This window comes from Necropsobacter massiliensis (genome assembly GCF_000827595.2).
In the GTDB taxonomy this organism is placed as follows: domain Bacteria; phylum Pseudomonadota; class Gammaproteobacteria; order Enterobacterales; family Pasteurellaceae; genus Necropsobacter; species Necropsobacter massiliensis.
In genome coordinates this window covers 1-57,671 of sequence record NZ_LN776183.1, presented here as the reverse complement: position 1 = coordinate 57,671, position 57,671 = coordinate 1, and the positions used below count along the sequence as shown (strand labels likewise).

Here is a 57,671-nt window from a genome sequence, read left to right as displayed (position 1 = left end):
GCTTACCGGCAAACCGTACTGCGCAAAGAGTTGTTTACTTTGGTATTCGTGTAAGTTCATCGTTATCCTTTAACCTAAATATTGTCTATGTTTGCATAGTTAATGAAGCGTAAATGCTGCGAACTATCCGCAGATAAAACGGAACAACAGCTTTTTCCGATTTATCACCGACAGGTCGAAACCGGTCGGCAACATCAGATTTCCAGCAGCAGACGGGTCGGGTCTTCCAGCAGTTCTTTGATCGTTACCAGGAAGCCGACGCTTTCACGCCCGTCGATTAACCGGTGATCGTAAGAAAGTGCTAGATACATCATCGGGCGAATCACCACCTGACCGTCAATTGCCACCGGGCGCTCTTTAATCGCGTGCATGCCTAAAATGGCGCTCTGAGGCGGGTTAATAATCGGCGTGGACATTAAAGAACCGAATACACCGCCGTTGGTAATGGTAAAGTTGCCGCCGGTCAGATCATCTACTGTCAATTTACCGTCACGTCCTTTTTCCGCCAACACTTTAATTGCTTTTTCAATGTCCGCCATACTTAGCTTGTCGCAGTCGCGCAATACCGGCGTAACCAAACCGCGTGGCGTAGATACCGCAATACTGATATCAAAATAATTGTGGTAAACCACATCATCACCGTCAATAGAAGCGTTCACTTCCGGATAACGTTTGAGCGCTTCTACCACAGCTTTAATATAAAAGGACATAAAACCTAAACGAGTAGCATGCTGTTTCTCGAATTTTTCACCGTAGGTTTTGCGCAATTTCATGATCGGCTGCATATCCACCTCATTAAATGTGGTCAGCATAGCGGTGGTATTTTTCGCTTCTAGCAGGCGTTCTGCAATGCGTTTGCGCAATCGGGTCATCGGCACCCGTTTTTCATCTCGCTGAGCAAGCGTAACGGCGGAATCCGCTGGCGCTAGCACGGCTGCCGATTCCTGCTGTTGCGCGGCTTTCTGCGCGATTGCTCGTTCAACATCCTCACGCGTGAGACGACCGCCGACACCGCTGCCTTTAATATCTTCCGCATTCAGTTCATGCTCAGCCAGTAAACGGCGCACGCCGGGGCTGACTGCATCGCTGTTGGTTGGTTCAGAAGTCAGTGTCGCGGCATAGCGATCCGCCGGTGTTTTTTCCATGCTCTGCACGGTATCTTTCGTTACTCCGCCAGCAACCGCCAACGCCGATACCTTGCCCAGCAACTGTTTGCTCACCACCGTCGCCCCTTCCGGCTGCAGAATGCTTTGCAGCACACCATCTGCTGCCGCCGGAACCTCCAGCACGACTTTATCCGTTTCGATTTCAACCAGAATCTCATCGCGTTTAATGGCATCGCCGACTTTTTTATGCCATGTCACCACAGTAGCATCTGCCACAGACTCGGGTAAATCGGGGGTAATAATCTCAAAATCGCTCATATTCTGTTCCTTCTTGTCAAGTTTGTGAAAGTGCGGTGATTTTTACCGCACTTTTATCAGTTAAGCCAGTGCTTCAGCCACTAAAGCCTGTTGTTGTTCATTATGCAGGGACATATAGCCGACCGCCGGCGATGCGGAAGCCGGACGCCCGACATAACGCAATTTACCCGCCTCCGGCAAGGACGTCACAAAATTATGCTGACTGCAATACCATGCACCTTGATTTAACGGCTCTTCCTGACACCAGACATAATCCGTGACGTGGTTATACGGTGCCAATGCGGCTTTCATTTCTTCATGAGGATAAGGATAAAGCTGTTCGACTCGGATAATCGCCACATCCGTCTGCGCATTTTTACGGCGTTGCTCCAGTAAATCATAATAGACTTTGCCAGCACACAGCACGACGCGTTTGACTTTTTTCGGATTAAGCGTATCGATTTCACCGATGACATTCTGGTATTTGCCCTGTATCAGTTCTGCTTTTGATGATACGGCTAACGGATGTCGCAATAAGGATTTCGGCGTAATCACCACCAACGGTCGGCGCACCTTGCGCAACATTTGACGGCGCAGCAAATGATAAATCTGTGCCGGTGTCGAAGGCACGCAGACCTGCATATTCTGCTGCGCACAAAGCTGTAAATAACGCTCCAGACGCGCGGAGGAATGTTCCGGCCCCTGTCCTTCGTAACCGTGCGGCAGCAGCATTACTAACCCGCACATTCTGCCCCATTTCTGTTCACCCGAACTGATAAACTGATCCATCACCACTTGCGCCACATTAGCGAAATCGCCAAATTGTGCTTCCCACAAGGTTAAAGTGCGCGGGGTCGCGGTAGCATAACCGTATTCGTACGCCAGCACCGCTTCTTCCGACAGCACGGAATCCCAAACTTCAAAATGCCCCTGCTGACCGTGCAGTTGGGTTAACGGAATATATAAGGTGCCGTCTTTCTGGCTGTGCAACACCGCATGCCGATGGAAGAATGTACCGCGCCCGCAATCCTCACCGGACAGGCGCACATTGTAGCCTTCATCCAACAAAGTCGCATAAGCCATGGTTTCCGCCATGCCCCAGTCAAACGGTTTTTCGCCGTTTGCCATTAATCGGCGATCATCATAAATTTTCTTCACTCGGGCGTGCAGCGGATGAGTGGACGGATATTTGCAGACTTTGTTCGCTAACCCATCAAAGCGCTGAGCATCAATACTGCTTTCATATTCCGTCCATTCCTGACTGAGGAAGGTTGTCCAGTCCATTGCCTCCATATCCATTTCACGCCATTCCGACACCACACAATCGCCGTTATCCAAGGCATCACGATAATTATTGACCAGCTCTGTGACATATTCTTCGTCAACCACGCCATCGGCAATCAGACGATCGGCATAGACTTTACGCGGGGTCGGGTGCCGTTTGACTTTTTCATACATCAACGGCTGAGTCACCGACGGTTCATCCGCTTCATTATGCCCGTGGCGCCGGTAAGAAATCAGATCAACAAAAATATCACGTTTAAATTTAACCCGGAATTCCACCGCCATACGCGCCGCATAGGCTACCGCCTCCGGATCATCGCCGTTGACATGAATCACCGGCGCTTCGATCATTTTCGCAATATCGGTGCAGTATTCGGTGGAGCGGGTATCATGCGGATTAGAGGTGGTAAAGCCGATCTGATTGTTGATCACAACCCGAATCGTGCCGCCGACAGAATAACCGCGGGTTGCCGACATGTTCAGGGTTTCCTGTACCACGCCCTGTCCTGCCACCGAGGAATCGCCATGTACCGTAATCGGCAGCACTTTGCTGCGTTCGTTGTCTGCAATCCGGTTTTGGCGCGCCCGCACCGAACCGAGCACGACCGGATTGACGATCTCCAAATGCGACGGGTTAAACGCCAACGCCAAATGTACAATGCCGTTATCGGTCATAAAATCCGAGGAAAAGCCCTGATGATATTTCACATCGCCAGTACCGTTGCCATGATGTTTGCCGGCAAACTCATCAAACAGCTCCGCCGGTTTCTTGCCCAGCACATTGACCAGCATATTCAACCGTCCGCGGTGCGCCATCCCCATCACAATCTCGTTGATGCCGTTACGCCCACCGTGGCGGATAATTTCTTTCATCAACAGAATAAACGCATCGCTGCCCTCTAAAGAAAACCGTTTCGCACCGGGGAATTTGGCGCCGAGATAACGCTCTAATCCGTCTGCGGCGGTCAGCTCCTGCAAAAACGTGAGCTGTTCTTCTTTTTTAAACAGCGGTTTATTCAACAGATTTTCAAGTTTACTCTGCAACCAAGTACGCGCTTCCAGATCATTGACGTGCATAAATTCCAGCCCGATGGTGCTGCAATAAGTGTTTTTCAGAGCATAAGCCAGATCACGCAGGCTGATTTTTTCTTTATTATATACATAGCCGCCGATATCAAATTCTTCGTCCAGATCCGCATCGGTAAAACCGTAAAATTTATAGTCCAGTGTCGGGGCATCCATCCGCTGCCAGAGTTTAAGCGGATCGAGATCCGCATGCAGATGACCACGGTTACGGTGTCCGTTTACCCATTGCAGCACTTTAACCAGTCTGGCGCTGACGTTCGGGTCAATAACTGTCGCGCCGTTTTGCGATTTATCGCGCGCCAGCCGTTTAAAATAGTCACGAACCGGGGTGTGAGGTTGTTCAAGTGCGGTTGATTTTGGAAGAGAATTAAAGATTTGTTGCCAGCTTTCATCGACGGAATCCGGATCTCGGAGATAATCCTCATAAAGCTGTTCCACATAAGACTGATTGGCGCCGCCGAGCGCGCTGGAAGCTAACCATTCACTGATTGGGTTGTTTTGTTTCATTGCGACCACCTGATTCGATTAATAGCGATATAGGGTGTAAAACCGTATTCAACCTATTATACATAGGATTCGGTAATAAACACGTTCTGTTTTAAGTTGAATAGTTACTCGGACAATTAAAAAACAAATTTCTCCGATAATCAATAAAATCACTTAACAAATAATTAACATTTTTTCTATTTTTTGATCTCCCTCTCATTTTTAAAAATAACATTTATTTAACAAATAAATTTTTGCAAAATTATAAAGACAGTCGATAAATAACAGGTTATATTGAACAGAACACAAAAAATGCACCTCTATACAAACACAACATCAACTTTACTATTAAACGATTAAGAAGGAATATCCTATGACTGAATTAACTGCAAAACTTTCTCTCAGCGACGGTCGTGAACTGAATCTTCCTGTGCGTCAAGGAACGCTCGGTTACGACACTATCGATGTGCAGCAATTGGTTAAAAATAAGTTATTTACGTTTGACCCGGGATTTATGTCCACCGCCTCCTGCGCCTCGGAAATTACCTACATTGACGGCGACGAAGGTATTTTGCTGCATCGCGGCTACCCTATCGCCGATCTTGCGCAAAATGCCGACTACCTGGAAGTGGCGCACTTACTGCTATTCGGTGAACGTCCGAATGCCGAAGAATATAAAAATTTCGTTCAACTGGTGCGTAAACACACGCTGGTGCATGAGCAGATTTCCCGTTTCTTCCACGGTTTTCGCCGCGACTCACACCCGATGGCGATTATGTGCGGGGTAAGTGGCGCATTGGCGGCGTTCTATCATGATTCACTGGATATTAATGATATCGAACACCGCGAATTGACCGCCATTCGTTTATTGGCGAAGATGCCGACGCTGGCGGCGATGTGTTACAAATATTCTATCGGTCAACCGTTTATGTTCCCGCTCAATAAACTGTCTTATTCCGGCAACTTCCTGCACATGATGTTCGCCACCCCTTGTGAACCTTACGAAGTCAACCCGGTGCTGGAACGCGCCATGGACAGAATCTTTATCCTGCACGCCGATCATGAACAAAACGCCTCCACCTCAACCGTGCGTACCGCCGCTTCTTCTGGCGCCAATCCATTCGCCTGTATCGCGGCGGGAATCGCCTCTTTATGGGGACCGGCGCACGGCGGTGCCAACGAAGCCTGTATCAATATGTTGGAAGAAATCGGCACCGTTGATCGCATTCCGGAATATATTGCGCGAGCAAAAGACAGAAATGATCCGTTCCGTTTGATGGGCTTCGGTCACCGCGTATATAAAAATTACGATCCGCGCGCTAAAGTGATGCGTAAAACTTGTCACGAAGTGCTACAGGAACTCGGCATTAGCACGCCATTATTTGAAGTGGCAATGGAACTGGAACGAATCGCCCTAAGCGATCCATATTTTATCGAACACAAACTCTACCCGAACGTAGACTTCTATTCCGGCATTATCTTAAAAGCCATCGGCATTCCGACCTCAATGTTCACGGTAATGTTTGCACTGGCAAGAACCGTCGGCTGGATTGCGCACTGGAAAGAAATGTTTAAACCGGGCAATATGAAAATCGTTCGCCCGCGTCAGCTTTACGTCGGTCATACCCAACGTCCGTTTGAACCAATGGATAAAAGTTAAGTAAAACTCCACAAAAAAATACCGCACTTTTAATCGTGCGGTATTTTTTATTCCTCAATCATTCATTAATAACTTAAATGCGGTGCAATTTGTTCGGCGGTTTTACGACCAATTCCCGGGATTTTGGATAAATCCGAGGCAGATTTAATTTTGCCGGTTTTATTGCGGTATTCAATAATCGCTTTCGCTTTTTCTTCACCGATACCGGATAATTTTTGCAGGGTCGCAGAATCGGCTTTATTAATATTGATTTTACGTTTTACCGTAACGGTTTCTTTCTTCACTGCCGAACCATGATCAGTGACAACTTTTTTGACGTGCGTAGTTTTATCCACCGCACTGGAACGGACTTTTTCCACCGACTCCGATTTCATCGTGCCGGTTGTTTCTTTCATTGTTCCGGCTTTATCCTGTACATGCTGCTTTGCGGTTTGCATGTTGCCAAGTGTTTCCTGCTTCATAGTTTGAGTGGTATTTTTTGCAGCATCCTGCATTGGATTTTCCGTAGCGAAAGACAGTGCGGATACCGCCAATCCGATACTTAATGCCAGTACTGATTTCAATAATTTCATATAAGCTCCTTAGTCATTAAACAGTAACAAACTTGTAACCTTAGACTCACAAAATTCTTATTAGTTCAATTCATTAACAATTTTAACCGCACTTTATAGTAAAAAAACAGGCGATTTTTATAAATAAAAAATAAAATATTTCTTAAATTCATTAATAATTTATAAAAAAATAAATAAGCCGAATATTTCCATAAAAATTCGTTGCAAGCTGTATCAATCTACTGTATATCTTTACTTTGTCTGTAAGAAATTCCGACACAACACCTCATCATCATTCTTAATTCTCAATAGGAGCAACAATATGAAAAAATTACTAAAATTCTCTCTTATTGCCGGAATGGCTGTTACTGCGTTTTCCGTTCAGGCGGAAGATAAATTCGTGACTATCGGAACCGGCGGTCAAACCGGTGTGTACTATGTCGTGGGGCAATCTATCTGCCAGCTGGTTAACCGCGATACCGCCAAAACTCAGATTAAATGCAACGCCCCATCAACCGGCGCATCTGTGGCCAACCTGAATGCTATCGCCGCTCATCAAATGGAAATGGGTATCGCACAATCCGACTGGCAATATCATGCCTATAACGGCACCGGCTCCTTCGAGGGGAAAAAGAATGACAAATTACGCGCCGTATTTTCACTTCATCCGGAACCCTTTACACTTATGGCACGCGATGACTCGGGCATTAACAGCTTTGATGATCTGAAAGGCAAGCGTGTCAACGTCGGTGATCCGGGCTCCGGCACTCGCGCAACGATGAATGTCATTTTAGCGGCAAAAGGTTGGAGCGATAAAGAATTCAAAGTCGCCTCCGAGCTGAAACCTGCGGAAATGGCATCGGTTATGTGTGACAACAATTTAGATGCAATTACCTATAATGTCGGTCACCCGAACGGAGCGTTAAAAGAAGCTGCGGCATCCTGTAACACACACTTGGTACCGGTTTCCGGAGAAGCCATTGACAAGCTGGTCGCCGATAATCCTTACTATGCTAAAGCAACCATTCCGGGCGGTTTATACAAAGGCACTGATAACCCGGTTGATACCTTCGGAGTGTATGCCACCTTAGTAACATCCGCCGATGTGGATGACGAGCGCGTCTATGCAGTGGTAAAAGCGGTGTTTGATAACTTTGATCGCTTTAAACGCCTGCATCCGGCATTTGCTAATTTGAAAGAACAAGAAATGATCAAAAACGCCCTATCGGCACCACTGCACGACGGCGCAGTACGCTATTATAAAGAACGCGGTTGGCTTCAATAACGCTTATCGTTGTTTCGGGCAGGTTTCGCCTGCCCTTTTCTGTTTAATAAAAGTATTATTTTTTCATTAATATCATCGTTTTCGGGAGAACTTATGTCCGTAAAATCCAAAACCGTCGATTATGATGATTTGCAGGATATCGTCGCGTCTAATGATTCCGGCGGTCGTAATCCTACCGGATTAACCAAAAAGCTGATCATTATTACTGCAATTTTATGGTCGATTTTTCAACTTTATTACACCTCGCCGCTGCCATTTTGGCTACAGGAAGTGATCCGCCACTGGGGCTGGAATTTGAATGTGGTTATTGACGATACCAAAGCGCGTTCCATACACTTGGCATTCGCACTGTTTCTGGCCTATCTCGCCTTCCCCGCATTTGCGGCGTCCCCCAAAAATCGAGTACCCTATCAAGATTGGCTGTTCGCCGTGCTGGGCGCATTTTTAGGTGCATATTATATTTTCTTTTACGAAGGATTAGTTACCCGTTTCGGCGCACCAAATACACAGGATATTATTGCTGGCTGTCTGGGCATCATTCTTTTACTGGAAGCCTGCCGCCGCAGTCTGGGATTACCTTTAGTTATTATTGCCATCGTATTTCTGCTGTATAATTATTTCGGTCAGTATCTGCCAAGCAATTGGATCATCAGCCATCGTTCGGGTTCACTGTCACAAATCATCAATCAGCAATGGGTCACTACCGAAGGGGTGTTCGGCGTCGCACTGGGTGTTTCAACCAAGTATGTATTCCTGTTTGTATTATTCGGTGCGTTGCTGGATAAAGCCGGCGCTGGCAATTATTTTATCAAAACCGCGTTTGCTTATTTGGGCCATTTACGCGGCGGTCCGGCAAAAGCCGCCGTAGTCTCTTCCGGCTTGACCGGGTTGATTTCGGGTTCTTCCATTGCCAACGTGGTCACTACCGGCACATTTACCATTCCAATGATGAAACGAGTCGGATTTTCTGCCGAAAAAGCCGGTGCGGTGGAAGTCGCTTCATCGGTAAACGGACAAATTATGCCGCCGGTGATGGGTGCAGCCGCTTTTTTAATGATCGAATATGTCAATATGCCGTACAGCCAGCTAATCGTTCATGCGGCATTGCCAGCGCTGATATCCTATATTGCGCTGGTATATATCGTGCATCTGGAAGCGTTGAAGATGAATCTGCAAGGTCTACCGCGCACAGATCCGCCAAGTTCGCTACCAGTGTTGCTGTTGAAAATCATTACCTCTATTCTGGTGGTAATCGGTTTAGTTATTGCGGTTAATTTTTCTCTCGGTTGGATAAAACACCTCACCCCGGACTATGCGTTTTTCATTGTGTGCGCCATTCTTGCGCTGATTTATCTCGCCTTGATTCGTCGCGTGGCAAAATTTCCCGATCTGGAAATCGATGATCCGAACGCACCGGTTATGCGCCTGCCTTCCGCCAAACCGACGGTAAACGCCGGACTGCACTTTTTAATTCCGGTCGTGATCCTGATTTGGTGCTTAATGGTCGAAATGTTATCACCGGGGCTTTCCGCATTTTGGGGCATTACGGCACTGGCAGTGATTTTAATCACCCAGCGACCGCTGCTGAACTATTTCCGCCGCCAACCCGTTAGCATCCAACAATTTTCCGAAGGTCTGCACACTTTTATTCAAGGATTGGAAACCGGCGCACGTAATATGATCGGCATCGGGATTGCCACCGCAACCGCCGGCATCATTGTCGGCGTAGTCTCCTTAACCGGCTTCGGTGTCCAGCTTTCCGGCATTATTGAAGTGCTGTCCATGGGTAATATTGTCCTGATGCTAATTCTGGTCGCGATGTTCAGTTTAATCCTCGGTATGGGGCTGCCGACCACCGCGAACTATATCGTCGTCTCTTCGCTCATGGCATTGGTCATTGTCGAAGTAGGAAAACAAAACGGTCTCATTGTGCCGCTTATCGCCGTTCACCTGTTTGTATTTTATTTTGGTATTATGGCAGATGTTACACCGCCGGTCGGACTTGCCTCCTTTGCCGCAGCAGCAGTTTCCGGCGGCAATCCGATAAAAACCGGTATGGTGGCATTTTTCTACAGCCTGCGTACTGCGATTCTGCCATTTTTGTTTATTTTCAATACCGATTTATTGCTCATCGATGTCGGTTGGGTTAAAGGTACGCTGGTTGCCGTGGTTTCCACCATCGCCATACTGGCATTCACGGCCGCGACCATGAACCATTTCTTTGTGAAAAATAAATGGTGGGAAACACTGGGGCTGATTATTGCCGCATTCATGATCTTCCGTCCGGGATTTTTTATGGAATATATCTCACCCACCTCACATCATGTCGCGCCGGTGAATTTCGTGCAGGAACTGGCAAACACACCGGCAGGAAAGACGGTTACCTTGAAAGTTGCTGGCGTCAATCCTTACGGCAAACAAATCGAGTTCTATTCAGAGCTTGAAGTGCCTGAAGGCGCAACGGGTGAGGAACGCCTTAACGCGTTAGGCTTAACCTTACTAAATACGCAGGAACAGATCGAAATCGACGGTAACCGCACCGATAAGATCATCATTGATATGGTGGAAATTGACTCGCCAGCGGCAAAAGCCGGATTAAACTGGGATCAAACCCTGCTTGACGTTGCGTTACCGCTGATTGCGATGCCGAAAGAATGGATGTTTATTCCTGCGCTAGCGATTATCGCCGCCCTCGGCTGGAATCAACGCCGCAGAGCAAAAAAATTGTAAAAAAACCGACCGCACTTTTGCCCCGTGCCAAGTGCGGTTCATGACTTCTAAGGATATGCTATGTATAACAAACTACTGATTGCCATTGATTTGAGTAACCTAACCAGCGCGAAATATGTGGTTGATACGGCGTTGAAACTTACCGGCAATAATCCCGATACAATTTACCGCGTGGTTACGATTATTGAACCGATTGATGATAGTTTCGTCTCCGCATTCTTACCGAAAAACTTCGATAAGTCGGTGATTGAAGAAGCCAACAAAGCATTACATGAGTTCACGCAGGCGAATTTTCCGAAAAATGCCAAAGTACAACACATCGTCGCCCATGGTACCATTTATGAAGAAATCAATCGAATCGCCGAAGAAAAATCGGTAGATTTGATCGTTATGCTCGCCAGCAGCAAACCGAATTCCAAAGGATTGAGCAGCAATACGGTCAAAGTTGCACGCAACGGCAACAAACCGATTCTGATTTTAAAATAATCGTCCATAATGCGGGAATAGCACGCAGATAACAAAGTGCGGTCAAAATTCTTTCGATTTTTTGACCGCACTTTTCAACTGATAAATTTCGCACCGGTAAAGATTAGCCGGCAGTCAGAAATGGGTTGTGTCGTTTTTCCTGTCCGATTGTGGTATAAGCACCGTGTCCGGCGATGATAATCATATCATCGCCCAAAGGGTATAATTTTTCCCGAATGGAATCTAACAGGGTTTGCAGATCGCCGCCGGGAAAATCCGTTCTGCCGATGCTGTTTTGAAATAACACATCCCCGGTAAATGCCACCTGCTTGCTATGTTCGATAAAACCGATATGCCCCGGCGTATGTCCTGGCAGCTGTAATACTTCCAGACGAAGTTGACCGACACGGATTATCTCGCCATTTTCATTCAACCAGCGATCCGGCAGAAAACGGTCGGCTTCAAACAACATACCGAATTTCTGCGACTGTTGCGGCAGGTTTTCAAACCAGTAAGCATCAGCCTGATTCGGTCCCCAGATATCAACCTGAAAATGCGCCTTTAATTTCGGCGCCGCGCCGACGTGATCCAAATGTCCGTGTGTGAGCAAAATCCGCGTTAAAGTCAATCCGAGGGCTTCAATCCGACGGATCAGTTTATCCGGCTCACCGCCCGGATCAATAATCGCTGCGTTTTTTTCATCATCCCAGATCAACGAGCAATTCTGCTGAAATCCGGTAACCGGAATAATTTCAATCTCCATATTATGTCCTTTTGTAGCCGATAAACAAAACCGCAGCAAACTGCGGTTTCGGTCAAAAATAAGGCGAGTTCTGTTCGTTAGCTGCCGCTCCAAGTCCGTACCGGGCCAGTATCCACATGGACGAAATTACTGCGTGGATAGTACCCCACACCGCCGTTTTTCAATCCTTCGGCGGCTTTTTTGACCTTCGCCAGCGATATGCCGTCAATGCGAAAATCAATGGCTTGCCCGCGCATATGATAGCTATTGCTGGCGACGCCTCGGCTATGACGGCGCATAGCGGCATTGCTGGCGGGAGAACGGTATCCGCAGATAATTTGAATTTCCGTGTTGCGTAGCCCCAGATTGCTTTGAATGCGGTAAAATTTAGAAAATAAATTCGGATCCATGCGATGAATCTGGTTATTACGCTTATCGCGCAACAGATAGTCCAATTTTTTTAAATGTGCGGAAGAAAATCCTTTACCGCTTCCGAATTCGGCGCTGAATTTATCGCCGGTATTGATATTTCTGAAACGGAGAATACGCGGTTTAGGGGTGGAAACTACGGCTAACACCGAATTCGGCAAGAGTGACGCGCCTAAAATAATGCCGCCGAGCGATAACCATTTGCGGCGATGCTGATTAATCTCATTCATTATATTCTTGACTCTAAATTTACAATTCTTTACTTACGGCAGCTATAATTACCATAAGTTAGAAAAAAGGTCAAAAAAATATCATTTTTTATGTCGAAAAACGTCATCAGCACCTTATTTAGCAACCTATAAAACAGGATTTAGCGCAAATATTTTTTTACCGTATGCCAGTTGATGTAACTTAAATTCGGCACCACATCGTAATCGTAAATATCCGGCAGCGTATGCACTTGCCCGTTGTCCACCCAGCGAGTGACGTAATATAAATAAACCGGATTGTCGGACTGAATATTCGCCCATGTTGTACGACGACTGTCTAGCACCTTGCGTTTTCTGTCTGCCGACCAACCAGCTTCGGTCAGCAAAATGGTCGCCAGCTGATCAGATTGTTCCACTCGGATACAGCCGGAACTCAAGGCACGGTCTTTCTGTTTAAACAAATTATGATTCGGCGTGTCATGCAGATAAATAGCATCAGAGCTTGGCATATTGAATTTATAATTCCCCAGCGCACTGTCACCCGGCGCCTGCCGCAAACGATAAGGGAATTTACTGCCGATGGTTTCCCAGTTAATCGAATACGGATCCACTGCATTACCTCGGGCATCTAAAATGGTATAACCGTTGCGCGCCACATAACTCGGATCCCGTTTGATTTTAGGCACCAGATCCTCATTAATTAAGCGGGTTGTCGGATTCCACGGCGGATTCACCACCACATTGTTTAATTTACTGTACATAACTGGGGTTTTGCGTGCTTTTTTTCCCACAATCACCCGCGAATCCAGAATTAAACGCCCGTCGCGGTAATAATTCAGTTTATAACTTGGAATATTGACAAAAATCCCGTTGTCAAAACTTGGAATTACTCGCAGCCGCTGAGCGTTAATGGCCAATTTATATACATCGGCAGGATTATTCGTTGCCGAACCGACAAGCAAACTCAGCTTATCAAGCGTTTGTTTATACAAATGATTGCTGCTGGATAACTGCGCCACAAATGCGGCGTTTTCATTATGCTTAACTGCACCGAGCCAGTCTTGAATCGTGTTTTCATCAGGCAGCGCCGGCTTATAGCCGTTGGCGGAATACAGCCATTTCTGTGCCGAATTCATGGCATTTTTGGCATAATACAGATAATCCAGAAAAGTGTCGGTCAACAGAATGTCGTAAATCAGCCCGCCGGTTTGTGCGGCGTTGTCGATCTGTTCTAAATTCTGTGCCGCTCTGCGGGAAATCCCGCTGGCGACAAGTGCGGCGTATTCATGCAGAAATTGTTTGCGTGCCGCCTCGTCTTCCCATAGCAAGACATAATCGTTTTGTGCATAAATTTTGGCGATTTCAGCTTTAAACTGTAATTGTCGGGTATCGATCACATCAGCCAGACGCTGTTCTGCCTGTTCTTGCTGTTCGGCATACAAGCGCGCTTCTTCCGCTTTTTTCTCTATCGCCAGTTGTTGCTCAATCGCCTTTTGTTCCAATGCCAGCTGCTCGTCTGTCAAAGTAATAAGTTCTTTGGCCTCGTTCAAGCCCGCCTGAACAATCGGTGCAGGATCAATCACTCCGCTTTTCGTCTCGGCGGCCGCACTGCCGAGATAAGCACAAGACATCAATAAAGTCGCCATATTTGCAAACTTGTATGAAGTCATTTTCAACATGCTGTGGTTCCTTAAAATTAACAAAAAAACTACCGCACTTTGACGTAATAAAAAGAACAAAGTGCGGTCAAAAAATGATTAGTTTTTCGCATCCGGTTGCGAACTTCGGGTTTTCTCGCTATCCATCTTTACCCAATCCGCCGCCATTTTTTCCGCTTCTTTCAGATAAAAATCCGGACCTTCATAATCTTTCGGCAAGCTGTCAAGGTCTTTCAATGGTTTCTTGCCTTCGCGCTTAAAGCGGGCGTTGAGATCTTTCAGCCGTTTCGCATCATCCTTATCATTTTCCGCCTTACGTTTGGCGAAGTTAAGGGATAAAAACTTGCGCTCGCGGCGTTCGTCACGAATTTTCAGATCTTCATTCAATGTAATGAATTCCGGATCTTTGGCAATCCGCGCGATGTGTTTTTCTTGCAGGGCGTCAACCGCTTGGCGCGCATGACCGGTTTCTGAGTAAGATGCCGGCGGCACTTTGTCCCATGGCAACGCATTATCTTCTTTTTCCTCACCGTTTTCTTTCGCATCAATCACTTCCGGGAAGGTAATATCCGGCGCAACGCCTTTTAGCTGGGTGCTGCCGCCGTTAATGCGATAGAATTTCTGTACCGTGTATTGAATCAACCCGAGCGGCGTCTGATCCAAATCATATACAAAATTCAGCGAACGACTTTGTTGGACAGTGCCTTTACCGAAGGTATTCTGCCCGATAATAATACCGCGGTTATAATCCTGAATCGCCGCCGCAAAAATTTCTGACGCCGAGGCACTGAAACGGTTGATCATCACCAGCAGCGGACCGGCGTAAACCTGTGCGGTATCCGGATCTTCATGAATACGAATGCGCTGATAAGCATCACGCACCTGAACCACTGGTCCGTCGCTGATAAACAAGCCGCTGAGTCCGACTGCTTCGGTTAAAGCGCCGCCACCGTTCTCACGCAGGTCAATAATTAGTGCGCGGGCTTTTTTCTCTTTTATTTCGCTCAGTAATTTTCTGACATCTTCGGTTAAGCCCAAATAAAAGCTTGGGATTTTAATCACTGCGATCTTTTCACCGTCTACTTTCTCAACGCTCAGTTTCGCCGCTTGATCCTCCAGACGAACTTTATCGCGAATCAAGGTGATAATGCGGGATTTGCCGCCTTTGGCGGGCTCAATTTCCAACCGAACTTTACTGCCTTTTTTCCCTTTGATCTTGTCAACGATATCTTCCAAGCGCCAACCCACTACATCTTCAATCTCGCCGCTGGCTTGCCCGATTCCGATAATCTTATCGCCCGCTTTAATCTTTTTGCTGCGTTCCGCCGGGGCGCCCGGTACTAAGGATTTAATCACGGTTTCATCATCTTCCGCCTGCAAGGTCGCACCGATACCTTCCAACGACAGATTCATGCTTTCATTAAAACTTTTCGCTGTTCTCGGCGCCAGATAGCTGGTATGCGGGTCAATTTCGCGGGCAAAAGCGTTCAGATAAATTTGCACGATATCATCCGCTTTGGTCTGGGTTAAACGACGAATCGCCAGATTATAGCGGTTAACCAATTTGCTTTTAATCTCCGGCCATTTCTTCTCTTTCAGTTTCAAACTGATAATATCGTTTTTAACCCGTTGCTCCCATAGTTTATTCGCCTCTTCTGCGGTTTTCGGCCAATCCGCCTTTTCACGATCAATTTCAATTTGATCATCATCGTTTAGACTTGGTTCTTTATCCAGCAATGATAATGCATATTTGTAGCGTTCGTAACGGCGTTTGCTCATTAAATCGTACATCTCGAAAGCAATGCCAAGATTGCCTTCGTTCATTTCGTCATCAATTTTATCGGCATATTTGGCACGCATTTCATCCACATCGGATTGCAGGAAAGTATTACGGTTAAAATCCAGACTTTTCAGATAACGATCAAACACTTTTGTGGAAAATTCATCATCCAGCTGAAATTTACGATAATGCGATTGGGTCAGACGTGTCGTAGCACGCTTGGTTGCCAGCATATTTTCTTCCGTCGGCTGTGGAATAATAATCTCCGTCGGTTTCAATTTAGGCGCCACCGCAACTGCCGGAGCAATATTAATAAATAAAGTACCTAGCGCTAATGCAGCTAAATAACCTTTTGTTTTATTAAATCTCATGTAAACTTTCCTGATTCAAGAAAAACGCAATACCATTGCTGACCTGTCCGTCGTCTCAATTTGCCCGACACGACATAATATTTTTAGGCGAACAGCCGATCTACCGTCACCGAGACGGTCAATCCGTTTTCTAGCGCAACCCGAGCGCTGTCTTTGTTGATTTCCAGCACAGTCGCCCGTTTGATGCTGTCGCCCGCTTTGACTTTTACTCGACTGCCTTTTTCCAGCGTACTCGGATCCACGGCGGACAAATTCGGTTTTACTTTGCGCGGCGCCTTTTTGCCAACCGCGTTATTCTGTACGCCCTGCGCATTGCCCTGACGGCGAAGAGACGGTTTTTTGCCGGCTTTCGGATTGGCCGCTTTTTCCGCTGCACGCTGCTGTGCAATCCGCGCTTTCGCCTCCGCTAGCTGGGTGGCGGCATGTTCGGCATGTTCCTGTTCAAGAATGCCGCTCGGCTCACCGTTTAATCCTACTCGCTCGGCGCCGGCTTTACAGCCGTATAAATAACGCCAGTTTGACGTATATTGCCGTAACGCATGGCGCAATTGGGTTTTGCTAACCCGCTCATCCTCCGCCAGCGCTTCCGCTAAATCCTGAAAGATACCGATTTTCAACGGTTTCGCCTCGCCTTCCAGTGAGAAGCACAGCGGGAATTTTTCCGCTAAGTAGGCAATAATTTCTTTGTTATTCGTTAATTTTTGAACATCTGTCATGGTTATATTCCTGCGTACAGCCATTTTTAAATAGAAAAACGAGCGATATTTTAGCGTAAATTACGCGACAATGACAATTCTTTGATCCGATAGAATCGGGATTTCATGCGAAATTAAACGGCTTTATTTGAAAAAAGGTCAACTCGGTATAAAATGCGGTCCTTTATTAAGAGAATTCACAGATAACAGCAATGGCAAAAGCACCGGTTCACTTACAATATGCAAAATACCACATCGCCGCCTGTCCGGACTGCGATGCCACGGTATCCGTGTCAGCATTGGCGCCCAACCAGTATGCCGAATGCCCGCGCTGTCATAATGTGTTAAGTTCCGGCAGTCGCTGGGGATTGCACCGCTGCGCCATGATCGCACTGTCTATTTTGATTCTGATGCCTTTCGCGCTGAATTATCCGCTGCTAAGCATCGATTTGCTCGGCACCAGAATCGACGCCTCGGTTTGGCAGGGTATCTGGAAAATGGCTACGCAAGGCTACCCTTATACTGCGTTCATGATTTTTCTCTGCGCTGTATTTATGCCTATTGCTTTCGCTGTGCTGGTGCTGTTGTTGCGTCTGGCGCAATTAATCGGGATCAAACCGCGTAAAGTCTTGCTGGCGCTGGGCTATATCAAACCTTGGGTAATGTTTGATGTTTATCTGGTCGCCCTTGGCGTCACCATGTTTAAAGTGCGTGAATATGCCACATTACAGGTGGATATTTATCTGATCGCTTTCGTTTTTACCGCTTTACTGACCACCCTGCTATTTATTAAATTGAATCTCAATGCGCTATGGAACGACTTTTACCCGCAACAGCCTCTACTCACCCGGATGCCGGCGCAAACGCCTTGTCTGTGTACGGAATGTCAATATACCTTTCGCCTACCGTTTTTTGATAAAAAACAAAGACCATTGTGTCCGCGTTGTTACAGCCGACTGGATGCGCCGCCGGCAATTAAATTACAACGCACTTGGGCAACCTTAATCGCAGGCATTATTATGATGTTTCCTGCCAATCTGCTGCCCATCTCGGTGATTTATCTCAACGGCGCAGCCTCTGCCAGTACACTCATGTCCGGCGTTATTTCATTTGTAGAATCAGGTAGTTACTTCGTTGCATCAGTGGTGTTTATAGCCAGTATCTTCATTCCTATCAGCAAAATATTTATTTTGCTGTATCTGCTGATTTGTGTACACTTTAACCTTAACCAGCCCATTCAGCGCCAAATGCGATTACTGCATATCGTCCATTTTGTCGGACGCTGGTCGATGCTGGATTTATTTGTGCTGGCATTAATGATGTCACTGGTTACCCGCGGACAGATTATTGATTTTTCAGTAGGTCCCGCCGCCTTTTATTTCGGTGCGGCAGTATTTTTAACGATGATTTCAGCCTCACAATTTGACAGTCGTTTACTTTGGAACATTTATGACAGAAAACAATCAAACTCACACTCAGCGGAATGATGATAAAACAATAACCGCCGCAATTCGCCAGAACAGACATATCTCACCGTTCTGGCTATTGCCGTTTGTTGCCTTATGTATCGGAGCAATTTTATTTTTCCAGATCGTACAGGAACAGGGCTACAGCATCAAAATCACCTTTGATAACGGCGACGGTTTAGTGGCAGATAAAACCCAAATCCGCTATCAAGGATTACAAATCGGTGTGGTGAAAAAAGTTAACTTTACCGAAGATCTGAAAAAAGTTGAAGTCATTGCCAATATCTACTCGGAAGCTAAGACGGTGCTACGCAAAAACACTAAATTCTGGTTAGTGCGTCCGACAGCGTCATTGGCGGGAATTTCCGGTATCGACGCGCTGGTTTCCGGCAACTATATTACGCTACAACCGGGAGACGGTGAGGCGGAAGACGAATTCATCGCCGAAACTGAAGGCCCAATTGCACAGGTTAACGACGGCGATTTGCTGATTCATCTGCTCGCCGATGATTTGGGCTCTATTTCTATCGGTGCGTCAGTCTATTTTAAAAAAATACCGGTCGGTAAAATTTACGACTATCGTTTCAGCAAAGATCAGAAGAAAGTCGAAATTGATGTGGTAATTGATAAAGCCTATACGCAGTTCGTCAAAAAAGACAGCCATTTCTGGAATGTCAGCGGCATCAACGCCAGCGTCGGGCTTTATGGCATGCACGTTAATGTGGACAGCCTTAATGCCGTAGTTCAGGGCGCGGTGGCGTTTGACTCGCCTAGCGACAGCGAGCCGGCGCAAAGCAACCAGCGTTATACCCTCTATTCCAATCTACAGGCGGCAAAACGCGGCGTGGAAATAGCAGTCTCCTTGCCGAATATGCCGGATTTGCAGGCAGGACAGACCAGCGTGTATTCGCAGGATGTACAAATCGGCGTGCTGTCGGAATTAAGTGCGGTGGAAAATAACGATAAAATTCTGACCGGCAAACTGCTGATTGACCCGCACAACGCCGATTTATTTAAATCCGGAACCCATATCGTACTGCGCAACCAAAAACCGAATCTGGGCGATATTACCAATGTGAAGAAAATTCTGCGCGGGCAGTATCTTGATGTCATTGCCGGCGGCGGAGACGCCAAAACGGATTTTACCGTTATCAAAGAAAGCGAACTGCTGCTCAAACAATCGGATACGCTGGTATTAACGCTCACTGCACCGGAAACCTACGGCATCAGTGAAGGTCAGGACATCTATTACAATAATATGACGGTCGGTCAAGTTGTCAGTCAAGAAGTTCATCCCGACGGTGTTACTTTCAAGGTAGCAATTGCCGGTGATTTTCGCTCGCTGATTCATCAGGATACCCTATTTATCGCCGCCTCTAATTTTGAGGTCAGTTTCGGCGTTGACGGTCTGCGCATGCAAGCCGCATCGCCGGAAAAATGGCTACAAGGCGGTATTCGTATCATCACCGGTAACAAACAGGGCGATGCGCGTGAAAGCTACCCGCTTTACAGTGATCTGAGCAACGCGGAAGCAGGCATTACCGGCAACCGGCTACAACCGAGCATTACCTTATCCACAAAAACTTTGCCGAGTATCAGCAAAGGTTCGCTGGTGCTTTACCGCCAGTTTGAAGTGGGTAAAATTCTGGATATTCGCCCGACAAACACTCATTTTCAGGTGGATGTCTTTATCTATCCGAAATATCAGGCGTTATTAACAGCAAAAAGCCTGTTCTGGGTCGAAAGCGCCGCACAAATTGATATTACCCCGAAAGGCATCAGCATTCAGGCCGCGCCGGTAGCGCGCTCGCTGAAAGGCGCCATCAGCTTTGATAACAGCGGTTCCGGCAGCAATAAAACCCTGTATCCGAACGAACTGCGCGCCAAATCCGCCGGTCAGGTGATCACGCTGAGTGCAGAAGACGCCACCAATCTCAGCAAAGGCATGAGCCTGCGTTATATGGGCTTAAATGTGGGGGAAATTGACCAGATTCGCCTGTCGAAAGAAAACAAAATTATTGCTACCGCACTGATTAACCCGAATTATATGAATCTGGTCGCCCGCGAAGGCAGTAAATTCCGCCTAATTTCGCCACAGATTTCCGCCGGCGGGATTGAAAATCTGGACAGTTTGTTACAGCCTTACATTGATATTGAAACCAACGGTGGCAACCGCAAAACTGAATTCCGCCTGGCGCAAGCCGTTCCGTCGAATAATAAATACGGCAACGGTTTTCCGCTGGTGTTAGAAACCGCTGATGCTACCAACATCACGGCGGGTTCGCCGGTTATGTACCGTGGCGTACAGGTCGGCACAATCCGTACGCTGGAACTGAACAATCTGGGAGATCGGGTATTCGTCCATATTTTAATTGCCGATAAACACAAACATTTAGTGCGCCGCAATTCCGAATTCTGGATCGCCTCCGGTTACGGCATGGAACTGGGATTAAACGGGCTGTCAATCAACACCGGCTCCATGCAGCAATTGCTGAAAGGCGGGATTTCGTTCTCTACGCCGTCGGGCACGGTGATTCAGCCGCAGGCAAAACCGAACCAGCATTTCTTATTGCAGATAAAACGACCGAAAGAGGCGCCAAGCTGGAATTCCGGCGTGTTGGAACATTAATCGCAAGGTCATTTTCACAGGCGAGCGCACGGCTCGCCTTATTATTCGACACACAATAATCAGTAATCAGTCGACCGCTGTTTCAGCGATCCGAATATCAAAGGCGCACCGCCATGCGCTTTCATTTAAACAATATTGTGGCTTCAGTGCCGGTCCGCAGGAATTGGAACCGACGCCACTCATCTTATAATCCACACACAACAGCGTACAGCCGCTTTCTTGCAGCTCGTCATTATGTGCTTTCGCGCTCAGCTCTTCCTGCGTATACGGCGACAGGTTAAAGCTGAAAGGCTGATCGGCGCTAATATGAATCACTGTATTTTTCGACCGCACTTTGACAAATGAACAACCATAATGGCTGCCGTTTTCCTGCGGTTTTAAATAATTTTGATGATTACCGCGCGGCGTAGTCCGATAAAACCCAAGTCGAGCAGACTGATGTTTATCGATATAGCTTTCTGTGGCGCCATAGCCGAAATAATCCGTCCGTTGAAAATCCGCTGGCAAATAAAAACGTAGCCCGAAACGCGGCAGAAACGGTAAGTGCGGTGCTTTTTGCGCCTGTATTTCAACCCGAAAACCGCCGTCGGCAAACAAACGATACAGCACCTTTAAAGTGACGATGCGCGCCTTCGACACGGCAACCAACGCGCATTGTACCCGTACGATCACCTGCTGCGCCTGTTGTTGGTAATCACAGGCATAAGCGCGGGTATAAGCCCTATCGTAACCGGCATCAATCCAATGGGCTTTAATCAGACTGTCGTTATCCAGCGGCGCGCGCCAGATATTGAAATCTAATGGCTGTTCCAGCACAGACCGCTGCCGATACATCAACTGGCTTAAAATGCCTTTTTTCTTGTCGAAAACATAGCGTACTTTGTCACTTTCTACGCTTAATGTGCCGCTATCTTCTGTAATCCAAAAACAACCTGGCTGCGGAAGCGGGTAAATGTTCGGCAGCATTTTGCGCCCGAATAATGCAAGTTGGTCAAACCCCAATTGATGATTTTTTTCTGCCAGCGGCGTGGCGTATTTTTGATAATAGAATAAATCCAACAACCACAAACTGCCGTTGTCCTGCGGTAATGCGAGCGGCAAAAGTGCGGTCTGTTTGGGCGCAATTTGTAAGCTGTCCAAATAGCCTTCTTCCACAACAATACCGTTTTCCGACAAGCGATAATGCAGCGAAATCATCGCCTTGCAGTCAGTAAAATCCAGATAGTTTTTCAGTTCGACACCCTGTTCGGTCAGTCTTGCTCGCAGCGGGCGCTGAACGTTTTTCAACTCCAGTAAGCTGGTCTGAATCCGCCGCTCTGCGGTTACTAGTCCGTCTGCACAGAAATTTCCGTCATGGAGCGATTCGCCGAAATCACCGCCATAGCCCATACGTTCGGAATTCGGCAAATACGGCGAATGATTGCACCATTCCCAAACAAACCCACCGCAGGCTCCGGGATGGTGTTGTATCGCCTGAAAATAATCTTCCGCATCGCCGCAGGAATTGCCCATAGCATGCAAATATTCACACAGCAGATAAGGCTTGCGATTGCGGCGATCGGCAAAATAAGCTTCCATGTCTTCGGTTGAGGTATACATTTCGCTATGCAAATCCAGATTCGAACAGTCATTTTGATGTGCCGAATGTTGAAAAATGGCGTTTTCATAATGCAGCAGACGGCTCGGATCAAAGGCTTTTACCCATTGCGCCGCCGCCTCAAAATTCTCGCCATAACCGCTTTCGTTGCCTAGCGACCAAATCAGCACCGACGGGCGGTTTTTATCGCGCTGCACATTGGCACAAGTGCGGTCTAAAATTGCCTGTTTAAAGGTCGGATCACGCGCCATATAACAATAATTGTCAATGATTTGCTGACGCACTTCGGCATGATCCGCCGGCGGTTTGGCGCCCAGCAGAATACTGCCTTGCGCACGCTTAACATAAACCGCATTGCTGCCGTGGCTTTCAATATCGGCTTCGGTAATCAAATAAAAACCATACTGATCGCATAATTCCGCAAACCACGGCGCATTCGGGTAATGAGCGGTGCGGATTGCGTTAAAATTATGCTGTTTCATCAGGCGCAAATCCGCCAGTGCCTGTGCGCGGCTGATGCAATAACCGGTTTTCGGATCGCTGTCGTGGCGATTCACGCCTTTAAATTTAATCGCTTGTTTATTCAGCAATAGTACGCCGTCGCGCACCTCGATTTTACGCAAACCGATGCGCTGGCAAATCACTTCCGTGCCGCAGCGAAACAGCAGCGTATAAAGCTGCGGCGATTCCGCATTCCATAATTTCACCTCCTGTAACGTAAATTCAAAACGCTTTTCCGTTACCGCGCTCAGCAACACTTCGCCCTGCGGATCGAGAAGTCGCCAGCTGATTTCTCGCCCGTGCTGCGGCTTGTCATGCGCGGCGAAAGAAACGTCCACATTCAGCACCGCACTTTTTAAATCATCCGCCACTTCGGTTTTAATAAAAAAATCCTGCACATAATAGCGGTCGCGCTCCAGCAAATAGACATCCCGGAAAATCCCCGACATGCGGAATTTATCCTGATCTTCCAAATAGCTGCCGTCGCACCATTTCAGCACCGCTACATCCAGACGATTTTCACCGCAGCATAGATAGTCGGTTATATCAAATTCCGACGTACAGTGACTGATTTGGCTGTAACCGGCAAACTGTCCGTTGACGTATAAAAACAAGCAACTGTCAACGCCCTCAAAGTTGAGCAAATAGCGCTTCTCCGCTTTCGGTGCAAGGTGGAATGTGCGCCGATACAGACCGCACGGATTATCTTGCGGCACATAGGGCGGATCAAAAGGAAACGGATAATTCACATTGGTATATTGATGCCGATCATAACCGTAATTCTGCCAATTAGCCGGCACCGGTATGGTGGTCTGCGGCGACAATGCCAGAAAATCTGCCGGCATGTCCCAGTAGCTGTCGAAATAACGAAATCCCCAGTCACCGTTTAAATCGGTAAAATAGGCGGATAATTCGCGCGGATTTTTGACCGCACTTTCCACGCTGTGATGAGGAATAAAATAAGCATGATGCGGTGTGGTGTTAATATGCAGAATCTGCGGATTTTGAAAATAATTCGGTAAGGACATCATCGGCTCCCCGGCTAATAACGGATGAGCGCACTATAACGTAATTTTATTGCTGAAATCCCACCGGGAAAAGAAAACTGTGAACGGCATCACAAACAAAAGGCTTATTCGACGAATAAGCCTTTACACTATGTCATGTTGAGATTAGAAGCGATATGCCAGACCGGCAAAGAACACTAACGGATCCAGTTTGATTTTTACTTCGTGATCCAAATTCAGTGCGGTAAATTTAGCCGTTGTTTTAATGTGCGTATACCACACTGCGGTATTGAAATATAAATTGTCCGCTAGTTTAATATCAATACCGGCATTCACAACCGGTCCGAAGGAATGTTTTTTAACATCCAAATTCGTTACCCGCGCATCCAACGCTTTGGCACCGAAGAAACGGGTATAGTTCAGACCGGCACCGATATACGGACGCGAACCAGCATCTTTATCTAAGAAATAATACTGCACATACAAACTTGGCGGCAACTGTTTGACTTTCACCGCATTCGGCAGATAAGCGGCGACATTGCCGTTCACCACAGCCTGTGCGTTAATTTTGTGCGAGAACGGTGTGGCGCCTAATAATTCCACCCCGACATTGTCGGTCAGCATATAAGTTAAGGTCAGTCCCACTTGCTGATTATTTTTCACCGCCAAATTGACATCAACATGCGCGCCATTTTTATTCGGATTTTGCGTGGTCGAATCCGAATTGGCATACACAAATACGCCCCCCAGACGACCGATAAAACTTCCTGCTTCATGTGCGCTGACAGAACCCGCCGCCAACACAGCCGCCATACCCAATGCTAATGCAGTTTTTTTCATATATGAATTCCTCTTATATTCAAAACAATGAATGTATTTATCTGAAAAGGGCAATATACCCATAAAGAATTTGTGTCTATTGATGACGCGGTGCAATATACCACTTTATGATTAGCTTTTTCGTGACGAAGATCAAATTTTGAAAAAAATGTTAAATTCACTCAAACCATATCTTGCGCAGTTTTTTAATGGATTGATGATATAATTTATTTGATTTAGCGCAAAAATTATGATTTTTATGCAATTAAGCACAAACGTTGTATAATGCCGGTATTACATTTTATTCACAATTTGGATCGCGATAATGCCAATTAATTTCACGCAAATCTTTCAGGACAGCTGGAACTTTATGCGTAATCAGCAAAAGATTACGCTGCAATTTAGCGCCTTTTTCTTTGTCGTCGCCTTTGCCGTTAATCTGCTGGTGTCAAACCTAGTGCCAGCAAATATGACCATTTATGCACCGAGCGCCGATACAGCAGATCTCACCGTTGTCGGCAATCTCATGCTCAGTAAAGAGGTTATCCTGCTCGGCGTGGTGCAAGTGCTGCTCAATTTGTTTATTTCCTGCTGGGGAATGATGACCTTTCATCAGTTAAGCGAACGCCACCAGCTGCCGCTGAGCCACACGCTGAGCATGACGGCAACACGCTTTATCGGGGTATTTTTCATTAATCTGATTATTGTCCTTCCGATGGTAATCGGGCTGGCGGAATCGCTGCTTGCCTTAGCCAGCAAACAATCGCCGTCACTGGTTTCCGTGTTTGCCATTACGCTGGGCATCTTTATTTTTATCCGGCTAAACCTTGCTACCGTGCATTATCTGATCACCCGAAGCAGTCTGGCACAAACCCTGAAAACCATCTGGCTGAGCGGTTTCAAGCGCACCGGCGTATTGTTTATTTACTGTTTACTGATTTATTTCGCCCTGCCGCTAGTCGTCAGAAATATTGCGGCATTAAGCGATAATATGCTGTTTGATATTGTGATTTCATTTATTATTTCGGCGCTCAATGTATTTTCATTAATTTTTACGTATCGCTTCTATACTCTATTTATGCAAAAGGTTCGGGCATGAAACAATTATTAGAATTTATTCCACTGATTTTATTTTTCGCCGTTTATAAACTGGTGGGCATCCGCGAGGCAGCGATAACACTGATTGTTGCCACTGTCATTCAGCTTATTGTGCTGAAATTCAAATACGGCAAAATCGAAAAACAACAGCTGATTATGGGCGTTGCGGTCGTTTTTTTCGGTACACTGACCGCTTATTTCAACGAACTGGAATTTTTGAAATGGAAAGTCACCGTAGTGTACGCCGTTTTTGCCTTAGCCTTGCTGATTAGCCAATACGGCTTTAAAAAGCCGCTGATTAAACAATTACTGGGCAAAGAAATCGAGCTGCCGCAGCGTGCATGGGACAATCTGAATCTGGGCTGGGTCGGATTTTTTATCCTTTGTATGCTCGTTAATATCGTCATCAGCTACTATTTTTCCGACGATATTTGGGTGGATTTCAAAACCTTTGGCATTCTGGGTATGACTTTTATTGCAACGCTGGCAAGCGGAGTTTATATTTACCGTTATCTTCCAAAAACAGACAAAGAATAACAAATAAGGATTGTTTATGTCGGATTTTATTGAAACCCGCACAGGGCGTCACTCTAAAGGAAATCTTTTACTCAGAACACTGGCAATGCCGTCGGATACCAATGCCGCCGGCGATATTTTCGGTGGCTGGATTATGTCGCAAATGGACATGGGCGGCGCGATTCTTGCCAAAGAACTGGCGCACGGGCGGGTGGTAACCGTCGCGGTGGATAGCATGACATTTATCCGCCCCATTGCCGTAGGCGATGTGGTCTGCTGTTACGGCGAGTGCGTCAATGTAGGGCGTTCCTCAATTCAAATTAAAATTGAGGTATGGGCGAAAAAAGTCGCTAGCGAACCTATCGGCGAACGTTATTGCGTAACCGAGGCGGTTTTCACCTTTGTCGCCGTCGATCCGCAAGGTAAATCACGCCCGATTCCGCGGGAAAATAACCCGGAACTGGCAAAAGCGCTGGCACATATTGCCGAACAGGCACAACAATAAAGGAGGACAGCATGTACTATGTTATTTTTGCACAAGATAAGCCGAATACGTTGGCACAGCGTCTGGCAGTGCGCGAGCAGCATCTTGCACGGCTAAAACAATTGCAGGCGCAAAACCGTTTGCTGACCGCTGGTCCCAATCCGGCGATCGACGATGAAAATCCTGCCGAGGCGGGTTTTACCGGTTCCACCGTCATTGCGCAATTCGACAGCCTACAAGCGGCACAGGACTGGGCAAGCAAGGATCCTTACGTGGATGCCGGCGTGTATGGCGAGGTTATCGTCAAACCCTTTAAGAAAGTATTCTAACCCTTGACCCGGCACTCTCCCATTACCCGGGGAAAAGACTTCCTAACAATCAATGCAAACTCAACAACAAGGAAAACGCTATGTCAAACTTTCTACAAACCTACCAACAGCATGTGGACGAACGAGCCGCACAGGGCGTGATAGCCAAACCGCTGGATGCAGAACAAACTGCACAGCTGGTGGAATTGCTCAAAGATCCGCCGTCGGGAACAGAAAAAACCTTAATCGATCTATTTAAAAACCGCATTCCTGCCGGCGTAGATGAAGCGGCTTATGTGAAAGCGGCATTCTTAGCGGCAATCGTCCGAGGCGAAACCTCCTCACCGCTAATCTCCGCCGAAAGTGCGGTGGAATTATTGGGCACAATGCAAGGCGGTTATAATATTGAGCCGTTATTGACCGCACTTGACGACGAAAAACTCGCCCCTACCGCCGTTAAGGCGCTCTCCTTTACGTTACTGATGTTTGATAATTTCCATGATGTCGCCGAGCGTGCCGAACAAGGCAACCCGTATGCGCGCCAAGTGCTGCAATCTTGGGCGGATGCCGAATGGTTTCTGTCGCGCCCGCCATTAGCGGAAAAACTCACTGTTACCGTATTCAAAGTCAACGGTGAAACGAATACCGACGATCTTTCACCGGCGCAAGACGCTTGGTCTCGCCCGGATATTCCGCTGCATGCCCTTGCCATGTTGAAAAATGCACGTGACGGTATTCAACCTGATGACGATGGCAACATAGGTCCAATCAAACAGTTGGAGGCCTTAAAACAGAAAGGTTATCCCCTAGCCTATGTGGGCGATGTGGTGGGTACCGGTTCATCGCGTAAATCCGCCACCAACTCGGTCTTGTGGTTTATGGGCGACGATATCCCGTATGTGCCGAATAAACGCGCCGGCGGCGTAGTATTGGGCGGGAAAATTGCGCCGATTTTCTTTAACACATTGGAAGATGCCGGCACGCTGCCGATTGAAGTGGATGTCAGCAATCTGGAAATGGGCGATGTTATCGACATTTATCCGTATCAAGGAAAAATCTGTCGCCACAACAGCGATGAAGTATTAGCCGAATTCCGCCTGAAAACCGATGTGTTACTGGACGAAGTTCGTGCCGGCGGACGTATTCCGCTGATTATCGGACGTGGATTAACGCATAAAGCCCGGATGGCACTACAACTGCCGGACAGTGATGTCTTCGCTAAACCACACGCGGTAGAAAGTAGCCAAAAAGGCTTTACCCTAGCACAGAAAATCGTCGGACGCGCCTGCGGTGTGGAAGGCATCCGTCCCGGTCAATATTGCGAACCGCATATGACTTCCGTCGGTTCACAAGATACCACCGGTCCGATGACCCGCGACGAATTAAAGGATCTCGCCTGTCTGGGCTTCTCCGCCGATTTGGTGATGCAGTCTTTCTGCCATACCGCCGCTTATCCGAAACCGGTGGACGTCGTCACCCAGCACACGCTGCCGGATTTCATCATGAACCGCGGCGGCGTCTCGCTACGACCGGGCGACGGCATTATTCATTCTTGGCTGAATCGCATGCTGTTGCCGGATACCGTCGGAACCGGCGGCGATTCACATACCCGATTCCCGATCGGCATTTCATTCCCGGCAGGCTCCGGGCTGGTCGCCTTTGCTGCCGCCACTGGCGTTATGCCGTTGGATATGCCGGAATCTGTGTTGGTACGCTTTAAAGGCGAAATGCAACCGGGCATTACTTTGCGCGATCTGGTACACGCCATTCCTTATTATGCGATTAAACAGGGCTTGCTCACCGTAGAGAAAAAAGGCAAACAGAATATTTTCTCCGGCCGGATTCTGGAAATCGAAGGGCTGGAACACTTAAAAGCGGAACAGGCTTTCGAGCTATCCGACGCCTCAGCCGAACGTTCGGCAGCGGCTTGTACCATTAAGCTGGACAAAGCGCCGATCATCGAATATCTCAATTCCAATATCGTGCTGCTGAAATGGATGATCGCCGAAGGTTACGGTGATCGCAGAACCCTTGAACGCCGCATTAAGGGAATGGAAAAATGGCTTGCCAACCCGCAGCTGCTGGAAGCCGACAAGGATGCTGAATACGCCGCGATTATCGACATCGACTTAAACGAAATCAAAGAGCCGATTTTATGTGCACCGAACGACCCTGACGATGCCCGTTTATTGTCCGAAGTGCAAGGCGATAAAATTGATGAAGTGTTTATCGGTTCCTGCATGACCAATATCGGTCATTTCCGTGCGGCGGGCAAATTGCTGGCAAAATTCAAAGATATGATCCCAACCCGCTTATGGCTGGCGCCGCCGACTAAAATGGATGCGGCACTGCTGACGGAAGAAGGCTATTACAGTATTTTCGGTAAAAGCGGCGCAAGAATCGAAATTCCGGGCTGTTCGCTGTGTATGGGCAATCAGGCGCGGGTTGCCAATAACGCCACCGTGGTTTCCACCTCGACCCGTAATTTCCCGAACCGTCTGGGACAGGGCGCCAACGTCTATTTGGCTTCGGCGGAATTAGCCGCAGTCTCGGCGCTGCTGGGTAAACTGCCAACACCGGAAGAATATCTGTCTTATGCGGCGGATTTGCAGCAGGACAAAGACGATACTTATCGTTATATGAACTTTGATCAAATCAACAGCTATGCCAAAAAAGCGGATGAAGTCATTTTCCAGACTGCAATATAATGTCGGCAGGATTAAAAGTGCGGTATTTTTTACCGCACTTTTTACTGTATGCCGCACCACGCAATAATATTTCAAGGATAAACATCATGGAAAGGAAATCTATTCTGACCACGCTGGTCATGTTTTTCAGTCTCATCTCTCTTCATACGGCAAACGCGGCAGGAAAATTAACCCTCTATTGCAGTATGCAATACGACGTGTGCGAACGCGTCGCAAAGGCGTTCGGGCAACAATATCAGGTGGATACCCAGTTCGTGCGCCACAGCACGGGGGCGGCATTGGCGAAAATCAAATCCGAGCAATCTCTGCCGCAGGCGGACGTTTGGTATGGCGGCACAATCGAACCGCACTTTCAAGCGGGAGCGCTCGGCTTGCTGCATGCTTACCGCTCTCCCCGCCAGGCGGAAATCCTGCCGGTATTTCAGGAATTACTCCGCCAAAAAGGCGAATTCACCTCCATCGCTTATATGATCGTGTTCGGTCTCGGCATGAACCCTGACCAACTCGACCGGCTCGGCATATCGGATTATCCCAAATGTATGCGAGACTTGCTCGATCCACGCCTGAAAAATCAGGTACAGCTGCCCGACCCGCGCAGCTCCGGTACCGGCTATACCTTTTTGACCGCGGCGGTACAATTGTGGGGTGAAGAAAAAGCATTCGAATATCTGAAAGCGCTGAATCAAAACGTCTCACAATATACCAAAAGCGGCGTTGAACGCACCCTGCTTGCGCGCGGCGAAGTGGCGGTGAGCATCGGTTTTTTGAGCGGTTACGCGTTAGAAAAAGCCAAGGGCGCGCCGGTGGCAATGCAAACGCCTTGCGAAGGCACGCCGTATTCGCTGGGCGGCATCAGTATTCTGCACAACGCACGCAATCTGGATAACGCCAAATTATTTATGGACTGGGCGTTAAGCGCCGAAGCGCAGGAGTTAGCGCTACAAGATGAAAAAACTTATCAGTATCCAACTAACGTGAACGCTAAGTTATCACCGGATGCGGTCGATCCTGCGGCGTTAAATCTGATTCCTTTTGATTTCGACCGGTTTGGCTCGGATGCCGAAGCCAAACGCTTGATCGAACGCTGGACGCGCGAAATCAAACTGAACTAAAGCAAATTATCAGCAACAGTCCGGCAATATAGCAGCGATACCGACGAATATGCCGGTTTAGCAAAAACAGATTGGGCTTTGACAATTCACAAAAGCCCATTATACTAAAACACTGTTGATATTTTACCGCCGACCCGGCGCAACCGGATTATCAACGGATTCACGACAACCGTTAGTCGGGGTGCTAGCAATAGCTGAGATCATACCCGTGAACCTGATACAGTTAATACTGACGTAGGAAACTAATTGTCCGATTTGCCTTTCTGTACCGTCAATATTGCTGGTCATTCTTTTTAGCTAAAAGGAAAAACTATGCAATTTAACATAATCAATCTTATTAGAGAACGCAATCCGCTGGTGCATTGCATTACCAATACTGTCGTTGCCAATTATACGGCAAACGGCTTGCTAGCATTGGGCGCTTCGCCGTTAATGTCGGCAAATCCGGCGGAAATGGAGGAAATTCCTGCCTTTGCACAAGGATTGCTGCTGAATATTGGTACGTTAAACGGCAGCGATATCGATGCCATGATTCTGGCGGGCAAAAGTGCAAATCGGGTCGGGGTGCCGGTGGTGCTGGATCCGGTCGGCGGCGGGGCAACGCAATGCCGACGGGAAGCGGTACAACGTTTGCTGGCGGAGGTAAAATTTGCGATTATTCGTGGTAACGCTGGGGAAATCGCAACGCTGGCGAATGCCGATTGGCAGGCAAAAGGCGTAGATGCTGGCAGCGGCAAGGCAGATTTGGTCGCAGTGGCGCAGACGGTGGCACGGCAATATCATTGCGTGGTGGCAATCAGCGGTGCAACAGATATTATCAGCGACGGCGTGCGGGCGGCTAAAATTACCAACGGCACGCCGTTATTTGCGCGCATCACCGGCGCCGGTTGCCTATTGGGTGCGCTGTGTGCCGCCTTCGCCGCGGTTGCCGGGGAGCAGGATTATTTCGCCGCTGGTGTCGAAGCCTGCACATTGTATGCTGTTGCTGGCGAGCTGGCAGCAGCGCCATTATTACCGACTCAAACCGGTACATTTTTTACCGCACTTTTAGATCAGCTGGGCGCAATAACGCCGCAGCAAGTGCGTCAACTCGCAGAGGTAAGCTATGCATAACATTCCACAAGTATTAACAATTGCCGGTTCCGACAGTGGCGGTGGTGCCGGTATTCAAGCCGATTTAAAAACTTTTCAGATGCGCGATGTATTCGGGACTTCGGTGATTACCGCGGTAACCGCGCAAAATACGCTGGGCGTTTTCGATATTCATACGCTTCCGCTGTCAAGCATTGAAGCGCAGCTGAACGCCATTGCCGAAGATTTTGATATTGCCGCCTTTAAAATCGGTATGCTGGGAACGGCAGAAATCATTGAATGTATCAGCGCAATATTAAGCCGCAATCAGTTCGGCAAGCTGGTGTTGGATCCGGTGATGATTGCCAAAGGCGGCACGCCCTTATTGCAGCGTGATGCCGTGAGCGCGATGAAAAGCCACTTATTACCCATTGCTGATGTACTGACCCCGAATCTGCCGGAAACGCAAGCGCTGACCGGTATTGAAGTGGTTGATGACAACAGTGCCCGCGCCGCCGCCGGACGGCTACAGGAACTGGGGGTTAAAAATGTGGTGATTAAAGGCGGGCACAGTGAGGGTTCGCGCAGTAAACTCTGTCGCGACTGGGTGTTTACCCCAACACAGCAATTTACGCTGCAAAGTGAACGCTATCCGACCCGCCATACGCATGGCACCGGCTGTACGTTTTCCGCCTGTATTACCGCGGAACTGGCGAAGGGGCATTCACTTGAGCTGGCAACACGCATCGCCAAGAATTTTATTACCGCCGCGATTAGCTATCCGCTTGAGATCGGTCACGGACATGGACCGACTAATCATTGGGCTTATCAGCAAATCGGCTAAGGAAGGTTGTGGTGAAGTTAACATCCGGATTATTTTTGACCGCACTTTCCTGCGCGGCATTTTTCGCACAAGCGCAAACGGTCAATGTCTACACCTACGACACATTCACTGCCGACTGGGGGGCAGGACCGAAAGTCCAAGCCCTGTTTGAAAAGGCGCATCCTCAGTGTCAGGTGAATTACGTTGCGTTCGACAGCGCAGGAACCTTGTTTAACCGCGTGCGTCTGGAGGGGCGAAAAACCAAGGCAGATATTGTGTTGGGGCTGGATAATTATATGTTGGAGGAAGCGCGCCGAACCGGTTTGTTTACCCCGAATAAGGTGGATTTAAGCCCTCTAGCTTTACCGTTTGAATGGCGTGATGACACATTCCTGCCTTATGATTTCGGGCAATACGCGTTTATTTACGATAAACATAAACTGAAAAATCCGCCGACCAGCCTGAAAGAGCTGGTTGCGCGCCGGGATTTGCGAGTGATTTATCAAGACCCGAGAGTCAGCAGCGTCGGGCGTGGTTTGCTGGTGTGGATGAATGCCGTTTATCCGCCGGAGCAAACGGCGCAGGCATGGCGCACGCTGGCAGAACACACGGTGACGGTAGGCAAAGGCTGGACGGAAACCTACGGCGCGTTTCTAAAAGGCGAGGCGGATCTGGTATTCAGTTATCATACCTCGCCACTGTATCATCTTTTACAAGAGCAAAAAGACAATTATGCGGCAGCGGAGTTCAGCGAAGGCGGAATCTTGCAGCTTGAAGTCGCCGCGCAAGTGGCAAATCGGGATAATGCCTGTGCCGGACAGTTCATGCAGTTTTTACTCGATCCCACGGCACAGCGAGAAATCGCCCTGCATAATGTAATGTTGCCGGTAATTCAGGCTGAAATCGAACCGCACTTTGATGCCTTAAGAGCACATCAGTTACAAGCGCCGGTATTCGATTCACTGCATGTGAGCAGCGAGCAGCTAAAACAATGGGTTCGCACGTGGCAGGCCAGTTTAACCGAATAAGCACGAAATATGCTCGCTGTTTATCTTGGCGCGACGGCTGGGGCGGCATCGGCGTATTGCTGTTTTTGCTGCTGTTTTATGCTTTTGCACTACAGGCGGTGTTTTCCGTCGGTGGACAATATGCATGGCAGGATATGCTGCACGACAACTACCTGCGCCGTATTCTTACATTCAGTATCGGGCAGGCGTTGTTGTCGGCACTGCTTGCCGTGTTGATCGGCGCGTTATTTGCCCGTGCGTTTTTTTATCAGCGCTTTCCGATGAAAAACGCGGTACTGAAACTGTTTTCTCTAACCTTTGTGCTGCCAGCATTAGTGGCGGTATTCGGTTTAATCGGTGTGTACGGACATTCCGGCTGGCTGGCGACGCTCGGCGCAGCGCTCGGTTTGCACCGAACCCCCGAGATTTACGGCTTAAGCGGAATTTTAATTGCTCATCTGTTTTTTAATATTCCTCTTGCCGCCCGTATGTTTTTGCAAACGCTGCACAGTATTCCCAATCAGCAGCGCCAGTTAGCCTCACAACTGAATATTCGTGGCTGGCAGTTTATCCGTTTGATTGAACTGCCGTATTTGCGCCAACAGCTGCTGCCGGTGTTTGCGCTGGTTTTTATGCTATGCTTCACCAGCTTCACCATCGTGCTGACCCTCGGCGGCGGTCCGCGTTATACCACGCTGGAAGTCGCGATTTACCAAGCTATTGTGTTTGAATTTGATTTGCCGAAAGCCGCATTATTTGCACTGCTGCAATTCGCATGCTGTTTTGTGTTGTTCGGCGCGCTGAGTATGTTAAGCAAAACGCCGGATACGCAGCTTCACAGCAAAACATTATGGTTGGATAAACAATCAAGTGCGGTCAAAATTTGGCAGATTTTTTGTTTGAGCGCGGTTTTGCTGTTTATTCTGACGCCGCTGTTAAATACCGTTTACGCAGCTTTCAGCGTGACCGATTTTGTCACGGTTTGGCAACAGCCGCAGCTGTGGCGCGCACTGGCGTATTCGGTGACCATCGCACCCGCTGCGGCATTTATTGCCCTGTGCCTTGCGATGCTGCTATTGCTGTTGTCGCGGCGTTTGTACTGGCGAGCGCAGCGCTATTTAGCCGATGTAATATTACATTGCGGCATGTTGATCCTAGCAATTCCCACGTTGGTGCTGGCAATGGGATTATTTATTCGCCTGCAAAATATCAATTTCGGTCGCGTGCAGTTGTTTGCGGTGGTTGTAATCTGTAACGCGCTTGCCGCAATGCCTTTTGTGCTGCGCGTGCTGGCGGTACCGATGAATAACAATATGCAATATTATGAAAAACTCTGTCAGTCGCTGGGCATTCGCGGTTGGCAACGCTGGCGTCTGGTCGAATGGTACCATTTGCGCCGACCGATAAAATATGCGTTTGCCCTGGCCGGTGCCTTATCCTTAGGCGATTTTACCGCGATTGCGCTGTTCGGCAGTCAGGATTTTACCTCATTGCCACATTTATTGTATCAGCAACTGGGACATTATCACGGGCAGGATGCGGCCGCCACCGCATTGCTGCTGTTGCTGTTATGCAGCGGTATTTTTATGTTGGTGGAGCGAGATAACAACGATGATTAAACTGGATGTTCACTTTAATTACCGCACTATGCCGATGTATTTTAATCTGCATATCCGCGCGCAGCAAAAAGTGGCGTTAATCGGTCCGAGCGGCGCCGGTAAAAGCACGCTGCTGAATCTAATCGCTGGTTTCGCAACGGCGGATCGGGGTGATATTTGGTTGAACGGAGAAAAGCATACGAATTCCGAACCTTATCAGCGCCCGGTATCCATCTTGTTTCAGGAAAATAATCTCTTCCCGCATCTCACGGTGCTGCAAAATATTGCGCTCGGCATTAAACCGAATCTCAACATTAATGCGGCACAACGCCAATACATTGAACAAACTGCCGCCGCGGTAGGGCTGGAGACTTATTTGGCGCGTCTACCGCGCGAATTATCAGGCGGACAACGCCAGCGGGTAGCGCTTGCTCGTTGTCTGCTGCGTGCCAAACCGATTTTATTGCTGGATGAACCCTTCTCCGCACTTGACCCCGATTTGCGCATGGAAATGCTGAATCTGATCGATGCGCTGTGCACCGAGAAAAAGCTGACCTTATTGCTAGTTACGCATCAACCCGCGGAATTACAGGGCAGCATTGATCGGATAATCCGGCTTGAGAATGGTAAGATCTGCGATAATTAATTGTCATATGCGACTTTTTACGTCTAAAATAGACCGCACTTTTACGCTAACGAACAAGGATGATTTATGACTGCCACAACAATTCAGATTCCCTCCATAACTCCTCATCCCACATTGGAATATTGGTCGGTATGCAAAGTCGAAGCGTTATTTGAAACTCCGTTTTTAGAACTGGTTTATCGTGCCGCGCAGGTTCACCGCGCACATTTCAATCCGCAGGCAATTCAGCTGTCTACCTTGATGTCGATTAAAACCGGCGGCTGCCCGGAGGATTGCGGCTATTGTCCGCAATCGGCGCGTTATCAAACCGGCGTTCAGAATCAGCAGTTAATTGACGTGGAACAAATCGTTGAGAAAGCTCGCATTGCCAAAGCGCGTGGCGCGGGGCGTTTTTGTATGGGCGCGGCATGGCGCGGGCCGAAACCGAAAGATATCGAAAAAATTACCGCCATTATCAAAGCGGTGAAAGCCCTCGGTCTGGAAACCTGCGGCACATTCGGTCTGCTGCAAGACGGTATGGCGGAAGATCTGAAAGACGCTGGGCTGGATTATTATAATCACAATCTGGATACTGCGCCCGAGCATTACGGCAAAGTAATCGGTACGCGTCAGTTTGATGACCGTATGAATACGCTAGGTAAGGTGCGCAAAGCTGGACTGAAAGTCTGCTGTGGCGGTATTATCGGCATGGACGAAAGCCGCAAAGAACGGGCTGGATTTATTGCCAGTCTGGCGAATTTGGATCCGCAGCCGGAATCGGTGCCGATTAATCAATTAGTTAAAGTGGAAGGCACGCCCCTTGCTGATGCGGCGGAGCTGGACTGGACCGAATTTGTGCGCACCGTGGCGGTGGCCCGTATCGTCATGCCGAAAAGCTATGTGCGGCTGTCTGCCGGGCGGCAGGGAATGTCGGAAGAAATGCAGGCGATGTGCTTTATGGCGGGCGCCAATTCTATTTTCTACGGCGATAAATTATTGGTAACGGAAAATCCGCAGGAAGACGGCGATCAGCTGTTAATGGCGAAGTTGGATTTGGTCGCGGAAACGGAAAAAAACCGACCGGTAACCGACTGAACTGTATAAAAAGTGGGCTACTTTAATTTAGGCAGACCGGAAAGCATGCCGTCCGAGCCGAATCGCGGCGGCGAGTTTCAGTTAATGATTGCCGCCAGTATTGCATCAGTAAAAAAATAAACCCCCGCATTGGCGAGGGTTTATGCTTAAAGTCCTAATAAAATAATCTTAAACTACAATCTTGCGATTAAAGTTTATCTGCGTTTTGTTTTAAATATTTGGCAACGCCTTCAGGGTTATCTTTCATGCCCTCTTTGCCTTTTTCCCATTGCGCCGGGCACACTTCGCCGTGTTCTTCATGGAACTGTAGGGCATCAACCATACGCAACATTTCGTCAATGTTACGACCTAACGGTAGATCGTTAACCACTTGGTGACGCACTACGCCGTTTTTGTCAATTAAGAAAGACGCGCGCAACGCAACGCCAGCCGCCGGGTGTTCAATACCATAAGCCTGTGCGATTTCGTGTTTTACATCGCCGACCAAGGCATATTGTACCTGACCGATACCGCCGTTTTCGGTCGGTGTATTACGCCATGCGTTGTGGGTATATTGCGAGTCAATGGATACGCCGACGACTTCAACGCCACGCGCCTGAAACTCTTTATAACGGTGATCGAATGCGATTAATTCGGACGGACAAACGAAAGTAAAGTCTAACGGATAGAAGAATACGACTGCCGCCTTACCCGCGATATGTTGTTTTAAATTGAAGTTATCAACGATTTCACCGTTGCCTAAAACTGCCGATGCGGTAAAATCCGGTGCTTGACGAGTCACTAATACCATAGTAAAAAATCTCCTATTGAAATGAACAAAGAATTTTGCGCCTAACTACTTATTGAAAGCGCAGCAAAATCAACGGTTTTATTGTAAAAAAACCGACCGCACTTTAATAGTCGATTTTGTCTATTAAACCGATTATCATAATCTTAAATGATAAATAACAGGAACGAAATATGACACACAAACATTCATTATCAACCGCTTTAGTCCATGCTGGACGCAGTAAACGGGTTACGCAAGGCAGCGTGAATCCGGTGATTCAGCGGGCTTCTTCACTGGTTTTCAGCTCACTGGAAGAGAAAAAACAGGCGGCCCGAAACCGCGCGAAAGGCGGTTTATTTTACGGTCGGCGCGGCACATTGACCCACTTTGCACTACAAGATCTGATGTGCGAGCTGGAAGGCGGCGCGGGTTGTTATTTATATCCTTGCGGCGCGGCGGCGGTGACAAACAGTATTCTGTCGTTTGTGGCGAGCGGCGATCATGTGCTGATGACCGGCGCTGCCTATGAACCGACGCAGGATTTCTGCAATATCATCCTAAACAAAATGGGCGTGGAAACCACGTTTTATGATCCGCTGTGCGGTGCAGCAATCGCCGAGCTGATGCAACCGAATACCAAAGTCGTGTTTTTGGAATCGCCGAGTTCACTCACCATGGAAGTGCCGGATATTCCGGCGATAGTGCAAGCCGTGCGCAGTAAAAATCCCGATGTCGTGATTATGATCGATAATACTTGGGGCGGCGGCGTGTTATTTAAAGCGCTGGAACATGATATTGATATTTCCATTCAGGCCGGTACCAAATATCTGGTTGGTCATTCCGACGTAATGATCGGCACTGCGGTTTCCAATGCGCGCTGTTGGGATCGCTTGCGTGAACATTCCTATTTAATGGGGCAAATGGTCGATGCCGACAGCGCCTACACCACCGCGCGCGGCATTCGCACGCTAGGCGTGCGGCTAAAACAGCATGCAGCAAGCAGCCTCGCAGTGGCGCAATGGTTGGCTCAGCGGGAGGAAGTAAAAGCAGTGTATCATCCAGCGTTGCCGAGCTGCCCGGGACATGAATTTTTTAAACGGGATTTCAGCAGCGCAAGCGGTCTATTTTCGTTTGAGTTGAAACAAAAACTGAGCCAAACCCAGCTGGAAAACTTGATGAATCATTTTGAATTATTCAGTATGGCGTATTCGTGGGGCGGTTTTGAATCTCTGATTCTGTACAATCAACCGGAAGATATCGCACGCATTCGTCCGTCTATTAAACGCGCATTAAGCGGTACGTTAATTCGGCTACATATCGGTTTTGAAGCGGTTGAGGAATTGATTGCCGATTTGCAGGCGGGATTCAAGCGTTTACAAGATTAATCATTGCCATAATGAAAACAACACGACAAGGGGCAAGCGCCCCTTTTTATTTGACTTTCTGACGGTTTTCGCTGTCTGGCGTCACATTTTCACAACCAATAACACGGCAAAAGTGCGGTCGACATTTTATCCGTTTTTGACGGTTCATATTCTGTTATCAGCTGCCGCTAACATCAATAATCATCACTTCGGACTGCGATCCCAAACGCAGCGGGATGCCCCAAAATCCATAGCCGGAGGTGACGAAAAAATGCCCGTTACCGATTTTTTGATAACCATAATCCAAACGGTACATCAGCGCGGTAATCAGATTGCCGGGGAAAATCTGCCCGTTGTGAGTATGCCCTGATACTTGTATATCGATAGGCAGTTTGGCATGTTCGCTGATTTCCGTCGGGCGGTGATCGAGCAGCACAACTGGCAACGAAGTATCAATATGGCGCAACAATTGCGCGCTGCTCGGGCGCTCACGAGCTAGATCATCATTCCTCCCGACCAACACGATACGCTGATCCACCACAAGGGTTTGATCCATTAACAGTTGAATGCCAGCTCGGCGGATTTCCTGTGCGATTGCCTGTTGATGACCGAAAAAATCATGATTGCCGAGGGTAGCATACACGCCCAACGGCGCACTCAAACGCGCCAGATGCGGACGCATATTTTGCGCCAAATAGGCTTCGGTATTGTCATCCATAATATCGCCCGGCAGCAAAATCATATCCACGTTTTCCTGCCTCATAATCGCCGCCAGCCGATCCAACTGTGCAGCACCGAATAGCTTGCCCAAATGCAGATCGCTGGCTACGCCGATACGCAGCGGAGCCAACGGTTTATCAATATGGATTTGATAGCGAACCACGCTCGGTGTATAAGCGTTATAAAGGCTGAGCCCGAGTAATCCCGCCAGCGCCGGAACATAAGCCAAGCGTAAAGTGCGGTTCAATTTTTGCGGATTTAGCACCCCTTTCAGCAAACGATACAACAATGCCGCGGCAAGGCTGACCAAAGCAGCGAATAATAGAATAACCAAAATCAGCGCGCTTAAACGAAACATCGGTTGCAGGCGGAACAGCGTCAGCAAAATGACGCCGTTTGCCGCCAGATAATTGAAGATCACAATAAGCCGACGGGTTTTATGCCCGATTTTGCCGCTGAACAGCCAGTACAGCGTGCGATTAAACAGATAAATAAACAGTTGTAATAGAATCACCGAGGCGGCAAAAAGAAGATAATGACGAAGTTCCATTGCTTTCCTTATCGTTAATCTAAAAAAGTGCGGTGATTTTAACCGCACTTTCTGTCAATGGAAAGGGAAAGCGGGAATATCAGTTAAGCTTGACTTCCGTCGTCCATTTTTCAATCAGGCGTTTGCCTTCAATATCGGAACCGAACCGCTCGAAATCAAAATCAATCAGTTTAAGATCTTTCGGATCAACGGAGTTGGGTGATGCCTGAGCATAGATATTGGTTGGGATCTGATACATTTTTTCTTCACGCCAGGCAATTTCCTGCGCTTCGGCGGTTAATGCCCAATCCATAAACAGTTTGGCATTTTCCAAGTTGCGTGCGCCGTTCAAAATGCTGATTCCACCCAGCGAATAGCTGTCGCCGTCGCAGGGCAAAATCGCTTCCACCGGCGCGCCTTTTTCTTTTTCCGAGGCGTAACCGTTAATAAAGCCGATAGTGACCGCCGCCTCGCCGCGCGATAGGTTGGATTTTTCCGTGCCGCTTTTGGCATATTGCGAAATATTGTTATGCAGCGCTTTTAAATAGCGAAAGGCTTCTTCCTCGCCCCATAACTGGATAAGCGTGGCGATAAAGGTATAGCCGGTGCCGGTATTACGCGGGTCGGGCATTTGAATCTGATCTTTTAAGCGCGGATCGAGCAAATCTTTCCAGCATTTTGGGTAATCATTAATGCCGAGCTGGCTAAATTTTTCCGTATTAACGCCGATACCCAGCACAATGAGATAACCGATTGAAGTAAAATCGCCTTTTTCCTCCAGTAAATGTTTAAATGCCGGCATGGTTTGCGCCTGCAACGGCGAACGGTAAGGTTGCAGCAAACCGAGTTTTGCCGCCTGAAAGTGCGGTTCGATTGTGCCGCCGTACCAAATATCCGCTTGCGGCAGAGCGCGTTCCGCCTTGATTTTCGCCAGCGTCGCGCCGGTGCTGTTGCGCACGAACTGAGTGTCCACATTGTATTTTTGCGCGAACGTGTGCGCCATTTTCTCACACACGTTATGCTGCACGCTGCAATAAATGGTCAGCCTGCCCGCAGCCTGTGCCGTATTCAGCGCCGAAAACAGCAACAAGATGAGAAAAAGCGGTTTGCACCAAAACGTGCGACAACTGATGAAGCGGTTCAGTTTAAAAGAAGATAATTGCATAGTGTTTCCTTATCGAATAATAAAAGATCGACCAGCAATAGTGACGGGAGCGCGAAAGAAAACCGCCAGCAGGATTAAGGGCGGTCGTTTTCCGGTTAGTTTCCTACGTCAGTATTAACTGTATCAGGTTCACGGGTATGATCTCAGCTATTGCTAGCACCCCGACTAACGCGCCTAAGTCTATAATGTTTGTCATGCCAATACAATAGCTACGCCACAAACTTCTGTCAGTTTTATATCGCCAAACCGCCATGTTTGCCTTACAATTCAGCCATTGCCCCGTTTTACATAAGGATTTGCTATGTCGTTGCTTCCGTCTTCGTCCGCACTTTTACGCCAACTTGCCACCCAACTGCACGCCGGCTTTCCCGATGTTTATGACGAACAGCACCTTGCCGGTCAGATTGACGAGGCTTGCCACAATCCCGATGCGCCTATCGCCCGGCTCGGTTATGCCGTGGCGATGTCGGATTTCTGTCTAGAAGTGTTGCAAAAACAACCGCACTTTTTACATCAATGCTGGCAGCGCCTGCCTGAATTAGCCGATTGTGAGCATTACGCCGCACGTCTACAAAGTTTACTTGCCCCGCTACAAAACGAACAGCAGCTGTACCAAACATTGCGCCGGTTTCGTAATCGAGAAATGGCGAAACTCAGTATTTGCCAAAGCTTAAATCTCGGTACGGTAGAAGATATTTTTATCCGCTTATCTCAATTGGCGGAAAGTTTGATTATCGCCGCGCGCGACTGGTTATATACACAAGCCTGTGCCGAAATGGGAACGCCCCTCGATCAGCACGGCAAGCCGCAGCAGCTGTATATTCTCGGTATGGGAAAACTCGGTGGCTTTGAGCTGAATTTTTCGTCCGATATCGATTTGATTTTCACCTACCCAGCTAACGGTGAAACCGTCGGCGCTCGCCGTGCGGTGGAAAACAGCCGTTTTTTTACTCGTCTGGGTCAACGGTTAATTAACGCCTTGGATCAATACACGCCGGACGGCTTTGTTTACCGCACCGATATGCGCCTGCGCCCGTTCGGCGACAGCGGCGCGCTGGCACTCAGTTTCAACGCCATGGAACAATATTATCAGGAACAGGGACGGGATTGGGAACGCTACGCTATGATCAAAGGACGCATTCTGGGCGCCTCCCCTCAGGATCCGCATGTCAATACGCTGCGGCAATTGCTGCGCCCCTTTGTCTATCGCCGTTATATTGATTTCAGCGTGATTCAGGCGCTGCGCGAGATGAAACGCAAAATCGAGCGCGAAGTGCGCCGTCGCGGTCTGACAGACAACATTAAGCTCGGTGCGGGCGGGATTCGGGAAATTGAATTCATCGTGCAAGTATTTCAGCTGATTCGTGGCGGGCGTGAAATCAGCCTGCAACAGCACGAACTGCTGCGTCTGCTGCCACTGCTTGCCGCGCTGCAACTGCTCTCAGTCCAGCAAACCGAAGCGTTGCGCCAGGCCTATCTGTTTCTACGTCGAGTGGAAAATGTGCTGCAAGCGATCAAAGATCAGCAAACTCAAACTTTACCGACTAATGCTACCGATCGCCAACGTTTGATCACCGCAACTGCCTGTTTTACCTTGCAAAATGCGCAGGGACAACCCGAAACAGTACGTTATCCAATTGCAAACTGGGAAGATTTTTATCGAGAATTGCAATTTCATCAGCAACAAGTGCGGTCGGTTTTTCATCAATTAATCGGTGAAGAGGATGATAAAGAACGCCATGAAACCGGCAGCTGGAGCGATTTTCCGGATGAAGATCTCAATCCGCAAGAAATTGCAGACCTGCTGCGCAGTAACGGTATGGACGCCCGCTATAATGAGGAGATTATCGACAAACTGGCGCAATTCAGAGCAGAACTTTCGCACCGTTCTATCGGCAGCCGCGGACGCACTGTACTGGCACAATTAATGCCGGTGTTGCTGGCACAGGTATTCCGTCGGCAAGAACATCATAATCTGCTGCCGCGCATGCTGAATATTGTCAGCAAAATTGTCAGCCGCACAACCTATCTGGAACTGTTGGTGGAAAATCCGCAAGCGTTGACACAGTTAATCGAGCTGTGCGCACAATCCGAGATGATTGCGGCGCAAGTGGCACGTTATCCGATTCTACTGGATGAACTGCTGGATCGCGAGGCGTTACTCAATCCCGTCGCCTACACCCAATATCCGGCGGAATTGCGGCAATATCTGTTGCGCCTGCCGCCGGATGATGAAGAACAGTTTATCAACGGTCTACGCCAGTTTAAACAATCTACGTTGCTACATGTGGCGGCGGCAGATATTTTGGGCGCGCTGCCGGTGATGAAAGTCAGCGATCATTTGACGTTTTTAGCCGAATCCATTATCGAGGCGGTAGTCAATTCCGCTTGGCAACAAATCAGCCGACGCTTCGGCGTACCGGAATTTCTGGCGGAAAATCAAACCGGTTTTTTGGTGATCGGCTACGGCAAACTCGGCGGTATCGAACTGGGCTATAAATCGGATTTGGATCTGGTGTTTCTGTATGACGGTACGCGTAGCGGGCAAACCGTCGGCGGTAAAAAAACCATTGACAGCCATCAGTTTTACTTGCGTCTGGCGCAGAAAATCGTCAGCATTTTCAGCATGAATACCAGCGCTGGCGTCTTGTATGAAGTGGATATGCGCCTGCGCCCTTCCGGCGATGCGGGTTTGCTCGGCTGTTCCCTATCCGCCTTTGAAAATTATCAGCTGAATGAAGCATGGACCTGGGAAAAGCAAGCGCTGGTACGCAGCCGCGCGGTATACGGTGAACGGGCATTGCGCGCACACTTCGAAACCATCCGCCGCAAGGTATTAACCGCGCCGCGTGATCTCAACGCGCTACGGCAGGATGTACGGGACATGCGGGAAAAAATGTATCGCCATTTAAGTCATCATGCCGACCATCAGTTCAACATCAAAACCGATCGCGGCGGCATCACCGACATTGAATTTATCGCGCAGTATCTGGTGCTTGCCAACGCGCCGCAACATCCGTCGCTTGCCGTTTGGTCGGATAATGTGCGGATTTTTGAGGTTATGGCGCAAAGTGCGGTCATTTCTACGCAAGTTTGTGCGCAGCTGAAAAAATGCTATGTGGATCTGCGCAACCGCATTCATCGCCTGAACCTGCTTGGTCAGCCGCCACTGGTGTCGGCACAAGAATTTCAACAAGAACGCGCCTTTATCGGTGAAATCTGGCAACAATTACTCGGCGGGGTCATTGTAAAATAATAGGTTTATGCTATGGTTGAATTTTTCATTGACAAGGATAATGTTATGCAGGCACTACTCAAATTCACTCATTTTATCAGTAAAACTTTCGCCCTCTGGGTTTTGTTGTTCGCTTATCTGGCGTTCCATTTTCCGCAGTATTTTATCGAACTGCGCCATTATATTCCGTATTTGCTGGGGATCGTGATGTTCGGCATGGGCATCACCTTGACCTTTAACGATTTCGGTGCCGTCTTCAAACACCCGAAATCCGTTTTTATTGGCGTGGTCGGACAATTTGTGATCATGCCATCCATTGCCTTTGCGTTGGCAAAAGCCTTCGCGCTGCCAACCGATCTGGCTATCGGCGTGATTTTGGTAGGCTCCTGTCCGGGCGGTACCTCTTCCAATGTGATGACCTATTTGGCGAAAGGCAATACCGCGCTGTCTGTCGCCTGTACCACAATATCCACCCTGCTTGCGCCGTTATTGACGCCAGCAGTGTTCTACGTATTGGCAAGTCAATGGCTGGAAATTGATGCCTCAGCGATGTTTCTGTCGGTATTGAAAATGGTGTTGTTTCCGATCTTTTTAGGGCTGTTGGTACGCGCCTTGTTTAAACGGCAAATCGGTGAAATCAGCCAAACCATGCCGTTGCTGTCCGTAATTGCAATTGTATTGATTCTGGCGGCGGTAGTCGCGGTCAGTAAAGATAAAATTATTGAATCCGGTCTGCTGATTTTTGCCATTGTGGTGCTGCATAACGGTTTGGGTTATCTGCTTGGGTTTGGCGTGGCAAAAATGCTGAAACTCAACAATGCCGACAGTAAGGCGATTTCCATTGAAGTCGGCATGCAAAATTCGGGGCTGGGGGCAGCGCTTGCCGCCGCGCATTTTAACCCGATTGCGGCGGTACCCAGTGCGGTATTCAGTTTCTGGCACAATGTCTCTGGTCCGATTTTAGCTAATATCTTTTCAAATCTAAAAAATGAAAAGCCATAATGCTGGCATAAAAAACCTCCGTTAAACCACAAGCGGAGGGTTAAACTGCGGTCGGCTGCGGTAAATTAAACCGGCCTAATCGCCAGTTCGGCGATTTTTACTATCACTTTCACGGCGTCCAGCATGCCTTCCAGCGTAATCAGCTCATGCTTACTGTGAAAATTGTAGCCGCCGGTAAACAGATTCGGACAGGCAAGTCCTTTTTCCGCCAGCTTCGCGCCGTCCGTACCGCCGCGAATCGGTTTATGTATCGGTTCAATGCCGCATTTTTTCATCGCCAAATCCGCCAAATGCACCGACGCCGGTACTTTCTGAATGGTGTCATACATATTGTAGTAGGTGTCGGTCATCTGTAATTCTGCTTTCTTGCGCAGTTTTTTCTTACGATTAAAATCTACCACCAGCATAGATAAAAACGCTTTGCGCTGTTCAAAACCGACCCGATCAAAATCGCGGATCAAATAGCGCAGCTCCACCTTTTCGATATCACCGCTAAATCCAGCCAAGTGGAAGAATCCCTGTCTGCCATCAGTTTTCTCCGGCACTTCATCGGCAGGAAATCCTTGCTGAAACTCGCACGCCAACGATAACGCATTGAGCATCTTGTTTTTTGCCGTACCGGTGTGCATATTACGTCCGTAAATCGTCACATTCGCGACTGCCGCATTGAAGTTTTCATATTCCAGCTCGCCCACTTCCCCGCCGTCTACGGTATAAGCCCAGTTACAGGAGAATTGTTCAAACGAAAAGAAATTCATGCCCAAACCAATTTCCTCATCGGGCGTGAACGCGACCCGAATATTACAGTGCGGAATATTGTTCGCTTTAAGATAGGCAAGTGCGGTCATAATTTCAGCAATTCCGGCTTTGTTATCGGCGCCAAGCAAAGTATTGCCATCAGCGACAATCAGGGTTTTGCCGATCAGTTTTTGCAGAAAATGGTAATATACGGGGCTGATGAATTCATCGCCCACGCCCAGCGAAATATCACCGCCGCGGTAATTTTCAATCACTTCCGGGCGGACATGCTTTCCGCTGCACTGCGGTGAAGTATCCAAATGCGCGATAAAGCCGATAGTCGGCATTTTAGGGCTAACATTCGACGGTAAAAATGCGGTCAGAACGGCATTTTTGCTGACCTCAATATCCTGTAATCCCAGTGCGAACAATTCCTGCTGCAAGTGCTTCGCCAGCCTCATCTGCCCGGCACTGCTCGGCGAGCTTTTGGCGCCCGGTTTTGCCTGGGTATCAAAGCCAGCATAGTGCAGAAAACGTTCCAATAATCGGTTTCTGTATTCTGTTATCTTTTCCATAGCGATCTCTTTTGCCGTCCGAGAGAAATAAACGATTTTCATTCTATACACAGATTCGGCATCGCATATTGATATATAACAAAGTTATACGGAATTTCGCGCTAAAATCATTGCTACAAATCGCTTTTTTTTATTAAAACACAATTAATTACTTTCAATTACAGGGTAATCGCTATATCATTAGCACTTATTTTTAATCTGGTCGCTTACAGTATTTGCTGTAAGTATTTTTTTGTTTCTACTCAATACCGATGAGCAGTCGGCGCATTAGGGAGAAAACCAAAGCTAGTGGAAAATTCAGTTCAACGCAAACCGATTATTGAGCTTCGTTCTCTGACTAAGTCTTATGATAGCAAAACGATTATCAACAACTTTAATCTCACCATTAATAACGGTGAATTTCTGACCATCTTAGGTCCTTCCGGCTGTGGTAAAACCACGGTTTTACGTCTGCTTGCCGGACTGGAAGAATTGGATCAAGGTACCATTATCCTTGACGGCGAAGATATCACCAACGTTCCCGCCGAACGTCGTTTCGTTAATACGGTATTCCAAAGTTATGCACTGTTTCCGCATATGACTATCTTTGAAAATGTCGCTTTCGGTTTGCGTATGCAAAAAGTGCCGAACGACGAAATCAAACCCCGCGTAATGAATGCGCTGCGCATGGTGCGGCTGGAAGACATGGCGGAGCGCAAACCGACTCAGCTTTCTGGCGGTCAGCAACAGCGTATCGCTATTGCCCGTGCGGTGGTGAACAAACCGAAAGTGTTGCTGCTGGACGAATCTTTATCCGCGCTTGATTATAAATTACGTAAAGAAATGCAGAACGAACTGAAAGCCTTGCAGCGCCAGTTGGGCATTACCTTTATTTTCGTCACTCACGATCAGGAAGAAGCCCTGACCATGTCCGATCGGATTATCGTGATGAACAAAGGCAACATTGAACAAGACGGTTCGCCGCGCGAAATTTATGAAGATCCGAAAAATCTGTTTGTGGCGCGCTTTATCGGTGAAATCAATGTGTTTGATGCAACGGTGATTGAACGCACCGGGGCAAAAACCGTCAAAGCCAATGTGGAAGGACGTATCTGCGATATCTATACCGATTTGCCAGTAACCACGGGGCAAAACCTGAAAGTGTTGCTGCGTCCGGAAGATATCGTGATCGAAGAACTGGACGAAAACGAACATTCCAAAGCCATAATCGGTCACGTTTCCGACCGCACTTATAAAGGCATGACGCTGGAATCCAATATTATTTTGGATCACAATGAGATGAAAGTTCTGGTCAGCGAATTCTTTAATGAAGATGATCCGCATATCGACCACTCGGTCGGTCAGAAAGTCGCGCTGACATGGCATGAAGGCTGGGAGGTTGTATTAAACGATGAAGACCGCCAGTAATCGATTTCAGAAAATCACCGTCGCCATTATTTTCGCGTGGCTGATATTCTTCGTGCTGGCACCGAATGTTCTGGTGTTGGCTGTCAGTTTTCTGACCCGCGACGGCAGTAACTTTTACGCCCTGCCTTTCACTTTTGAAAACTATGGGCGACTATTTGAGCCGCTGTATGCACAGGTAGTGTGGAATTCATTATATATGTCGGGCATTGCCACGATCATTTGTCTGCTCGTCGGCTACCCTTTTGCCTTTATTATCGCCAAAATCAGCCCGAAATACCGCCCATTGCTGTTGTTTCTGGTGGTGTTACCGTTTTGGACCAACTCGTTGATCCGTATTTACGGCATGAAGATTTTTCTCGGTGTGAAAGGCATCCTGAATAATACCCTGCTGACGCTCGGTATTATCAACGAACCGATCCGGATTTTAAACACTGAAGCCGCAGTTATTATCGGATTGGTTTACTTACTGCTGCCGTTTATGATTTTACCGCTATACGCGGCAATCGAAAAACTTGATCTACGCCTGCTGGAAGCGGCGAAAGACTTAGGCGCCAATGGTTTTCAGCGTTTCATTAAGGTTATTTTGCCGTTAACCATGCCGGGCATTATTGCTGGCTGTTTGTTGGTATTGTTACCGGCAATGGGAATGTTCTATGTGGCGGACTTGCTGGGCGGCGCCAAAGTGCTGCTGGTAGGTAACGTGATTAAGAGCGAATTTTTGATTTCACGCAACTGGCCGTTCGGTTCCGCCATCAGTATCGGGTTAACAATCTTAATGGCGTTGCTGATTTTTGTTTACTATAAAGCCAGCAAACTGATGAATAAGAAAATGGAGTTGGAATAATGAACCGTTTACTGCGTAATGTATTTATGTTGGTGGTGTACGCGTATCTGTATATCCCGATCATTATCTTAGTCACCAATTCATTTAATGAAGACCGTTACGGATTAAGCTGGAAAGGCTTTAGCTGGAACTGGTACGAACGCTTGTTTAACAACGACACCTTGATTCAAGCGGCAATTCACTCGGTGACGATCGCATTTTTCGCCGCCACCCTGGCAACCATTGTCGGCGGGCTAACAGCTATTGCCCTTTACCGCTATCGTTTCCGCGGTAAACAGGCGGTCAGCGGAATGCTGTTTATCGTGATGATGTCACCGGATATTGTCATGGCGGTGTCCCTGTTGGCATTATTTATGATTGTCGGCATTTCGCTGGGATTCTGGTCGTTGCTGCTGGCGCATGTCACGTTCTGTCTGCCGTATGTGGTTGTCACGGTGTTCTCGCGCCTGAAAGGGTTTGATGCCAAAATGCTGGAAGCCGCCAAGGATCTGGGCGCCGGTGAAGTAACTATTTTGCGTAAAATCATTTTTCCGCTTGCATTGCCGGCAATCGTTTCCGGTTGGCTGCTGAGTTTTACCATTTCACTGGACGATGTGGTGGTATCTTCTTTTGTCAGTGGCGTAAGCTATGAAATTTTACCGCTGAAAATTTTCTCGCTGGTCAAAACCGGCGTCACGCCGGAAGTGAATGCGCTGGCGACGATTCTAATTATTTTCTCCCTCACGTTGGTGATTTTAAGCCAACTGGTAACAAGAAAAGAGAAATAGACTCAGCCCAAAATAATACTTCACAATTCGGTACATAGCACATAAAATACGCCTTGACGCTTTAGCAAGGCGTTTTTTATGACCGCAGCCTCAGGCAAAAGTGCGGTTAATTTTTTACTCTCAACAGGAGAATGATAGAAATGAAAAAATTTGCAGGTCTTTTCACAGCAGGAATGATCGCAGTTGCTCTTACAGCTTGTAACGATAAGGAAAGCAAAACCGCCGAAGCCGCCGCACCGCAAGCGACAGCACCGGCAAACGACACGGTTTATCTTTACACTTGGACTGAATATGTGCCAGACGGCTTACTGGATGAATTCACTAAAGAAACCGGTATTAAAGTTATCGTTTCAAGTCTGGAATCAAATGAAACAATGTATGCAAAACTGAAAACGCAGGGCGAAAGCGGCGGTTATGACGTTATTGCACCATCGAACTACTTTGTTTCTAAAATGGCGCGCGAAGGCATGCTGATGCCGTTAGACCACAGCAAATTGCCTGTTATCAAAGAGTTAAATCCGGACTGGCTGGACAAGCCTTATGACAAAGGCAACAAATATTCGTTACCACAATTATTGGGTGCACCGGGCATCGCGTTCAATACTAACGATTACAAAGGTGCCGATTTCACCTCATGGGGCGATTTATGGAAACCAGAATTTGCCGGTAAAGTCCAGTTGTTGGATGATGCACGCGAAGTGTTTAACATCGCACTGCTGAAAATCGGTCAGGATCCGAATACCCAAGATCCGAAAATTATCGAACAGGCCTATGAAGAACTGTTGAAACTGCGTCCGAACGTACTTTCTTTCAACTCCGACAACCCGGCGAATTCTTTTATTTCCGGTGAAGTCAGCGTCGGTCAGCTATGGAACGGTTCTGTGCGTATTGCGAAAAAAGAACAGGCGCCTTTAGATATGGTGTTCCCGAAAGAAGGTCCGGTATTGTGGGTAGATACGCTAGCGATTCCTGCCACCTCCAAAAACCCTGACGGCGCGCACAAACTGATTAACTATATGCTGAGCGCCAAAACCGCCGCACAGTTAACTGAAGAAATCGGCTATCCGACTTCCAATCTGGAAGCGTTGAAATTGCTACCGGCTGAAATCACGCAAGACCCGGCAATTTATCCGTCGGCTGAAATTCTGCAAAACAGCGCATGGCAGGATGATGTCGGTGACGCGGTACAATATTACGAAGAATTCTACCAGAAATTGAAAGCGGCAAAATAACCGCTACCGAAATGCCTCCCACGGGAGGCATTTTTATTGCCCAAAAACTGTGCCGAAATGCACCGCACTTTTCGCTACAGGTAAATTGCCCGAAACCACGCCGAAACACACCGCACTTTTCGCTACAGGTAAATTACCTGAAACTATGCCGAAACGCACCGCACTTTTCGCTACAGGTAAATTGCCGAAACTATGCCGAAACGCACCGCACTTTTCGCTACAGGTAATATTGCCCGAAACTATGCCAAAACGCACCGCACTTTTCGTTACAGTTAAATTAATCCGGCTCGCATAAAAAAGCGTTTATACGCCTCGACTTTTTTCGCAAAACTCAACGGATACGCCCGCGAGGTGGACGGCAAGCGATATAACTGTAATGCGGCGTTCGGATAAGGATAGGCGATATATTCATTGGTTTTCGGCGCTTTAACTTTTTCCGGCAACAAGGACAATAAAATCTCCGTGGCTTTACCGCCAGTGGTAAACAGCCAACGACAATGCGGCACCTGTTTTAAGGTCGCCGCCAAATCCACCGGTTCGACAATAGTTAAAAATTTGTCCGACGCATTATCATGCTCACGAATCGCCTTTCTCACCGTCGGGCAGAGCGCAATCCCGCGTTCATGCAAAAATGCCTTAATCCGTTCAGGATCAAACCGCTTTTCATCGTTCACCTGAAAATAACTGGCATCGTCAAAAAACACCGCGCCATACACCCGCCACATATCATTCTGAAAATTCGGATAATGAAACGACATACAGCGTTTTTCCGGCTTCGGCGGAAAACTGCCCATCATCATCACTGTCGCATCAGGCGGCAGCACCGCGGCAAAAGGGTGACTTTCGATTTGTTTTTCAATTTGTGTTGACATCTGAATTCACCTGAAAAAACTGATTCATCAATAAGCATAATTATAATACAGCGCGATAGATTAACACATCCTCGCCGCTAACACAGCGGCATAAAAGCGTGATGTGTATGCGGATCGGCGCTCGCTGCTCTGCGCTTGTTATTTTCGCCATAAATTTGCACCGCACTTGATATGCCATAAGGCGACAAATGTCATCGCTCACAATAAAAAACCGCACTTCTTAGATAAAAAGTGCGGTCGAAATTTTAACAGTTTTGACAAAAACGGAACCGGTCGTAACCGATGTCCCGTTGCTTAACCCAACGCTTTAAGAATGTCATCCACCCGTTCTTTGGCATCACCGAATAACATCTGAGTGTTTTCTTTAAAGAACAGCGGGTTCTGCACACCGGCATAGCCCACCGCCATAGAGCGTTTGAACACGATAACATTTGCCGCTTTCCAAACTTCCAGCACTGGCATACCCGCAATCGGGCTGTTCGGATCGTCCATTGCCGCCGGGTTGACCGTATCGTTCGCGCCGATAACCAGCACCACATCGGTGTCGGCAAAATCATCGTTGATTTCATCCATTTCCAGCACTACGTCATAAGGCACTTTCGCTTCCGCCAATAATACGTTCATATGCCCCGGCAGACGACCGGCGACCGGATGAATACCGAACCGCACGTTCACACCGCGATCACGCAATTTTTGGGTGATCTCGGCAACTGGATACTGTGCCTGCGCCACCGCCATACCGTATCCCGGCGTGATGATCACGGAACTGGCGTTTTTCAGCAATTCCGCCACTTCTTCCGCCGTTGTTTCGCGGTGCTCGCCCTGCTCCTGATCCGATGAGGCAACCGCATCATTACCGAAGCCGCCAGCAATCACACTGACGAACGAACGGTTCATGGCTTTACACATAATATAAGACAGAATCGCACCGGATGAACCTACCAGCGCACCGGTAACGATCAACAGGTCATTATTCAGCATAAAGCCCGCTGCCGCCGCTGCCCAACCGGAATAGGAGTTCAGCATCGACACCACCACCGGCATATCCGCGCCGCCGATTGATGCCACCAAATGCCAGCCGAATGCCAGTGCAATTGCGGTCATCAATAACACCGGGAAGATATTATGTGGGGATTTTAAGAAAGCCACCATTAACAAAGCGGAAATCACTAACGCCGCCAAATTTAATTTATGCCGATGCGGCAGCATTAACGCTTTGGAATTGATAATACCGCGCAATTTACCGAACGCCACCACGGAACCAGTAAAGGTGACCGCACCGATAAAAATACCGAGGAACACTTCAACATTATGAATATTCGCCAGCACCGCCTGCTCTGCTTCAAACGCCGCTTTCTGCTGCGCCAGTAGCGCCTGTGCGCTTTCGCTCACATATTCAACTCCTTCTGGCACCACAAACACGGCATCGGCATGCAGACCGAAGCTGTTGAAACCGACCAACACTGCTGCCAGCCCCACGAAGCTATGTAAAATCGCCACCAGCTCCGGCATTTCGGTCATTTCAACTTTCAATGCGCGATGAATACCGATAATCGCACCGATGATCATCGCAATAATGATCCATAATGTGCCCTGCGAGTGCGGTCCGAAAATCGTCGCGATCAGCGCAATCGTCATACCGACGATACCGTACCAACAACCGGCTTTCGCGGTTTCATGTTTAGAAAGCCCTGCCAGACTCATAATGAAAAGTAATGCCGCAACAATATAGGCAGCCTGTACCAAACCTTCAGACATTGCTTGTTCTCCTTAACCTTTTCTAAACATGGCAAGCATACGCTGGGTCACTTTAAAGCCCCCGAAAATATTAATGCTTGCAACTAAAATTGCGATAAATGCCAATACGCTCACAAAGAAATTCCCCTGCGAAATCTGTAGCAACGCCCCGACGATAATAATACCGGAAATCGCGTTAGTAACCGCCATTAACGGTGTATGCAAGGCGTGGCTAACATTCCACACCACATAATAGCCCACCACACAGGCAAGCACGAATACGGTAAAGTGCGATAAAAATGCCGCCGGCACCACCGAACCTAACCATAAGAACGCCGCCCCGGCAACCGCCATGACGCCGTATTTCACCCGCGGATCGGTCGGTTTTTTCTCCGGTTTTGCCGCCGGTGCCGCCGCTTTCGCCTGCTGCTGCGGTTGTGCCGACACCTGAATTTGCGCCGGCGGAATTTCTTCCCCATCGCGCACCACGGTCACGCCGCGCAACACCACATCATCAAAGTCGATATTGATCGTGCCGTCTTTTTCTTTGCACAGTAATTTCAGCAAGTTAACCAAATTGGTACCGTACAGCTGGGAAGATTGGGTCGGCAAGCGGCTTGGGAAATCCGTATAACCGATCACTTTCACCTGATTTTCGGTTACCACCACTTCGCCAGCTTTGGTATAATCACAGTTACCGCCGGTCGCCGCCGCCAAATCGACCACCACCGAACCAGGTTTCATTGAATCCACCATTTCTTTGGTAATCAGACGCGGTGCTGCACGCCCCGGAATTGCTGCTGTGGTAATAATAATATCCACTTCTTTGGCTTGTTCGGCATAAAGTGCCATGGCACGACGGTTAAATTCTTCCGACATGACTTTCGCATAACCGTCGCCGCTGCCGCCTTCTTCACTAAAATCAATTTCCAAGAAACTGGCGCCCATACTTTGCACCTGCTCTTTCACTTCCGGACGGGAGTCAAATGCACGCACAATCGCACCTAAACTGTTTGCCGCACCGATAGCCGCCAAACCGGCAACCCCTGCGCCGATCACCAGCACTTTCGCCGGCGGCACTTTACCTGCCGCGGTAATCTGTCCGGTAAAGAAACTGCCGAACTCATGCGCCGCTTCGATCACCGCACGATAGCCGGAAATATTCGCCATGGAACTGAGTGCATCTAAAGACTGCGCCCGAGAAATACGCGGCACGGCATCCATTGCCAATACATTAATTTTCTTTGCCGTTAATTTTTCAATTAACTGTGGATTCTGCGCTCGCCAGATAAAACTGACCAGCGTTGCACCCTCTTTGATCAGCGCAATTTCCTTGTCTGTCGGCGCATTCACTTTGAAAATAATGTCCGCATTCCAAACTTCCTGAACCGTACCGATCTTTGCACCGGCCGCTACAAATGCCTGATCTTCAAAACTGGCTTTAAAACCGGCATCGTGTTCCACGATCACCTCAAAGCCGAGTTTTAAAATTTGCTGAACCGTCTTCGGCGTCGCCGCCACACGACTTTCATTATCAAGCAGTTCTCTAGGTACACCAATTAGCATAATGTTTCCTTCAAATCGATTGATTTACAAATAATGAGTAACCGATTGCGCTACCCAACCCGTCTATATGACCAAAAGTCAAATCGTTCTAACTCTATCATTAAATAACTAAAAACTGAAAAAATTTTTCGCCTTTTCAATTAAATAAATAACTAAAAATCCATTCAAATCATTAAATGAAATCGAACAAGATTTACCAGACTTTACATTGCTTTACAGTTAATTATACGCACGGATAGGTATAATAACCGGTCTTTATATAACCCAGTCTTATAAAGATAAAACAAATTTTTATAAAAATAATTTTAAATGTATAGGATTATCTAATGAATAAAATCTTTCGTGTGATTTGGAATCATGCTTCTCAAACCTGGACGGTAGTATCGGAGTTAGCCAAAGGGAAGATAAAAACTTCAAGTAAAACCCATAAAGTAAAAGATATTATACGAAATACGATTGTAGTATCAGGCTCACGTCCGAGTTCAATGACAAATACTACACTGGGAATAGCTACTACTGCTATTATAGGCGCGGCAGCCTTTGTAATAAGTCATCAAGCTCAAGCTGCAACGGCAGTAAAAACTATTGTACACACAGCGGATCAGGGTACAGCTATCGCAGGTGGTAATGCAAGTGGGAATACTCAATCTTTAGCAATTGGCGGTTTATCTGGTACTGGTGTATACAATGCAGCTACAGCTGCAACAGCTACCGGTTCTGGTGCTATTGCAATTGGTGCACAAACAAAAGCATCAGGAGATACATCAGTAGCAATGGGTTGGAACGCCACCGCTAGTGGCAGCAACGCACTTGGCTTAGGACAATCTTCAAATGCGTCGGCAACCAACACAACCTCAATAGGTTCATCTACTGTAGCAAGCTCAGACAATGCAACAGCACTTGGTGCCAATGCAAGTGCTACCGGTTCATCTGCAACTGCGTTAGGTTTTAATACTCAAGCTTCGGCAACTAACACCGTTGCCATCGGAAGCGGTGCAAACTCAAGCATAGAAAATTCAGTTGCATTGGGAGCAAATACAACCACAACTGCTGCAACCAATGTTACGGGATTAACATATACCAAATACGACGGCACCAACATAACATTAAGTTTTGCCGGAAATTCTTCCGTTGGCGTAGTTTCAATCGGCTCTGATACAGGCACCCGCCAAATACAATATGTCTCTGCCGGACAGATCAGTGAAAATTCTACAGACGCCGTAAACGGCAGCCAATTATATGCCGTACAAAAAATGGCAGAAGAAGGTATTGCCGGTGCAATTTCCGCATCAACCGCCGCCAGTGCAGCACAATCAACAGCAACATCAGCCGCAACCACCGCCAGCACAGCACTATCAATCGCAACATCCGCGGCATCGACCGTAACAGAAAATTTAGAGAAAATAGAAACCGCTGCAAGCTCCGCTATCTCCGCAGCTTCCAGTGCCGCAAGTTCTGCAAGCTCAGCTTCAACCTCAGCATCTAATGCTTCAAGTTCAGCTAGCGCGGCTTCAACTTCTGCATCCAGTGCACAAAGTTCTGCAAGTTCAGCCTCAACTTCTGCTTCTAATGCAGCAAGTTCTGCAAGCTCAGCTTCAACATCAGCATCTAACGCAGCAAGTTCTGCAACCGCAGCTTCAAGTTCAGCTAGCGCGGCATCAACTTCAGCATCTAGCGCGTCAAGCTCCGCCACTGCGGCGTCAAGTTCGGCAAGTGCAGCTTCTAGCTCGGCATCTAGCGCATCAAGCTCCGCAAGTGCAGCATCAACCTCAGCATCTAGTGCATCAAGTTCTGCAAGCTCAGCTTCAACATCGGCTTCTAGTGCGGAAAGTTCAGCTACTAAAGCTTCAT

Annotated in this window: 45 protein-coding genes, 2 pseudogenes and 2 riboswitches (1 of these 49 running past the window's edge); of the genes and pseudogenes, 26 read left to right on the top strand and 21 right to left on the bottom strand. The window is 48.0% G+C overall.

The window, feature by feature from the left end; all coding sequences use genetic code 11:
* The 3 genes from sucC to sucA all read right to left on the bottom strand — a co-directional run.
* Positions 1 to 60, bottom strand: the beginning of a protein-coding gene (gene sucC, locus BN3349_RS04220) for an ADP-forming succinate--CoA ligase subunit beta (protein WP_040976135.1). Its footprint begins 1,107 nt before the window's first position; 60 of the gene's 1,167 nt are visible here — the first part of the coding sequence; the start codon lies at positions 58 to 60; its stop codon lies off the left edge, out of view.
* A gap of 134 nt (positions 61 to 194) precedes the next feature.
* Positions 195 to 1,424: a 2-oxoglutarate dehydrogenase complex dihydrolipoyllysine-residue succinyltransferase gene (gene odhB, locus BN3349_RS04215; protein ID WP_040976134.1), complete on the bottom strand. Its 1,230-nt coding sequence runs from the start codon at positions 1,422 to 1,424 to the stop codon at positions 195 to 197.
* A 60-nt stretch (positions 1,425 to 1,484) separates the two neighbouring features.
* Positions 1,485 to 4,280: a 2-oxoglutarate dehydrogenase E1 component gene (gene sucA / locus BN3349_RS04210; RefSeq protein WP_040976133.1), complete on the bottom strand. Its 2,796-nt coding sequence runs from the start codon at positions 4,278 to 4,280 to the stop codon at positions 1,485 to 1,487.
* A 352-nt stretch (positions 4,281 to 4,632) separates the two neighbouring features.
* On the opposite strand from sucA, the gene BN3349_RS04205 reads away from it, so the two are divergent.
* Complete coding sequence (locus BN3349_RS04205) at positions 4,633 to 5,919, top strand: citrate synthase (RefSeq protein WP_040976132.1); 1,287 nt, start codon at positions 4,633 to 4,635, stop codon at positions 5,917 to 5,919.
* Between the two features lie 65 nt (positions 5,920 to 5,984).
* Here BN3349_RS04205 and BN3349_RS04200 read toward each other — a convergent pair whose 3' ends face one another.
* Positions 5,985 to 6,491: a ComEA family DNA-binding protein gene (locus BN3349_RS04200; RefSeq protein ID WP_040976131.1), complete on the bottom strand. Its 507-nt coding sequence runs from the start codon at positions 6,489 to 6,491 to the stop codon at positions 5,985 to 5,987.
* Between the two features lie 301 nt (positions 6,492 to 6,792).
* Here BN3349_RS04200 and BN3349_RS04195 point away from each other — a divergent pair, with 301 nt between their 5' ends.
* The 3 genes from BN3349_RS04195 (at position 6,793) to BN3349_RS04185 (ending at position 10,971) form a co-directional block, all read left to right on the top strand.
* Positions 6,793 to 7,755: a TAXI family TRAP transporter solute-binding subunit gene (locus BN3349_RS04195; RefSeq protein ID WP_040976130.1), complete on the top strand. Its 963-nt coding sequence runs from the start codon at positions 6,793 to 6,795 to the stop codon at positions 7,753 to 7,755.
* Between the two features lie 93 nt (positions 7,756 to 7,848).
* Positions 7,849 to 10,485 carry a TRAP transporter permease gene (locus tag BN3349_RS04190; RefSeq protein ID WP_040976129.1) on the top strand — a complete coding sequence of 879 codons (2,637 nt, stop codon included), beginning with the start codon at positions 7,849 to 7,851 and terminating at the stop codon, positions 10,483 to 10,485.
* 60 nt (positions 10,486 to 10,545) lie between these two features.
* Positions 10,546 to 10,971 carry a universal stress protein gene (locus BN3349_RS04185; RefSeq protein WP_040976128.1) on the top strand — a complete coding sequence of 142 codons (426 nt, stop codon included), beginning with the start codon at positions 10,546 to 10,548 and terminating at the stop codon, positions 10,969 to 10,971.
* Positions 10,972 to 11,074: 103 nt separating this feature from the next.
* Here the strand turns inward: BN3349_RS04185 and BN3349_RS04180 are convergent, their stop codons facing one another.
* The 5 genes from BN3349_RS04180 to proQ form a co-directional block, all read right to left on the bottom strand.
* Positions 11,075 to 11,713 carry an MBL fold metallo-hydrolase gene (locus BN3349_RS04180; RefSeq protein ID WP_040976127.1) on the bottom strand — a complete coding sequence of 213 codons (639 nt, stop codon included), beginning with the start codon at positions 11,711 to 11,713 and terminating at the stop codon, positions 11,075 to 11,077.
* Positions 11,714 to 11,790: 77 nt separating this feature from the next.
* Positions 11,791 to 12,351, bottom strand: a complete 561-nt coding sequence (gene mepK, locus BN3349_RS04175; protein WP_040976126.1) for a peptidoglycan L,D-endopeptidase MepK — start codon at positions 12,349 to 12,351, stop codon at positions 11,791 to 11,793.
* A gap of 140 nt (positions 12,352 to 12,491) precedes the next feature.
* Positions 12,492 to 14,000 carry a L,D-transpeptidase family protein gene (locus BN3349_RS04170; RefSeq protein ID WP_503102585.1) on the bottom strand — a complete coding sequence of 503 codons (1,509 nt, stop codon included), beginning with the start codon at positions 13,998 to 14,000 and terminating at the stop codon, positions 12,492 to 12,494.
* Positions 14,001 to 14,087: 87 nt separating this feature from the next.
* Positions 14,088 to 16,139 carry a carboxy terminal-processing peptidase gene (prc, locus tag BN3349_RS04165; RefSeq protein ID WP_040976124.1) on the bottom strand — a complete coding sequence of 684 codons (2,052 nt, stop codon included), beginning with the start codon at positions 16,137 to 16,139 and terminating at the stop codon, positions 14,088 to 14,090.
* A gap of 83 nt (positions 16,140 to 16,222) precedes the next feature.
* Positions 16,223 to 16,855, bottom strand: a complete 633-nt coding sequence (proQ, locus tag BN3349_RS04160; RefSeq protein WP_040976123.1) for an RNA chaperone ProQ — start codon at positions 16,853 to 16,855, stop codon at positions 16,223 to 16,225.
* Between the two features lie 191 nt (positions 16,856 to 17,046).
* On the opposite strand from proQ, the gene BN3349_RS04155 reads away from it, so the two are divergent.
* Both BN3349_RS04155 and BN3349_RS04150 read left to right on the top strand, forming a co-directional pair.
* Positions 17,047 to 18,321: a paraquat-inducible protein A gene (locus BN3349_RS04155; RefSeq protein WP_040976122.1), complete on the top strand. Its 1,275-nt coding sequence runs from the start codon at positions 17,047 to 17,049 to the stop codon at positions 18,319 to 18,321.
* Positions 18,284 to 20,929 (top strand): PqiB family protein, encoded by a 2,646-nt coding sequence (locus tag BN3349_RS04150; RefSeq protein WP_040976121.1) that lies wholly within the window; start codon positions 18,284 to 18,286, stop codon positions 20,927 to 20,929. Before BN3349_RS04155 ends, BN3349_RS04150 begins: the two co-directional genes overlap by 38 nt.
* Positions 20,930 to 20,995: 66 nt before the next feature.
* On the opposite strand, the gene BN3349_RS04145 is transcribed toward BN3349_RS04150, so the two are convergent.
* Both BN3349_RS04145 and BN3349_RS04140 read right to left on the bottom strand, forming a co-directional pair.
* Positions 20,996 to 24,055, bottom strand: a complete 3,060-nt coding sequence (locus BN3349_RS04145) for a glycoside hydrolase family 2 TIM barrel-domain containing protein (RefSeq protein ID WP_040976120.1) — start codon at positions 24,053 to 24,055, stop codon at positions 20,996 to 20,998.
* Between the two features lie 144 nt (positions 24,056 to 24,199).
* On the bottom strand, positions 24,200 to 24,874 hold the full coding sequence (locus BN3349_RS04140) for an OmpW/AlkL family protein (RefSeq protein WP_040976119.1): 675 nt from the start codon (positions 24,872 to 24,874) through the stop codon (positions 24,200 to 24,202).
* A gap of 304 nt (positions 24,875 to 25,178) precedes the next feature.
* Here BN3349_RS04140 and BN3349_RS04135 point away from each other — a divergent pair, with 304 nt between their 5' ends.
* The 12 genes from BN3349_RS04135 (at position 25,179) to bioB (ending at position 37,298) form a co-directional block, all read left to right on the top strand.
* Complete coding sequence (locus BN3349_RS04135) at positions 25,179 to 25,952, top strand: hypothetical protein (RefSeq protein WP_040976118.1); 774 nt, start codon at positions 25,179 to 25,181, stop codon at positions 25,950 to 25,952.
* Complete coding sequence (locus BN3349_RS04130) at positions 25,949 to 26,488, top strand: septation protein A (protein ID WP_040976117.1); 540 nt, start codon at positions 25,949 to 25,951, stop codon at positions 26,486 to 26,488. The genes BN3349_RS04135 and BN3349_RS04130 overlap by 4 nt, the downstream gene beginning before the upstream one ends.
* A gap of 16 nt (positions 26,489 to 26,504) precedes the next feature.
* Entirely contained in the window at positions 26,505 to 26,972 is a 468-nt protein-coding gene (gene yciA / locus BN3349_RS04125; RefSeq protein ID WP_040976116.1) for an acyl-CoA thioester hydrolase YciA, read from the top strand.
* An 11-nt stretch (positions 26,973 to 26,983) separates the two neighbouring features.
* Entirely contained in the window at positions 26,984 to 27,280 is a 297-nt protein-coding gene (locus BN3349_RS04120) for a YciI family protein (protein ID WP_040976115.1), read from the top strand.
* A gap of 80 nt (positions 27,281 to 27,360) precedes the next feature.
* Positions 27,361 to 29,967: a bifunctional aconitate hydratase 2/2-methylisocitrate dehydratase gene (acnB, locus tag BN3349_RS04115; protein WP_040976114.1), complete on the top strand. Its 2,607-nt coding sequence runs from the start codon at positions 27,361 to 27,363 to the stop codon at positions 29,965 to 29,967.
* An 86-nt stretch (positions 29,968 to 30,053) separates the two neighbouring features.
* Complete coding sequence (locus tag BN3349_RS04110) at positions 30,054 to 31,079, top strand: ABC transporter substrate-binding protein (RefSeq protein ID WP_040976113.1); 1,026 nt, start codon at positions 30,054 to 30,056, stop codon at positions 31,077 to 31,079.
* A gap of 167 nt (positions 31,080 to 31,246) precedes the next feature.
* A riboswitch (TPP riboswitch) is annotated at positions 31,247 to 31,337 on the top strand.
* Between the two features lie 54 nt (positions 31,338 to 31,391).
* Positions 31,392 to 32,192 carry a hydroxyethylthiazole kinase gene (gene thiM / locus BN3349_RS04105; RefSeq protein ID WP_040976112.1) on the top strand — a complete coding sequence of 267 codons (801 nt, stop codon included), beginning with the start codon at positions 31,392 to 31,394 and terminating at the stop codon, positions 32,190 to 32,192.
* Positions 32,185 to 32,994 (top strand): bifunctional hydroxymethylpyrimidine kinase/phosphomethylpyrimidine kinase, encoded by an 810-nt coding sequence (thiD, locus tag BN3349_RS04100; protein ID WP_040976111.1) that lies wholly within the window; start codon positions 32,185 to 32,187, stop codon positions 32,992 to 32,994. The genes thiM and thiD overlap by 8 nt, the downstream gene beginning before the upstream one ends.
* Positions 32,995 to 33,002: 8 nt before the next feature.
* Positions 33,003 to 34,001 (top strand): thiamine ABC transporter substrate binding subunit, encoded by a 999-nt coding sequence (gene thiB / locus BN3349_RS04095; RefSeq protein WP_101430481.1) that lies wholly within the window; start codon positions 33,003 to 33,005, stop codon positions 33,999 to 34,001.
* Positions 33,965 to 35,599 (top strand): thiamine/thiamine pyrophosphate ABC transporter permease ThiP, encoded by a 1,635-nt coding sequence (gene thiP / locus BN3349_RS04090; protein WP_082024877.1) that lies wholly within the window; start codon positions 33,965 to 33,967, stop codon positions 35,597 to 35,599. Before thiB ends, thiP begins: the two co-directional genes overlap by 37 nt.
* Positions 35,592 to 36,224 (top strand): thiamine ABC transporter ATP-binding protein, encoded by a 633-nt coding sequence (gene thiQ / locus BN3349_RS04085; RefSeq protein WP_040976109.1) that lies wholly within the window; start codon positions 35,592 to 35,594, stop codon positions 36,222 to 36,224. The genes thiP and thiQ overlap by 8 nt, the downstream gene beginning before the upstream one ends.
* 66 nt (positions 36,225 to 36,290) lie before the next feature.
* On the top strand, positions 36,291 to 37,298 hold the full coding sequence (gene bioB / locus BN3349_RS04080; RefSeq protein WP_040976108.1) for a biotin synthase BioB: 1,008 nt from the start codon (positions 36,291 to 36,293) through the stop codon (positions 37,296 to 37,298).
* Positions 37,299 to 37,485: 187 nt separating this feature from the next.
* Here bioB and BN3349_RS04075 read toward each other — a convergent pair whose 3' ends face one another.
* A complete protein-coding gene (locus tag BN3349_RS04075; protein WP_032092978.1) occupies positions 37,486 to 38,088 on the bottom strand; it encodes a peroxiredoxin C in 603 nt (200 codons plus the stop codon).
* 170 nt (positions 38,089 to 38,258) lie between these two features.
* On the opposite strand from BN3349_RS04075, the gene metC reads away from it, so the two are divergent.
* Positions 38,259 to 39,452 carry a cystathionine beta-lyase gene (gene metC, locus BN3349_RS04070; protein ID WP_040976107.1) on the top strand — a complete coding sequence of 398 codons (1,194 nt, stop codon included), beginning with the start codon at positions 38,259 to 38,261 and terminating at the stop codon, positions 39,450 to 39,452.
* A gap of 157 nt (positions 39,453 to 39,609) precedes the next feature.
* On the opposite strand, the gene BN3349_RS04065 is transcribed toward metC, so the two are convergent.
* Positions 39,610 to 40,701, bottom strand: coding sequence for a metallophosphoesterase (locus BN3349_RS04065; RefSeq protein ID WP_040976106.1), 1,092 nt, complete (start codon positions 40,699 to 40,701; stop codon positions 39,610 to 39,612).
* A 79-nt stretch (positions 40,702 to 40,780) separates the two neighbouring features.
* Entirely contained in the window at positions 40,781 to 41,845 is a 1,065-nt protein-coding gene (locus BN3349_RS04060; RefSeq protein ID WP_082024876.1) for an ABC transporter substrate-binding protein, read from the bottom strand.
* Between the two features lie 83 nt (positions 41,846 to 41,928).
* Positions 41,929 to 42,019, bottom strand: a riboswitch (TPP riboswitch).
* Between the two features lie 127 nt (positions 42,020 to 42,146).
* On the opposite strand from BN3349_RS04060, the gene glnE reads away from it, so the two are divergent.
* Positions 42,147 to 45,101 carry a bifunctional [glutamate--ammonia ligase]-adenylyl-L-tyrosine phosphorylase/[glutamate--ammonia-ligase] adenylyltransferase gene (gene glnE / locus BN3349_RS04055; RefSeq protein WP_040976105.1) on the top strand — a complete coding sequence of 985 codons (2,955 nt, stop codon included), beginning with the start codon at positions 42,147 to 42,149 and terminating at the stop codon, positions 45,099 to 45,101.
* A 45-nt stretch (positions 45,102 to 45,146) separates the two neighbouring features.
* On the top strand, positions 45,147 to 46,082 hold the full coding sequence (locus BN3349_RS04050; RefSeq protein ID WP_040976104.1) for a bile acid:sodium symporter family protein: 936 nt from the start codon (positions 45,147 to 45,149) through the stop codon (positions 46,080 to 46,082).
* A 65-nt stretch (positions 46,083 to 46,147) separates the two neighbouring features.
* Here the strand turns inward: BN3349_RS04050 and pepT are convergent, their stop codons facing one another.
* Positions 46,148 to 47,395 carry a peptidase T gene (pepT, locus tag BN3349_RS04045; protein ID WP_040976103.1) on the bottom strand — a complete coding sequence of 416 codons (1,248 nt, stop codon included), beginning with the start codon at positions 47,393 to 47,395 and terminating at the stop codon, positions 46,148 to 46,150.
* A gap of 288 nt (positions 47,396 to 47,683) precedes the next feature.
* Between pepT and potA the strand changes: the two genes are divergently transcribed.
* From potA to BN3349_RS04025, 4 genes are all read left to right on the top strand, one after another.
* On the top strand, positions 47,684 to 48,802 hold the full coding sequence (gene potA, locus BN3349_RS04040) for a spermidine/putrescine ABC transporter ATP-binding protein PotA (protein WP_040976102.1): 1,119 nt from the start codon (positions 47,684 to 47,686) through the stop codon (positions 48,800 to 48,802).
* Positions 48,786 to 49,646: a spermidine/putrescine ABC transporter permease PotB gene (potB, locus tag BN3349_RS04035; RefSeq protein ID WP_040976101.1), complete on the top strand. Its 861-nt coding sequence runs from the start codon at positions 48,786 to 48,788 to the stop codon at positions 49,644 to 49,646. The genes potA and potB overlap by 17 nt, the downstream gene beginning before the upstream one ends.
* Complete coding sequence (gene potC, locus BN3349_RS04030) at positions 49,646 to 50,413, top strand: spermidine/putrescine ABC transporter permease PotC (protein WP_040976100.1); 768 nt, start codon at positions 49,646 to 49,648, stop codon at positions 50,411 to 50,413. Before potB ends, potC begins: the two co-directional genes overlap by 1 nt.
* A 140-nt stretch (positions 50,414 to 50,553) precedes the next feature.
* Positions 50,554 to 51,645, top strand: coding sequence for an extracellular solute-binding protein (locus tag BN3349_RS04025; protein ID WP_040976099.1), 1,092 nt, complete (start codon positions 50,554 to 50,556; stop codon positions 51,643 to 51,645).
* A gap of 33 nt (positions 51,646 to 51,678) precedes the next feature.
* Here the strand turns inward: BN3349_RS04025 and BN3349_RS04020 are convergent, their stop codons facing one another.
* From BN3349_RS04020 to pntA, 4 genes are all read right to left on the bottom strand, one after another.
* Positions 51,679 to 51,900, bottom strand: a complete 222-nt coding sequence (locus tag BN3349_RS04020) for a hypothetical protein (RefSeq protein ID WP_040976098.1) — start codon at positions 51,898 to 51,900, stop codon at positions 51,679 to 51,681.
* Between the two features lie 17 nt (positions 51,901 to 51,917).
* Positions 51,918 to 52,517, bottom strand: a complete 600-nt coding sequence (locus BN3349_RS04015; protein WP_040976097.1) for a hypothetical protein — start codon at positions 52,515 to 52,517, stop codon at positions 51,918 to 51,920.
* A 294-nt stretch (positions 52,518 to 52,811) separates the two neighbouring features.
* On the bottom strand, positions 52,812 to 54,275 hold the full coding sequence (pntB, locus tag BN3349_RS04010) for a Re/Si-specific NAD(P)(+) transhydrogenase subunit beta (protein WP_040976096.1): 1,464 nt from the start codon (positions 54,273 to 54,275) through the stop codon (positions 52,812 to 52,814).
* Positions 54,276 to 54,287: 12 nt separating this feature from the next.
* Positions 54,288 to 55,820, bottom strand: coding sequence for a Re/Si-specific NAD(P)(+) transhydrogenase subunit alpha (gene pntA / locus BN3349_RS04005; protein ID WP_040976095.1), 1,533 nt, complete (start codon positions 55,818 to 55,820; stop codon positions 54,288 to 54,290).
* Between the two features lie 326 nt (positions 55,821 to 56,146).
* Between pntA and BN3349_RS12325 the strand changes: the two are divergent.
* Positions 56,147 to 56,239: pseudogene (locus BN3349_RS12325) on the top strand (ESPR domain-containing protein); the annotation flags it as partial.
* A 224-nt stretch (positions 56,240 to 56,463) separates the two neighbouring features.
* Here the strand turns inward: BN3349_RS12325 and BN3349_RS12220 are convergent.
* Positions 56,464 to 56,730, bottom strand: coding sequence for a hypothetical protein (locus BN3349_RS12220; RefSeq protein ID WP_048736282.1), 267 nt, complete (start codon positions 56,728 to 56,730; stop codon positions 56,464 to 56,466).
* Between the two features lie 45 nt (positions 56,731 to 56,775).
* Positions 56,776 to 57,671: pseudogene (locus tag BN3349_RS12350) on the bottom strand (hypothetical protein); the annotation flags it as partial.

Excerpts from the sequence above, each read along its gene's own strand:
- odhB (WP_040976134.1), bottom strand. The coding sequence starts at position 1,424 with ATGAGCGATTTTGAGATTATTACCCCCGATTTACCCGAGTCTGTGGCA.
- sucA (WP_040976133.1), bottom strand. The coding sequence starts at position 4,280 with ATGAAACAAAACAACCCAATCAGTGAATGGTTAGCTTCCAGCGCGCTC.
- BN3349_RS04205 (WP_040976132.1), top strand. The coding sequence starts at position 4,633 with ATGACTGAATTAACTGCAAAACTTTCTCTCAGCGACGGTCGTGAACTG.
- BN3349_RS04200 (WP_040976131.1), bottom strand. The coding sequence starts at position 6,491 with ATGAAATTATTGAAATCAGTACTGGCATTAAGTATCGGATTGGCGGTA.
- BN3349_RS04195 (WP_040976130.1), top strand. The coding sequence starts at position 6,793 with ATGAAAAAATTACTAAAATTCTCTCTTATTGCCGGAATGGCTGTTACT.
- BN3349_RS04190 (WP_040976129.1), top strand. The coding sequence starts at position 7,849 with ATGTCCGTAAAATCCAAAACCGTCGATTATGATGATTTGCAGGATATC.
- BN3349_RS04185 (WP_040976128.1), top strand. The coding sequence starts at position 10,546 with ATGTATAACAAACTACTGATTGCCATTGATTTGAGTAACCTAACCAGC.
- BN3349_RS04180 (WP_040976127.1), bottom strand. The coding sequence starts at position 11,713 with ATGGAGATTGAAATTATTCCGGTTACCGGATTTCAGCAGAATTGCTCG.
- mepK (WP_040976126.1), bottom strand. The coding sequence starts at position 12,351 with ATGAATGAGATTAATCAGCATCGCCGCAAATGGTTATCGCTCGGCGGC.
- BN3349_RS04170 (WP_503102585.1), bottom strand. The coding sequence starts at position 14,000 with ATGACTTCATACAAGTTTGCAAATATGGCGACTTTATTGATGTCTTGT.
- prc (WP_040976124.1), bottom strand. The coding sequence starts at position 16,139 with ATGAGATTTAATAAAACAAAAGGTTATTTAGCTGCATTAGCGCTAGGT.
- proQ (WP_040976123.1), bottom strand. The coding sequence starts at position 16,855 with ATGACAGATGTTCAAAAATTAACGAATAACAAAGAAATTATTGCCTAC.
- BN3349_RS04155 (WP_040976122.1), top strand. The coding sequence starts at position 17,047 with ATGGCAAAAGCACCGGTTCACTTACAATATGCAAAATACCACATCGCC.
- BN3349_RS04150 (WP_040976121.1), top strand. The coding sequence starts at position 18,284 with ATGACAGAAAACAATCAAACTCACACTCAGCGGAATGATGATAAAACA.
- BN3349_RS04145 (WP_040976120.1), bottom strand. The coding sequence starts at position 24,055 with ATGTCCTTACCGAATTATTTTCAAAATCCGCAGATTCTGCATATTAAC.
- BN3349_RS04140 (WP_040976119.1), bottom strand. The coding sequence starts at position 24,874 with ATGAAAAAAACTGCATTAGCATTGGGTATGGCGGCTGTGTTGGCGGCG.
- BN3349_RS04135 (WP_040976118.1), top strand. The coding sequence starts at position 25,179 with ATGCCAATTAATTTCACGCAAATCTTTCAGGACAGCTGGAACTTTATG.
- BN3349_RS04130 (WP_040976117.1), top strand. The coding sequence starts at position 25,949 with ATGAAACAATTATTAGAATTTATTCCACTGATTTTATTTTTCGCCGTT.
- yciA (WP_040976116.1), top strand. The coding sequence starts at position 26,505 with ATGTCGGATTTTATTGAAACCCGCACAGGGCGTCACTCTAAAGGAAAT.
- BN3349_RS04120 (WP_040976115.1), top strand. The coding sequence starts at position 26,984 with ATGTACTATGTTATTTTTGCACAAGATAAGCCGAATACGTTGGCACAG.
- acnB (WP_040976114.1), top strand. The coding sequence starts at position 27,361 with ATGTCAAACTTTCTACAAACCTACCAACAGCATGTGGACGAACGAGCC.
- BN3349_RS04110 (WP_040976113.1), top strand. The coding sequence starts at position 30,054 with ATGGAAAGGAAATCTATTCTGACCACGCTGGTCATGTTTTTCAGTCTC.
- thiM (WP_040976112.1), top strand. The coding sequence starts at position 31,392 with ATGCAATTTAACATAATCAATCTTATTAGAGAACGCAATCCGCTGGTG.
- thiD (WP_040976111.1), top strand. The coding sequence starts at position 32,185 with ATGCATAACATTCCACAAGTATTAACAATTGCCGGTTCCGACAGTGGC.
- thiP (WP_082024877.1), top strand. The coding sequence starts at position 33,965 with ATGGGTTCGCACGTGGCAGGCCAGTTTAACCGAATAAGCACGAAATAT.
- thiQ (WP_040976109.1), top strand. The coding sequence starts at position 35,592 with ATGATTAAACTGGATGTTCACTTTAATTACCGCACTATGCCGATGTAT.
- bioB (WP_040976108.1), top strand. The coding sequence starts at position 36,291 with ATGACTGCCACAACAATTCAGATTCCCTCCATAACTCCTCATCCCACA.
- BN3349_RS04075 (WP_032092978.1), bottom strand. The coding sequence starts at position 38,088 with ATGGTATTAGTGACTCGTCAAGCACCGGATTTTACCGCATCGGCAGTT.
- metC (WP_040976107.1), top strand. The coding sequence starts at position 38,259 with ATGACACACAAACATTCATTATCAACCGCTTTAGTCCATGCTGGACGC.
- BN3349_RS04065 (WP_040976106.1), bottom strand. The coding sequence starts at position 40,701 with ATGGAACTTCGTCATTATCTTCTTTTTGCCGCCTCGGTGATTCTATTA.
- BN3349_RS04060 (WP_082024876.1), bottom strand. The coding sequence starts at position 41,845 with ATGCAATTATCTTCTTTTAAACTGAACCGCTTCATCAGTTGTCGCACG.
- glnE (WP_040976105.1), top strand. The coding sequence starts at position 42,147 with ATGTCGTTGCTTCCGTCTTCGTCCGCACTTTTACGCCAACTTGCCACC.
- BN3349_RS04050 (WP_040976104.1), top strand. The coding sequence starts at position 45,147 with ATGCAGGCACTACTCAAATTCACTCATTTTATCAGTAAAACTTTCGCC.
- pepT (WP_040976103.1), bottom strand. The coding sequence starts at position 47,395 with ATGGAAAAGATAACAGAATACAGAAACCGATTATTGGAACGTTTTCTG.
- potB (WP_040976101.1), top strand. The coding sequence starts at position 48,786 with ATGAAGACCGCCAGTAATCGATTTCAGAAAATCACCGTCGCCATTATT.
- potC (WP_040976100.1), top strand. The coding sequence starts at position 49,646 with ATGAACCGTTTACTGCGTAATGTATTTATGTTGGTGGTGTACGCGTAT.
- BN3349_RS04025 (WP_040976099.1), top strand. The coding sequence starts at position 50,554 with ATGAAAAAATTTGCAGGTCTTTTCACAGCAGGAATGATCGCAGTTGCT.
- BN3349_RS04015 (WP_040976097.1), bottom strand. The coding sequence starts at position 52,517 with ATGTCAACACAAATTGAAAAACAAATCGAAAGTCACCCTTTTGCCGCG.
- pntB (WP_040976096.1), bottom strand. The coding sequence starts at position 54,275 with ATGTCTGAAGGTTTGGTACAGGCTGCCTATATTGTTGCGGCATTACTT.
- pntA (WP_040976095.1), bottom strand. The coding sequence starts at position 55,820 with ATGCTAATTGGTGTACCTAGAGAACTGCTTGATAATGAAAGTCGTGTG.